55 protein-coding genes and 1 pseudogene (1 of these 56 only partly in view) are annotated in these 55,749 nt (G+C 71.5%); 16 read left to right on the top strand and 40 right to left on the bottom strand.

Annotation, left to right across the window (positions count from 1 at the left end):
* On the top strand, nucleotides 1-998 hold the 3' portion of the coding sequence (gene xseA, locus Q0444_RS10215) for an exodeoxyribonuclease VII large subunit (protein ID WP_291081042.1). 304 nt of this gene lie to the left of the window's left edge; the window shows 998 of its 1,302 coding nt (coding positions 305-1,302); its start codon lies beyond the left edge, outside the window; its stop codon occupies nucleotides 996-998.
* Nucleotides 998-1,231 (top strand): exodeoxyribonuclease VII small subunit, encoded by a 234-nt coding sequence (locus Q0444_RS10210; protein ID WP_291081040.1) that lies wholly within the window; start codon nucleotides 998-1,000, stop codon nucleotides 1,229-1,231. The genes xseA and Q0444_RS10210 overlap by 1 nt, the downstream gene beginning before the upstream one ends.
* Before the next feature lie 23 nt (nucleotides 1,232-1,254).
* Here the strand turns inward: Q0444_RS10210 and Q0444_RS10205 are convergent, their stop codons facing one another.
* The gene (locus tag Q0444_RS10205; protein ID WP_291081038.1) at nucleotides 1,255-1,818 is read right to left on the bottom strand and encodes a DUF4245 domain-containing protein; all 564 of its coding nucleotides are present in this window, start codon (nucleotides 1,816-1,818) and stop codon (nucleotides 1,255-1,257) included.
* Between the two features lie 148 nt (nucleotides 1,819-1,966).
* Between Q0444_RS10205 and glpX the strand changes: the two genes are divergently transcribed.
* Together glpX and Q0444_RS10195 are read left to right on the top strand one after the other, a co-directional pair.
* On the top strand, nucleotides 1,967-2,977 hold the full coding sequence (gene glpX, locus Q0444_RS10200; RefSeq protein ID WP_291081036.1) for a class II fructose-bisphosphatase: 1,011 nt from the start codon (nucleotides 1,967-1,969) through the stop codon (nucleotides 2,975-2,977).
* 63 nt (nucleotides 2,978-3,040) lie between these two features.
* A complete protein-coding gene (locus tag Q0444_RS10195) occupies nucleotides 3,041-4,444 on the top strand; it encodes a class II fumarate hydratase (protein WP_291081034.1) in 1,404 nt (467 codons plus the stop codon).
* 12 nt (nucleotides 4,445-4,456) lie between these two features.
* Here Q0444_RS10195 and Q0444_RS10190 read toward each other — a convergent pair whose 3' ends face one another.
* From Q0444_RS10190 to Q0444_RS10170, 5 genes are all read right to left on the bottom strand, one after another.
* Nucleotides 4,457-4,972 (bottom strand): LGFP repeat-containing protein, encoded by a 516-nt coding sequence (locus Q0444_RS10190; protein WP_291081032.1) that lies wholly within the window; start codon nucleotides 4,970-4,972, stop codon nucleotides 4,457-4,459.
* A gap of 86 nt (nucleotides 4,973-5,058) precedes the next feature.
* Complete coding sequence (locus tag Q0444_RS10185) at nucleotides 5,059-6,414, bottom strand: PhoH family protein (protein WP_291081030.1); 1,356 nt, start codon at nucleotides 6,412-6,414, stop codon at nucleotides 5,059-5,061.
* Nucleotides 6,415-6,640: 226 nt separating this feature from the next.
* Complete coding sequence (locus tag Q0444_RS10180; protein ID WP_291081071.1) at nucleotides 6,641-7,879, bottom strand: acetyl-CoA C-acetyltransferase; 1,239 nt, start codon at nucleotides 7,877-7,879, stop codon at nucleotides 6,641-6,643.
* A 67-nt stretch (nucleotides 7,880-7,946) separates the two neighbouring features.
* Nucleotides 7,947-8,399, bottom strand: a complete 453-nt coding sequence (locus Q0444_RS10175; protein WP_291081028.1) for a MaoC family dehydratase — start codon at nucleotides 8,397-8,399, stop codon at nucleotides 7,947-7,949.
* Entirely contained in the window at nucleotides 8,396-9,550 is a 1,155-nt protein-coding gene (locus Q0444_RS10170) for an acyl-CoA dehydrogenase family protein (protein ID WP_299023174.1), read from the bottom strand. Before Q0444_RS10170 ends, Q0444_RS10175 begins: the two co-directional genes overlap by 4 nt.
* A gap of 65 nt (nucleotides 9,551-9,615) precedes the next feature.
* Here Q0444_RS10170 and Q0444_RS10165 point away from each other — a divergent pair, with 65 nt between their 5' ends.
* On the top strand, nucleotides 9,616-10,644 hold the full coding sequence (locus Q0444_RS10165) for a MaoC family dehydratase (RefSeq protein WP_291081024.1): 1,029 nt from the start codon (nucleotides 9,616-9,618) through the stop codon (nucleotides 10,642-10,644).
* Nucleotides 10,641-11,408 carry a FadR/GntR family transcriptional regulator gene (locus Q0444_RS10160; RefSeq protein WP_291081022.1) on the top strand — a complete coding sequence of 256 codons (768 nt, stop codon included), beginning with the start codon at nucleotides 10,641-10,643 and terminating at the stop codon, nucleotides 11,406-11,408. The genes Q0444_RS10165 and Q0444_RS10160 overlap by 4 nt, the downstream gene beginning before the upstream one ends.
* A 16-nt stretch (nucleotides 11,409-11,424) precedes the next feature.
* Here Q0444_RS10160 and fabG read toward each other — a convergent pair whose 3' ends face one another.
* Genes fabG through Q0444_RS10145 form a run of 3 tightly spaced genes read right to left on the bottom strand, consistent with a single transcriptional unit; the run spans nucleotide 11,425 to nucleotide 14,566 of the window.
* The gene (gene fabG / locus Q0444_RS10155) at nucleotides 11,425-12,165 is read right to left on the bottom strand and encodes a 3-oxoacyl-ACP reductase FabG (RefSeq protein ID WP_291081020.1); all 741 of its coding nucleotides are present in this window, start codon (nucleotides 12,163-12,165) and stop codon (nucleotides 11,425-11,427) included.
* Nucleotides 12,165-13,361, bottom strand: a complete 1,197-nt coding sequence (locus tag Q0444_RS10150) for a CaiB/BaiF CoA-transferase family protein (protein WP_291081018.1) — start codon at nucleotides 13,359-13,361, stop codon at nucleotides 12,165-12,167. The genes fabG and Q0444_RS10150 overlap by 1 nt, the downstream gene beginning before the upstream one ends.
* An 11-nt stretch (nucleotides 13,362-13,372) precedes the next feature.
* A complete protein-coding gene (locus tag Q0444_RS10145) occupies nucleotides 13,373-14,566 on the bottom strand; it encodes an acyl-CoA dehydrogenase family protein (protein ID WP_291081016.1) in 1,194 nt (397 codons plus the stop codon).
* Between the two features lie 102 nt (nucleotides 14,567-14,668).
* Here Q0444_RS10145 and Q0444_RS10140 point away from each other — a divergent pair, with 102 nt between their 5' ends.
* The 3 genes and pseudogenes from Q0444_RS10140 (at nucleotide 14,669) to Q0444_RS10130 (ending at nucleotide 18,130) form a co-directional block, all read left to right on the top strand.
* Nucleotides 14,669-15,808 carry a CoA transferase gene (locus Q0444_RS10140; RefSeq protein WP_291081014.1) on the top strand — a complete coding sequence of 380 codons (1,140 nt, stop codon included), beginning with the start codon at nucleotides 14,669-14,671 and terminating at the stop codon, nucleotides 15,806-15,808.
* 16 nt (nucleotides 15,809-15,824) lie between these two features.
* Nucleotides 15,825-17,012: pseudogene (locus Q0444_RS10135) on the top strand (acyl-CoA dehydrogenase family protein).
* 14 nt (nucleotides 17,013-17,026) lie between these two features.
* Nucleotides 17,027-18,130, top strand: coding sequence for a zinc-binding dehydrogenase (locus Q0444_RS10130; RefSeq protein WP_291081010.1), 1,104 nt, complete (start codon nucleotides 17,027-17,029; stop codon nucleotides 18,128-18,130).
* Nucleotides 18,131-18,223: 93 nt separating this feature from the next.
* Here the strand turns inward: Q0444_RS10130 and Q0444_RS10125 are convergent, their stop codons facing one another.
* The 5 genes from Q0444_RS10125 to Q0444_RS10105 form a co-directional block, all read right to left on the bottom strand.
* Entirely contained in the window at nucleotides 18,224-19,363 is a 1,140-nt protein-coding gene (locus Q0444_RS10125) for a thiolase family protein (RefSeq protein WP_299023173.1), read from the bottom strand.
* 69 nt (nucleotides 19,364-19,432) lie between these two features.
* A complete protein-coding gene (locus tag Q0444_RS10120; protein ID WP_367179752.1) occupies nucleotides 19,433-19,777 on the bottom strand; it encodes an acyl-CoA dehydrogenase family protein in 345 nt (114 codons plus the stop codon).
* Nucleotides 19,684-20,826, bottom strand: a complete 1,143-nt coding sequence (locus Q0444_RS10115) for an acyl-CoA dehydrogenase family protein (RefSeq protein WP_299023172.1) — start codon at nucleotides 20,824-20,826, stop codon at nucleotides 19,684-19,686. The genes Q0444_RS10120 and Q0444_RS10115 overlap by 94 nt, the downstream gene beginning before the upstream one ends.
* A 24-nt stretch (nucleotides 20,827-20,850) precedes the next feature.
* The gene (locus Q0444_RS10110; protein ID WP_291081004.1) at nucleotides 20,851-21,675 is read right to left on the bottom strand and encodes an SDR family NAD(P)-dependent oxidoreductase; all 825 of its coding nucleotides are present in this window, start codon (nucleotides 21,673-21,675) and stop codon (nucleotides 20,851-20,853) included.
* On the bottom strand, nucleotides 21,672-22,745 hold the full coding sequence (locus Q0444_RS10105) for a phosphotransferase family protein (RefSeq protein WP_291081002.1): 1,074 nt from the start codon (nucleotides 22,743-22,745) through the stop codon (nucleotides 21,672-21,674). Before Q0444_RS10105 ends, Q0444_RS10110 begins: the two co-directional genes overlap by 4 nt.
* A 132-nt stretch (nucleotides 22,746-22,877) precedes the next feature.
* On the opposite strand from Q0444_RS10105, the gene Q0444_RS10100 reads away from it, so the two are divergent.
* Entirely contained in the window at nucleotides 22,878-23,483 is a 606-nt protein-coding gene (locus tag Q0444_RS10100) for a TetR/AcrR family transcriptional regulator (protein ID WP_291081000.1), read from the top strand.
* Between the two features lie 30 nt (nucleotides 23,484-23,513).
* Here the strand turns inward: Q0444_RS10100 and Q0444_RS10095 are convergent, their stop codons facing one another.
* A complete protein-coding gene (locus tag Q0444_RS10095) occupies nucleotides 23,514-24,230 on the bottom strand; it encodes a LysR family transcriptional regulator substrate-binding protein (protein ID WP_291080998.1) in 717 nt (238 codons plus the stop codon).
* A 119-nt stretch (nucleotides 24,231-24,349) separates the two neighbouring features.
* Here Q0444_RS10095 and Q0444_RS10090 point away from each other — a divergent pair, with 119 nt between their 5' ends.
* A complete protein-coding gene (locus Q0444_RS10090) occupies nucleotides 24,350-24,817 on the top strand; it encodes a MaoC family dehydratase (RefSeq protein ID WP_291080996.1) in 468 nt (155 codons plus the stop codon).
* Between the two features lie 77 nt (nucleotides 24,818-24,894).
* Nucleotides 24,895-25,644 (top strand): SDR family NAD(P)-dependent oxidoreductase, encoded by a 750-nt coding sequence (locus tag Q0444_RS10085; RefSeq protein WP_291080994.1) that lies wholly within the window; start codon nucleotides 24,895-24,897, stop codon nucleotides 25,642-25,644.
* A gap of 15 nt (nucleotides 25,645-25,659) precedes the next feature.
* On the opposite strand, the gene Q0444_RS10080 is transcribed toward Q0444_RS10085, so the two are convergent.
* The 24 genes from Q0444_RS10080 to Q0444_RS09965 form a co-directional block, all read right to left on the bottom strand.
* The gene (locus Q0444_RS10080; RefSeq protein ID WP_299023171.1) at nucleotides 25,660-26,709 is read right to left on the bottom strand and encodes an MBL fold metallo-hydrolase; all 1,050 of its coding nucleotides are present in this window, start codon (nucleotides 26,707-26,709) and stop codon (nucleotides 25,660-25,662) included.
* The gene (locus Q0444_RS10075) at nucleotides 26,706-27,032 is read right to left on the bottom strand and encodes an EthD domain-containing protein (RefSeq protein ID WP_299023170.1); all 327 of its coding nucleotides are present in this window, start codon (nucleotides 27,030-27,032) and stop codon (nucleotides 26,706-26,708) included. The genes Q0444_RS10080 and Q0444_RS10075 overlap by 4 nt, the downstream gene beginning before the upstream one ends.
* A 36-nt stretch (nucleotides 27,033-27,068) precedes the next feature.
* Complete coding sequence (locus tag Q0444_RS10070) at nucleotides 27,069-27,683, bottom strand: TetR/AcrR family transcriptional regulator (RefSeq protein WP_291080988.1); 615 nt, start codon at nucleotides 27,681-27,683, stop codon at nucleotides 27,069-27,071.
* A 108-nt stretch (nucleotides 27,684-27,791) separates the two neighbouring features.
* On the bottom strand, nucleotides 27,792-29,288 hold the full coding sequence (locus Q0444_RS10065; RefSeq protein ID WP_291080986.1) for a class I adenylate-forming enzyme family protein: 1,497 nt from the start codon (nucleotides 29,286-29,288) through the stop codon (nucleotides 27,792-27,794).
* 70 nt (nucleotides 29,289-29,358) lie between these two features.
* On the bottom strand, nucleotides 29,359-30,435 hold the full coding sequence (locus Q0444_RS10060; protein WP_299023169.1) for an NAD(P)-dependent alcohol dehydrogenase: 1,077 nt from the start codon (nucleotides 30,433-30,435) through the stop codon (nucleotides 29,359-29,361).
* Entirely contained in the window at nucleotides 30,432-31,196 is a 765-nt protein-coding gene (locus tag Q0444_RS10055; protein WP_291080980.1) for an SDR family NAD(P)-dependent oxidoreductase, read from the bottom strand. Before Q0444_RS10055 ends, Q0444_RS10060 begins: the two co-directional genes overlap by 4 nt.
* Nucleotides 31,196-31,960 (bottom strand): SDR family NAD(P)-dependent oxidoreductase, encoded by a 765-nt coding sequence (locus Q0444_RS10050; protein WP_299023168.1) that lies wholly within the window; start codon nucleotides 31,958-31,960, stop codon nucleotides 31,196-31,198. The genes Q0444_RS10055 and Q0444_RS10050 overlap by 1 nt, the downstream gene beginning before the upstream one ends.
* Nucleotides 31,957-33,180, bottom strand: coding sequence for an acyl-CoA dehydrogenase family protein (locus tag Q0444_RS10045; RefSeq protein WP_291080976.1), 1,224 nt, complete (start codon nucleotides 33,178-33,180; stop codon nucleotides 31,957-31,959). Before Q0444_RS10045 ends, Q0444_RS10050 begins: the two co-directional genes overlap by 4 nt.
* A gap of 26 nt (nucleotides 33,181-33,206) precedes the next feature.
* The gene (locus Q0444_RS10040) at nucleotides 33,207-34,199 is read right to left on the bottom strand and encodes a phosphotransferase family protein (RefSeq protein WP_299023167.1); all 993 of its coding nucleotides are present in this window, start codon (nucleotides 34,197-34,199) and stop codon (nucleotides 33,207-33,209) included.
* Nucleotides 34,196-35,410, bottom strand: a complete 1,215-nt coding sequence (locus Q0444_RS10035) for an acyl-CoA dehydrogenase family protein (RefSeq protein WP_299023166.1) — start codon at nucleotides 35,408-35,410, stop codon at nucleotides 34,196-34,198. Before Q0444_RS10035 ends, Q0444_RS10040 begins: the two co-directional genes overlap by 4 nt.
* Nucleotides 35,407-36,564, bottom strand: a complete 1,158-nt coding sequence (locus Q0444_RS10030; protein WP_299023165.1) for a thiolase family protein — start codon at nucleotides 36,562-36,564, stop codon at nucleotides 35,407-35,409. The genes Q0444_RS10035 and Q0444_RS10030 overlap by 4 nt, the downstream gene beginning before the upstream one ends.
* Nucleotides 36,564-36,947 (bottom strand): Zn-ribbon domain-containing OB-fold protein, encoded by a 384-nt coding sequence (locus tag Q0444_RS10025; RefSeq protein WP_299023164.1) that lies wholly within the window; start codon nucleotides 36,945-36,947, stop codon nucleotides 36,564-36,566. Before Q0444_RS10025 ends, Q0444_RS10030 begins: the two co-directional genes overlap by 1 nt.
* 54 nt (nucleotides 36,948-37,001) lie before the next feature.
* Nucleotides 37,002-37,790, bottom strand: coding sequence for an enoyl-CoA hydratase/isomerase family protein (locus Q0444_RS10020; protein WP_299023163.1), 789 nt, complete (start codon nucleotides 37,788-37,790; stop codon nucleotides 37,002-37,004).
* Between the two features lie 122 nt (nucleotides 37,791-37,912).
* Nucleotides 37,913-39,022, bottom strand: a complete 1,110-nt coding sequence (locus Q0444_RS10015) for an ABC transporter ATP-binding protein (protein WP_299023162.1) — start codon at nucleotides 39,020-39,022, stop codon at nucleotides 37,913-37,915.
* Between the two features lie 82 nt (nucleotides 39,023-39,104).
* Nucleotides 39,105-40,736 carry an iron ABC transporter permease gene (locus tag Q0444_RS10010; protein ID WP_299023161.1) on the bottom strand — a complete coding sequence of 544 codons (1,632 nt, stop codon included), beginning with the start codon at nucleotides 40,734-40,736 and terminating at the stop codon, nucleotides 39,105-39,107.
* 141 nt (nucleotides 40,737-40,877) lie between these two features.
* Nucleotides 40,878-41,930, bottom strand: coding sequence for an ABC transporter substrate-binding protein (locus tag Q0444_RS10005; protein ID WP_299023160.1), 1,053 nt, complete (start codon nucleotides 41,928-41,930; stop codon nucleotides 40,878-40,880).
* 138 nt (nucleotides 41,931-42,068) lie between these two features.
* Complete coding sequence (locus Q0444_RS10000) at nucleotides 42,069-43,124, bottom strand: ABC transporter substrate-binding protein (protein ID WP_299023159.1); 1,056 nt, start codon at nucleotides 43,122-43,124, stop codon at nucleotides 42,069-42,071.
* Nucleotides 43,125-43,229: 105 nt separating this feature from the next.
* Complete coding sequence (locus Q0444_RS09995) at nucleotides 43,230-44,024, bottom strand: SDR family NAD(P)-dependent oxidoreductase (protein WP_299023158.1); 795 nt, start codon at nucleotides 44,022-44,024, stop codon at nucleotides 43,230-43,232.
* Between the two features lie 61 nt (nucleotides 44,025-44,085).
* Nucleotides 44,086-45,060, bottom strand: coding sequence for an alcohol dehydrogenase catalytic domain-containing protein (locus tag Q0444_RS09990; RefSeq protein ID WP_299023157.1), 975 nt, complete (start codon nucleotides 45,058-45,060; stop codon nucleotides 44,086-44,088).
* Between the two features lie 30 nt (nucleotides 45,061-45,090).
* Complete coding sequence (locus tag Q0444_RS09985; RefSeq protein WP_299023156.1) at nucleotides 45,091-47,034, bottom strand: FAD-dependent oxidoreductase; 1,944 nt, start codon at nucleotides 47,032-47,034, stop codon at nucleotides 45,091-45,093.
* 47 nt (nucleotides 47,035-47,081) lie between these two features.
* Entirely contained in the window at nucleotides 47,082-48,398 is a 1,317-nt protein-coding gene (locus Q0444_RS09980) for an FAD-dependent oxidoreductase (RefSeq protein ID WP_299023155.1), read from the bottom strand.
* A 62-nt stretch (nucleotides 48,399-48,460) separates the two neighbouring features.
* Nucleotides 48,461-50,110, bottom strand: coding sequence for an MFS transporter (locus tag Q0444_RS09975; RefSeq protein ID WP_299023154.1), 1,650 nt, complete (start codon nucleotides 50,108-50,110; stop codon nucleotides 48,461-48,463).
* A complete protein-coding gene (locus Q0444_RS09970) occupies nucleotides 50,107-50,790 on the bottom strand; it encodes a nitroreductase family protein (protein WP_299023153.1) in 684 nt (227 codons plus the stop codon). Before Q0444_RS09970 ends, Q0444_RS09975 begins: the two co-directional genes overlap by 4 nt.
* Before the next feature lie 2 nt (nucleotides 50,791-50,792).
* Nucleotides 50,793-51,917, bottom strand: a complete 1,125-nt coding sequence (locus tag Q0444_RS09965; RefSeq protein ID WP_299023152.1) for an acyl-CoA dehydrogenase family protein — start codon at nucleotides 51,915-51,917, stop codon at nucleotides 50,793-50,795.
* Between the two features lie 118 nt (nucleotides 51,918-52,035).
* Between Q0444_RS09965 and Q0444_RS09960 the strand changes: the two genes are divergently transcribed.
* Together Q0444_RS09960 and Q0444_RS09955 are read left to right on the top strand one after the other, a co-directional pair.
* Nucleotides 52,036-52,425 (top strand): nuclear transport factor 2 family protein, encoded by a 390-nt coding sequence (locus tag Q0444_RS09960; protein WP_299023151.1) that lies wholly within the window; start codon nucleotides 52,036-52,038, stop codon nucleotides 52,423-52,425.
* Between the two features lie 15 nt (nucleotides 52,426-52,440).
* Complete coding sequence (locus Q0444_RS09955) at nucleotides 52,441-52,809, top strand: hypothetical protein (RefSeq protein WP_299023150.1); 369 nt, start codon at nucleotides 52,441-52,443, stop codon at nucleotides 52,807-52,809.
* 72 nt (nucleotides 52,810-52,881) lie between these two features.
* Here Q0444_RS09955 and glyA read toward each other — a convergent pair whose 3' ends face one another.
* Nucleotides 52,882-54,186 (bottom strand): serine hydroxymethyltransferase, encoded by a 1,305-nt coding sequence (gene glyA, locus Q0444_RS09950; RefSeq protein WP_299023149.1) that lies wholly within the window; start codon nucleotides 54,184-54,186, stop codon nucleotides 52,882-52,884.
* Nucleotides 54,187-54,287: 101 nt separating this feature from the next.
* Between glyA and coaA the strand changes: the two genes are divergently transcribed.
* Both coaA and Q0444_RS09940 read left to right on the top strand, forming a co-directional pair.
* Entirely contained in the window at nucleotides 54,288-55,220 is a 933-nt protein-coding gene (gene coaA / locus Q0444_RS09945) for a type I pantothenate kinase (protein ID WP_299023148.1), read from the top strand.
* A gap of 204 nt (nucleotides 55,221-55,424) precedes the next feature.
* On the top strand, nucleotides 55,425-55,749 hold a 325-nt coding region (locus Q0444_RS09940), incomplete at its 3' end, for a nuclear transport factor 2 family protein (protein ID WP_299023147.1).

Below are 55,749 nucleotides of genomic sequence, written 5' to 3'. Positions count from 1 at the left end.
CGTTCTCGCTCCAGGTCTCGGAGATCCGGCCGGTGGGGGTGGGCGAGCTACTGGCCCGGATCGAGAGGCTCAAGCAGGCGCTGGCCGCCGAGGGGATCTTCGACCCCCGCCTCAAGCGGCCGCTACCGTTCCTGCCCACCTGCGTGGGCCTCGTCACGGGCCGCGCGAGCGCCGCCGAACGCGACGTGGTGGAGGTGGCCCGCGGGCGGTGGCCCGACGTGCGCTTCGCCATCCGCAACACCGCGGTCCAGGGACCGACGGCGGTGCCGCAGATCCTGGACGCCCTGGCCGAGCTCGACGCCGATCCCGGGGTCGACGTGATCATCCTCGCCCGCGGCGGCGGGTCGGTCGAGGATCTCCTGCCCTTCTCCGATGAGGCCCTGGTCCGGGCGATCTCCCGCTGCCGGACGCCCGTGGTGAGCGCGATCGGCCACGAGCCGGACTCCCCGCTCTCGGACCTGGTCGCCGACCTGCGCGCCGCCACCCCCACGGACGCCGCCAAGCGCGTGGTCCCGGACGTCGCCGAGGAACGTCGCCGGATCGCCGAGGCCCGCGCCCGCACCGCGCGCGCCCTCCGCGGGTGGCTGGAGCGCGAACGCCACCAGCTGGCCGCCCTCCGCTCACGACCGGTCATGGCCGACCCGCACGGGATCGTCGCCTCGCGCGCGGAGGTGGTGGCGGAGGCGCTCCGGGCGGCCCGCCGGGACATCACCAGGATCGTCCACACCGAGTCCACCTCGCTGGGTCACCTGTCGGCGCGCCTCACCACGCTCGGTCCGGCCGCGACCCTCGCGCGCGGGTACGCGGTGGTCCAGTCCGTCGCCGGGGACCACGACGGCAGGGTGGTCTCCTCGATCGCCCACGCCCCGCCCGGGTCCCAGCTGCGCATCCGGGTGTCCGACGGGGCGCTGTCCGCCGCCGTGCTCGGCTCGACCCCCGCGGCGGGACGCACCACCGCGGCACCCACCACACCGACCACCACCGAGGAGCAGTCCTGATGTCAGACGAGCAGACCCCCGTCTCCGAGCTCGGATACGAACAGGCCCGGGACGAGCTGATCGAGGTGGTCCGCATCCTCGAGGCCGGCGGCCAGGACCTGGACGCCTCCCTCGCCCTGTGGGAGCGGGGCGAGGACCTCGCCGCGCGGTGCGCCGAGCACCTCGACGGGGCGCGGGACCGGATCGACGCGGTGTTGGGCGACGACGACGAGGGCGCCGACCGCGGGAACTGAGCCCCGTCGGGCCGGGCCCGGGGTCACCGCCCCCGCGGGAGCGGCTCCGCGACCTGGACCGCCGCGGCGAGCGCCTCGAAGTCCGAGGTGGTGGCCGAGCCGGTGACCGCCACGCGGACGTCGTCCAGGTCGAGCACCCACACGGGACGGACGTCGTCCCCGGTGAGCACGGTCCACTCCCGACCGCCGATCGGGATGATGGTGCGGCCGGGCCGCGGCCCGCCGTTCAGGGACCGGAACGCGTCCTCCGGGGCGTCGGACTGGACGAGCTCGACGAAGCTGCGCTCCCCCGTCACCCACCCGACGTGGCTCGACGTGGTCCCGGCAAAGGCCTCGACGCGGCCCGAGTTGGAGGTCCACCCCTCGGGGACCTCCGGCGACCGGATGGGGAAGTCCAGACCGCGCGCGTCCTGACGCAGCGAGGCGTCGGCATCGAACTGCGGGATCGCCCCCTGCTGCGGCCCGGAGGGACTGAAGGTGCATTGGCCGGCCACGCCCGCGAAGATCCCGATGATCGCCATGAGCACCACCACGGACCAGAACATGTCGCGGTTGCCCTGCAGGATTCTCGGTTTCGCCTCGGCCACGGCTGCGAGTATCCCACCCACCCGGGGCAACTCCGGCGCGCGGCCCCCGACGGGGGCGGCGAGGTGGAACAATGGGCCATTACATCCCCCACCGTGCCGCGCGTGATCACGTCGACGCCGCGGAGCTACCCGAGGAGCCCTACGCCCCATGTCAGACGCCAAGCGCCCCGACCGAAACCTCGCCATGGAACTGGTCCGCGTGACCGAGGCCGCCGCCCTCGCCGCCGGACGCTGGGTGGGCCGGGGTGACAAGAACGGCGGCGACGGTGCCGCCGTGGACGCCATGCGCGAACTCATCGGCACCGTGGACATGGACGGGGTCGTGGTGATCGGCGAGGGCGAGAAGGACGAGGCGCCCATGCTGTACAACGGCGAGAAGGTCGGGACCGGCGACGGGCCGGCCGTGGACGTGGCCGTGGACCCGATCGACGGCACGCGCCTCATGGCGGAGGGCCGCCCCAACTCCATCGCCGTCATCGCGGTGGCCGAGCGCGGATCCATGTTCGACCCGTCCGCGGTGTTCTACATGCGCAAGATCGCGGTCGGGCCCGAGGCGGTCGGCCACATCGACCTGTCCCGGTCCACCGAGTGGAACGTCCGGTCCGTCGCCAAGGCCAAGAACATGGACGTCGGCGACCTGACGGTCTGCGTGCTCGACCGTCCCCGCCACGCGGAGCTGATCGCCGAGATCCGTGCCGCGGGCGCCAAGGTCCGGCTGATCATGGACGGCGACGTGGCCGGCGGCGTCGCCGCGGCGTCCGACGAGAGCTCGGTGGACATGCTCATGGGCGTCGGCGGCACCCCCGAGGGGATCATCACCGCCTGCGCCATGAAGTGCATGGGCGGCGAGATCCAGGGCCAGCTGTGGCCGCAGGACGAGGCGGAGCGCCAGAAGGCCGTCGACGCCGGGCTCGACGTGGACGCGATCCTCGGCACGGACGACCTGGTCAAGGGGGACAACTGCTTCTTCGCCGCGACGGGCATCACCAACGGCGACATGGTCCGCGGCGTGAGCTACCGCGCCAACGGCGCCATCACGCGCTCGCTCGTGATGCGCTCGAAGTCCGGCACCGTCCGCCACGTCGAGGCGCGCCACCGCATGGAGAAGCTCCGCGAGTTCTCGGCGGTCGACTACGGCCAGGGCTCCCAGGACGGCTGATCCCCCCGGGCCCGCCGCGCCGCCGCCCTGCAGCGCGCGGCGGGCCCGCCTACTCTGGCCGTCATGGCCGACCAGAGTGAATTCCGCATCGAGCACGACACCATGGGCGAGGTCCGGGTGCCCGCCGACGCGCTGTGGCGGGCGCAGACACAGCGCGCCGTGGAGAACTTCCCGGTCTCGGGCCGCGGCCTCGAGCGGGCGCAGATCCGCGCACTCGGCCTCCTCAAGGCCGCCTGCGCCACGGTCAACGGTCGGCTCGGGCTGCTCGACCCCGAGAGGGTCGACGCGATCGTCGCGGCCGCCGGCAGGATCGCCGAGGGCCACCTCGACGAGCACTTCCCCGTCGACGTCTTCCAGACCGGCTCCGGGACCAGCTCCAACATGAACACCAACGAGGTCATCGCCTCGGTGTGCGCGGCCGGGGGCGTCACCGTCCACCCGAACGACCACGTGAACATGTCGCAGTCCTCCAACGACACCTTCCCCACGGCCACCCACGTCGCGGCGACCGAGGTCGTGGTCTCCGACCTCGTGCCCGCCCTGCGCGTCCTGGCCGAGTCGTTCGAGTCGAAGGCCGCCGACTGGCGGGACGTGGTCAAATCCGGACGGACCCACCTCATGGACGCCGTCCCCGTGACCCTGGGCCAGGAGTTCGGAGGATACGCCCGCCAGCTCAGGGCCGGGATCGAGCGCGTGCGCGCCACCCTCCCCCGCGTGGGCGAACTCCCGATCGGCGGCACCGCCGCCGGCACCGGCCTCAACGCGCCGGACGGTTTCGGGTCCGCGGTGGTGGAGGAGCTCCGGTCGCTCACCGGGCTCGACGAGTTGAGCCTGGCCGTGGACCCGTTCGAGGCGCAGTCCGCCCGGGACGGTCTCGTGGAGCTCTCCGGGGCGCTGCGGACGATCGCCGTCTCGCTCACCAAGATCGCCAACGACATCCGGTGGATGGGCTCGGGTCCCATGACCGGCCTGTCCGAGATCCACCTCCCGGACCTGCAGCCCGGGTCGTCGATCATGCCCGGCAAGGTCAATCCGGTGCTCTGCGAGACCGTCGCGCAGGTCGCGGCGCAGGTCGTGGGCAACGACGCCGCGGTCGCCTGGGCCGGCGCGTCCGGCGCCTTCGAGCTCAACACCGCCATCCCCGTGATGGCGCGCAACGTCCTGGAGTCGGTGCGGATCCTCTCCACGTCCATGACGCTGTTCGCCGAACGCTGCATCGACGGGATCGAGCCCGACGCCGATCGGATGCGTCGGCTCGCCGAGTCCTCCCCGTCGATCGTCACGCCGCTCAACTCGGCGATCGGCTACGAGGAGGCCGCCCGGGTGGCCAAGCACGCGCTGGCCGAGGGGATCACGATCCGCGAGGCCGTGATCGCCCTGGGGTTCGTCCCCGACCCGCTGAGCCGGGACGAGCTGGACCGCCGCCTCGACGTCCTGGGGATGACGGGCCTCGACAGGCGCCGGTGACGCGGTGCCGGCCTACCCGGCCTGCTCGATCACCCGGATGGCCTGGTTCTCCAGGCGGATCTGACCGCGCTGGAAATCGGTGAAGACCGCCTCGCCGTCGACCGCCTCGTCGCTGACCGGCCAGCCGAGCGTGCCGCCGGGCCCGCCGTTGTCGTAGTAGGTGGTGAGGATCTGGCCGCGGACGATGTGCGCCCCGGTCTCCGGCGACCAGAAGACGGTCCCCGAGGCGTAGTTCTGCCTCTTCCCGCCGTCCAGGTCCTCGGCCGGGGCGACCGGGGCCTGGAGGGCGAGCGGACCGCCCTTGGCCTCCTCGTACTTGCGGAAGATGGCCATGTTGGTGGCGAACTCGTCCTCACCGATCTTCACGACGATCGGATTGTTCGCGTCCGCCTGCTCGGCCTGCGCCGACGCCTGCTCGCCACCGGACTCCTGCACGCCCCCGGGGGTCTGTTCACCGCACGCGGTCAGCGTCAGGGCGACCGCGGCGACGAGCGGGAGTGCACGAGCCAGGCTGGAGCGACGGGACATGGAATACCTCCGGGGTGAGAAGACGGTCTGGGCGCTGCGCCCGTTGGGAATCATCCCACGACCGGCCTCCTCCCGTGTGCGAGGCCTCATGCAGCGCGGATCCGGCGCAGCTCGCCGGGGAGGCTGTCGGGGTGGAACTCCTCCAGCATCGTGGTGACGAGCTCGGCGATCGCCGAGCGCTCCGAGCGGTTGAGCGTGACGTGCGCGAACAGCGGATGCCCCTTGAGCTTCTCCACCACGGCCTGGATCCCGTCGTGGCGGCCGACGCGCAGGTTGTCGCGCTGGGCCACGTCGTGGGTGAGCACCACCCTGGACCCGGTGCCCAGCCGCGAGAGGACGGTGAGAAGGACGTTGCGCTCGAGCGACTGGGCCTCGTCGACGATCACGAACGAGTCGTGCAGGCTCCGGCCGCGGATGTGGGTCAGGGGCAGCACCTCGAGGATGTCCCGGTCCATGACCTCGTCGATGACGTTCTCGCTGACCAGTCCCTCGAGGGTGTCGAACACGGCCTGGGCCCACGGGGACATCTTCTCCGACTCGCTGCCCGGCAGGTAGCCGAGCTCCTGCCCGCCCACGGCGTACAGCGGACGGAACACCACGATCTTGCGGTGCCGGCGACGCTCCAGCACCGACTCCAGTCCCGCGCACAGGGCCAGGGCCGACTTGCCGGTGCCGGCCCGCCCGCCGAGCGAGACGATGCCGATCGACTCGTCGAGCAGGCAGTCGATCGCGATCCGCTGCTCGGCGGAGCGGCCCCGAAGCCCGAACACCTCGACGTCGCCGCGGACCACCCTGAGTCCGCCGCCGTCGGTGACGCGGGCCAGGGCCGAGGACGACGCGGTCTGGACCCGGACCCCGCAGTGCACCGGGGTCTGCTCGTCCAGGCCGGCGGCGCGGGCCGTGAGCGGCGAGGCCCCGCCGTCGGAGAACAGGGTGTCCACCAGCTCCTGCGTGGCGGGGAGGTCGGTGACCCCGCTGTAGCCGGTGAGCACGACGTCCTGGGCGTGGTACTCGTCCGCGGGCAGGCCCACCGAACCGGCCTTGACCCGGAGCGGCACGTCCTTGGACACGAGGACGGTGTCGAGGCCCTCCGCGCGGAGGTTGAGCGCGCACGCGAGGATCCGGGAGTCCTCGCCGGTGTTGCGGAACCCGGAGGGCAGGATCGCCTGATCGGTGTGGTTGAGCTCCACCCTCAGGGTGCCGCCCTGGTCGGTGACGGGCAGGTCCCCGTCGAGCCGACCGTGCCGCAGGCGGAGGTCCTCGAGCAGCCGCAGGGACTCCCGGGCGAAGTAGCCGAGCTCGGGATGGTGCCGCTTGGCCTCCAGCTCCCCGATCACCGCGATGGGCAGCACCACGTGGTGCTCGGCGAAGCGGGTGACGGCCCACGGGTCAGAGAGCAGAACCGAGGTGTCGAGGACGTAGGTGCGTACGGTGTCGGTCACGGCGGACTCCTGGCCCGCGGCACCCGCGGGCGAGCTGGGGGTGGACCGGTCGGCTCAGGTCACCGGGTGGTGACGGGGCCGGGTGCCGGCCCCCTGTGAGATCGCGTGTGACGATCATCCGCTGAGACCTCCCGACGGCCGGCTTCCCCACCGACCGTTGCCCGCGACGCTACGCCCGAATCACACCGGTGTAGTTAAGTCCACGTGAATTCTGCGGGCTGCCGGCTCACAGCTTCTCGAAGGCCGCGGCAAGCCCTTGCCCGCCGCCGAGGCACATCGTCTCGAGCGCGTAGCGCCCGTCGCGCCGCGCGAGTTCGCGGGACATCGTGGTGAGGATGCGGGCCCCCGTGGCGCCCACGGGGTGGCCGAGCGAGATGCCCGAACCGTGGACGTTGAGCCGCTCGCGGTCGGCGCGCGTGAACCCGTGGCCGGCCTCCCATTCGCGCAGGCACGCGAGCACCTGGGCGGCGAACGCCTCGTTGAGTTCGATGAGGTCGAAGTCCGCCAGCCGCAGGTCAAGGTCGGCGAGCAGGCGGTCGGTCGCGGAGACGGGGCCGATGCCCATGCGCGCGGGGTGGACGCCGGTCACCGCCCAGCCGAGCGGGCGGACGTAGGCGCGCAGTCCCAGCTCGGCGGCGCGGGCCCGGGTGGAGACGATGCACACCGACGCGCCGTCGTTCTCGCCGGAGGCGTTGCCGGCGGTCACGGTCGCCGCGGGGTCGACGCGGGACCGGACGGGGCGCAGCGCGGCGAGGGACGAGGCCGTGACGCCTCGGCGCGGGTGTTCGTCGGTGGCGACGACGACGTCGTCGTCGCCCCTTCTCCCCGGGACCCGCACGGGCACGATCTCGTCGTCGAACACTCCTGCGTCCTGGGCCGCGATCGCGCGGCGTTGACTCTCCGCCGCCAGCTCGTCCTGTTCGGCCCGGGAGATCGAGTACTCGGCCCGGAGGTTCTCCGCGGTCTCGAGCATCCCGCCCTCGACCGGGTAGTCGCGCCCCCCGGAGGTCACGCGGCCGCGGGCGATGCGGTCGGTGAACTCGAGGCGGTCGCCCCGGACCCCGTCGCGCAGGCCGAGGGCGTACATCTCGCTTCCGGACATGGACTCGACACCGCCGGCGATCACCACCTCGCTGACGCCCACCGCGACCTGCATCGCGGCGTTGAGCACGGCCTGCAGCCCGGATCCGCACCGGCGGTCGAGCTGGGCACCCGGGGTGGAGATGTCCAGGCCGGCGTCGAGCGCGGCCACCCGGCCGATCGCCGGGGCCTCACCGTTGGGATAGCACTGGCCCAGTATCACGTCGTCGATCTGCGTCGGCTCCACCCCGGTGCACTCGACGAGTCCACGGATCGCGGCGGCGGCCAGGTCGGCGGCCTGCAGCGGGGCCAGCGCGCCGCCCCGCCGACCCACAGGGGTGCGGACGGGCTCACAGATCACGACGTCGGTCAGCGCGGCCGCCATCCGGGAGCCGGGCCGGGTCCCCTGCGCCGGCGGCGTCACCCGGCCTCCCTTCGCCGCGGCCGCCCGCTCACGGGACCATCAGGCGGACGGTCTCGGCCACGAGCGCAGGCCGGTCGCCGCCCTCGATCTCGACCGTCACGAGGCTGTTCAGCTGCACCCCGGAGGATCTGCGCTCGAGCGAGGTGAACTCGACCCCGGCCCGGATCCGGGAGCCGACCTTCACGGCCGCGGGGAAACGCAGCTTCTCCAGCCCGTAGTTGATCATCATCGCGAAGCCGCGGATGTCCATCAGCTCCGCGGTGAGCGCCGGCAGCAGCGAGAGCGTGAGGTAGCCGTGCGCGATGGTGGCGCCGTACGGCCCCTCGGCGGCCCGGGCAGGGTCGACGTGGATCCACTGGTGGTCGCCGGTGGCGTCGGCAAACGCGTCGACCCGATCCTGGGTGATCTCCAGCCAGTCGCTGTAACCGATGTGCGTGCCGACCGCGGCCTCGACCCGGTCGAGTCCCTCGAACACGGTCATTGAAGTCCTCCTCGTGCCACGAGTTGCGCGGCGATCACGTTGCGTTGGATCTCGTTGGTGCCCTCGCCGACGATCATCAGCGGGGCGTCGCGGAAGTAGCGTTCCACGTCGAACTCGGTGGAGTAGCCGTACCCGCCGTGGATGCGGACCGCGTCGAGCGCGATCTCCATCCCCACCTCGGAGGCGAACAGCTTGGCCATCCCGGCCTCCATGTCGCAGCGCTGACCGGCGTCGTACTTCTCGGCGGCGAACAGGGTGAGCTGGCGGGCGGCGGTGAGCTTGGTCGCCATGTTCGCCAGGTGGTGGCCGATGGCCTGGTGCTTCCAGATGGGCTGGCCGAACGACTCCCTGGACTGCGCGTAGGCCAGCGAGTCCTCGAGCGCAGCCGCCGCCACGCCGAGGGCCCGGCTCGCGACCTGGATCCGGCCGGTCTCCAGACCCTTCATCATCTGCCCGAAGCCCCTCCCCGGCTCCCCGCCGAGGATCCGGGCGGCCGGGGTCCGGTACCCGTCGAACGACAGCTCGCAGGTCTCTACGCCCTTATAGCCGAGCTTGGGCAGGTCGCGGGAGACGGTCAGGCCGGGGCCGTGCTCGACCAGGACGATCGAGATCCCCCAGTGCCTCGGCTCGGCCGCGGGATCGGTCTTGCACATCAGTGCGATGAGCCCGGCGCGACGCGCGTTGGTGATGAACGTCTTGGCGCCGGAGATCACCAGCTCGTCCCCCTCGCGGACGGCCGTCGTGGTCATGGCCTGCAGGTCCGAGCCGCCGCCGGGTTCGGTCAGCGCCATGGTCGCCCGCATCTCGCCGGTGGCGAGCCGGGGCAAGTAGGCGCGCTTCTGCTCCTCGGTACCGAACTCCGCCAGCAGCGTGGCCACGACCGTGTGGCCGCCCATGGCGCCGGCGAGGGTCATCCAGCCGCGGGCCAGTTCCTCGGTGATGCGCACGTAGCAGGGCATCGACACCGGGGTCCCGCCGTACTCCTCGGGCACGGCCAGCCCGTAGATCCCGATCTGCTTCATCTGGTCGATCCAGCGGCCCGGATACTCGTCGGCGTGCTCGACCTCGAGGACCGACGGCTTGACCTCGCGATCGATGAACGCCCGGACGGTGGCGACCAGATAGGCCTCTTCCTCGTTCAACTCCGGCACGCCCGCCCCGCTCTGCTCGTCTGGCTTCTCTCCGCTTCGACCCAATGTACGACATAATCATTCGCATGGTTATGGCCAATGCGGGCGGATCAGAACGGGAGCCCATCCAGTTCGGCGGACCCGGCTTCGACGACCTCGCGAAGGGACAGGTCTTCCACAGCCCGTCGCTGACGCTGACCGACGGACTGGCCGCCGCGCACCAGGCGATCCTGGGCGACCGGCTGCGACTGCCGCTCGACCGCACGCTGGCGGAGTCCGTCACCGGCGGGCCGATCGCGCACCCCGGACTGGTGACCGACGTCGCGATCGGCCAGTCCACCGTCGTCACGCAACGCGTCAAGGCCAACCTCTTCTACCGGGGCCTGCACTTCCACCACTTCCCCCGCATCGGCGACACCCTCTCCACCCGCACCGAGGTCGTGGGCCTCGCCCCGAACCGGGACAGGGTGGGCCGCCCGCCCACCGGCCTGGCGGCGCTGCGCATGACCACCACGGACCAGGCCGGGCGCACGGTGCTGGACTTCCACCGCTGCGCGATGCTTCCCCGTCGACCGGGCAGTAGCGCCGGAGCCGGGCCCCGGGCCGGGTCCGACGACCTGTCCGCCATCGGCACCCACAGCCCCGCCCCGTGGTCCACGCCGCCCGGCTGGAACCTCGGCGCCTACCCCTCCCTCGTCCCCGGCACCACCGGCGAGGCCCCTGCCGCCGGGACGGTGCTGCGCTCGAGCGCCGACGTGGTGTCGAGCGCCCCGGAACTGGCCCGCCTCACCCTCAACCTCGCGGCGGTGCACCACGATCACCGCGCCGCCGGTGGCCGCAGGCTGGTCTACGGCGGTCACACCATCGGGCTGGCCCTCTCCCAGGCCACGCGGATGCTCCCGTCGATCCTCACCGTCCTCGGCTGGCAGTCGTGCGACCACACCGGGCCGGTCCACGAGGGCGACACGCTCTCGAGCGACGTCAGCGTCGGGGCCGCCACCCCGCTGGCGGGCGGCGGTACCGCCCTGGATCTGCGCTCGGTGGTGCGGGCCCACCGCCCGGACGGGGACGCCGACGTCCTGGACTGGGCGTACACCGTCCTGATGCCGTCGTGACCGCGGTCCCGGGGACGCCCCGAGGCACCGGTGGCGTCAAGCGCCCGCAGAAGACGGCGCTGCTGGTGGCCAAGCAGATCGTCGAGGACATCGCCCGCCGCGGCAACACCGTGGGCGATCGGCTGCCGCCCGAGCACCTGATGCTCGAGGAGTACGGCGTCGGCCGCGGCACCCTCCGCGAATCGCTGCGCTACCTCGAGCTGCAGGGGGCGCTGACGCTCAAGCCCGGTCCCGGCGGCGGCCCGATCGTCCAGCAGCCCGACGCCGGCACGCTCGCCGCCTCGCTGAGCCTGCTCCTGCAGTTCGAGAACGCGCCGTTCTCCACGATCATGGAGGCGCGCGCGGTCATGGAGCCGCCCCTCGCGCGGCTCGCGGCGCAGCGGATGAGCCCGGAGGCGCTGGAGAGACTGCGCGCCAACGTCGGGTCACTGCGCGCCGACAGCCGCGACACCGCGGCCTTCACCGCCGGCTCGGAGCACTTCCACGCCCTCATCGCCTGGGGCTCCGGCAACGCGCTGTTCGGCTACCTCTTCGACGCGATGGTCGGCATCCTCGCCGGCGCCACCATGGGGGTCGAATACCCCAAGCGCCAGCGCGACCACACGTGCGCGATCCACGAGGAGATCTACACCGCGATCGCCGACGCCGACGCGGACGCCGCCTCCTCCCTCATGGCCCGGCACATCACCGAGCACACGACCTACCTCGAGAAACGCTTCCGCACCGCGCTGGAGCAGCCGATCCGCTGGGACCTCGGGGGCTGAGGTCGCCGACCCGCCGTCAGATGTGCCGACCGCCGGTGATCTCGAGGACCGTCCCCGTCATGTAGCTGGACATGTCGCTGGCCAGGAACAGCACGACCTGCGCCACCTCGGACGGCTCGGCGGCGCGCCCCATGGGGATCTCGGCCAGCTTCTCCTCCCACACGTGCGCGGGCATCGCCAGCGTCATGGCCGTGCGGACCAGGCCCGGCTGCACCGCGTTGACGCGCACCCCGGCGAAGGCGATCTCCTTGGCCGCCGCCTTGGTCAGCCCCACGATCCCGGCCTTGGCGGCGGAGTAGTTCGTCTGCCCCACCAGCCCGACCTTGCCGGAGATCGACGAGAGGTTGACGATCGCACCGCCGCCGTGGTCACGCATCCGGCTCGCCGCCGCACGGGTGCCGTTCCACGTGCCCTTGAGGTGGATGGCGATGATGTCGTCGAACTGCTCTTCGGTCATCTTGCGCATGGTGGCGTCACGGGTCACTCCGGCGTTGTTGACCAACACCCCGAGCGGGCCGAACGCCTCCTCGGCCACGTCGATCATCGCCTCGACCTGCGCCGCGTCGCGCACGTCGCAGTGCGCGTAGCGGGCCTTGTCGCTGCCGCCCAGTTCGACGATCGCGGCGGCGCCGGCGTCGTCGTCGACATCCCCCACCACCACGCGCGCACCGGCTTCGATGAACGCGCGTGCGATCTCCAGGCCGATCCCGCGCGCACCACCGGTGACGACAGCGGTCTTCCCCTCGAGCAGTCCCATCATCCGTCTCCTTCTGGTGTGTCGTCCAGGGCGAGGCCGAGCTCGGCCAGGATCGCCTCGGTGTGTTGGCCCAGCGCGGGCACGGCGCCCATCGCAAGCTCTACGTCTGTAAACGTCATGGGTGGCAGCAGTCCCCGTACCCGCCCGCCGGGGGTGTCCACCTCGCGCCAGCGGTCGCGGGCGGCCAGCTGCGGATGCTCGATCAACCCGGCCACATCGTTGAGCCGGGCCGCCGGCACCCCGAACTCCTCCAGCCGCCCGGCCAGCTCGTCGGAACCGTACCCCCTGGTCAGCGCGCCGATCAGCGAGTCCACCTCCGCCCGCCGCGCCACGCGCGCGATGTTGGTGCTGTACCGCTCGTCGTGGACCAGGTCGGGGCGACCCAGGACATCGCGCACCAGCGCGGCCCATCCACGATCGTTCTGGACGCCGATCAGCACCCGCCCGTCGCGCGTGGGGAACGCGTCGTACGGGCAGATCGAGGCGTGCGAGAGCCCCATGCGCCCGACCTGCCGACCCGCGTACATCCGGATGTACATGGGGTGGCCCATCCATTCGGCGGTGGCCTCGAGCATCGACACCTCGATCGTCGCGCCGCGCCCGGTCCGCTCCCGCCGCAGCAGCGCCGCCTGGACCGCCGACAGCGTGTACATGCCCGTGGCGATGTCGGAGACGGGCACCCCGGTCTTGGTGGCCTGCTCGGGCGTGCCGGTGATCGAGCACAGCCCGGATTCGGCCTGGACCAGCATGTCGTAGGCCTTGCGGTGGGTGTAGGGCCCGGCGTCGCCGTACCCGGAGATGGTGACGACGACGAGCTCGTCCCGTCGCTCGCGGAGTGCCGCCGCCCCCAGCCCGAGCCGGTCCATCGCGCCGGGGGCCAGGTTGCTGATCACCACATCGGCCCGGTCGATCAGCGCGAGAGCGGCGCCGCGGCCGCGGTCCGAGGCCAGGTCGAGTTCGATCGACTCCTTGCCGCGGTTGAGCCACACAAAGTGGGACCCCTGGCCGTGGACCGTGTCGTCGTAGGCGCGGGCGAAGTCCCCCTCCCCTGGCCGTTCGATCTTGATGACACGGGCGCCGAGGTCCGCCAGGTGGCGGGTGGCCAGGGGCGCGGCCACCGCCTGTTCCACGGCCACCACGGTGATGCCCGCCAGCGGAAGCTGGTCCTCGGGCCCCGGCGACTCGGGCCCTGTCACCTCAGCCCCTGTCACCGCGATCCCGCGCCCCGGCCGACCGCGCCGCGGACGAGTCCGCCGCCCACGATCAGCTTCTGGATCTCGCTCGTGCCCTCGTACAGGCGCAGCAGCCGGACGTCGCGGTAGATCCGCTCGACGGGGACCCCGCGCATGTAGCCGGTGCCGCCGTGGATCTGGACCGCGAGGTCGGCCGCCCTGCCCACCATCTCGGTGCAGTAGAGCTTGGCCGCCGACGGGGCGATCCTCCGGTCGCTGCCGGACACGTACGCCTCGGCGGCCTCGCGGACCAACGCGCGGCCGGCCATCACGCCGGTCTGGATCTCGGCGAGCATGGCCTGGACCAGCTGGAAGTCCCCGATCCGGGTACCGCCCTGCGTGGTGGTCACGGCGTGGGCCAGCGACTCGTCGAGCGCCCGCTGCGCCGTCCCCACCGACACCGCGGCGATGTGGATGCGGCCGCGTGCGAGCGAGGTCATGGCGGCCCGGTAGCCGGCGTCCTCGTCCCCGCCGACCAACGCCGACCCCGGCACCCGGACACCCCGGAAGGCCACCTCGGCGGTCCACGCCCCCTCCTGCCCCATCGTCGAATCCTTGGGCCCCACCGTGACCCCGGGGGTGTCGGCCGGAACGAGGAAGACCGCGATCCCGGTCCCGTCGGCGTCGGCGGGGCGCGTGCGCGCGAAGACCACGAACAGCCCGGCCAGGGGGGCGTTGGTGATGAAGCGCTTGACGCCGTCGATCACCCAGTCGTCACCGTCGCGGACCGCACCGGTCTTCAGTCCCGCGGGGTTGGAGCCGGCGCCGTCCTCGGTGAGCGCGAACGAGGCGATCACCTCACCGGAGGCGATCCGGGACAGCCACCGCTCCCTCTGCTCGTCGGTGCCGAAGCCCACGAGTACCTGGCCGGCGATGCCGTTGTTGGTTCCGAAGAGCGAGCGCATGGCCAGCGTCGTGTAGCCGAACTCCATCGCCAACTCGACGTCCTGCCGCAGGTCGAGCCCGAGCCCGCCCCAGCGCTGCGGGATGGCGTAGCCGAACATCCCCATCCCGGCCAGCCCGGCGCGGATCTCCTCCGGGACCGCGTCGGCGTCCGCGATCTCCTGTTCGCGCGGCACCACGGCCGTGCGGATGTACTCGCGGGTGGCCGCGAGAATGTCCGCGAAGTCGGCCGCCTCGACCTCCGACGCCGTGGCCCGATCCCCCATCGCACACCCTCCGACCGTGCCCCTGTTCGGGACGGCGCGCCCCGATTCGCCTGTATGCTAGCAACTATTATCATCGTTTGCGGCGACCGCCGGAGGTTTCCGATGCCCGACACCAGGCCGCTCGACGGCATCCGCGTGGTGGAGCTCTCCAGCTTCGTCGCCTCTCCCCTGTGCGGGCTCACGCTCGCGCAACTGGGCGCCGAGGTGATCCGCGTCGACCCGATCGGTGGCGCGGCCGACGTGAACCGCTGGCCGCTCGCCCCCGACGGCACGTCCATCTACTGGACCGGCCTCAACCGCGGCAAGGCCTCGGTCACGCTCGACCTGCGCTCGGAGTCGGGCCGGCAGTCACTGCGCGAGCTGGTCACCGCACCCGGTGAGGGCGGGGGCATCCTCGTCACCAACTCCGGCGGCCGCGACTGGATGAGCCACGGGACACTGTCGGCGATCCGCCCCGACGTGATCACCCTCGAGCTGCTCGGCCGCCGGGACGGCCGGCCGGGGGTCGACTACACGGTCAACGCCGCCCTGGGCTTCCCGGCGATCACCGGCCCCGGCGGCGGGCAGGTGGTAAATCACGCGCTGCCCGCCTGGGACGTCGCGGCCGGGCTCCACGCGGCGCTGGCCGTGGTGGCCGCCGTGCGCGAGCGCGAGCGGACGGGCCGGGGCCGACGCCTCATCTTGCCGCTCGACGACGTGGCGCTGGCCACGGCCGGGACGCTCGGCTACCTCACCGAACCCCAGCTCGACGGCTCCTCCCGCCCGGCAGTGGGCAATCACGTCTACGGCACCTTCGGCACCGACTTCACCACCTCCGACGGCGGCCGGTTCATGATCGTCGCCCTGACCACCCGGCACTTCCGGGACCTGGCCCGCCTCACCGGCACCCGCGAGGCCGTCGACGCGCTGGAGGCCGCCACCGGCGCCGACTTCACGGCCGAATCAGACCGCTACTCCTACCGCGAGGTCCTGGCCGCCCTGTTCGCCCGCTGGTTCTCCGCGCACACGACCGAGGAGGCGGCCCTGGCGCTCGCCGATTCCGTGGTGCTCCACGAGCGGTACCGGACCTTCGCCGAGGTCGTCGCCGAGGGCGAACTCGACGCCAATCCCTTGTTCGGCACGCTCGACCAGCCCGGAATCGGCCCCTATCTCGCGGCCGCCCATCCGGCCACCTTCGACGGCACCCACCTCTCGGCCGGCCCCGCGCCCCGCCTCGGCGCCGACACCGACCGCCTCACCTGAGGGAGAGACACCTTCCATGACGCACGAGCCCACCGCCCGGCCCGACACGCCCGTCTACCTCACCGAGGAGCGGCTGGCCATCCGCGACCTGGCCCGCGAGTTCACCGCCAGGGAGGTCCTGCCGATCGCCAACGTGCTGGACCCCGAGCGCGGCGACATCCCCGACGAGCTCCGCCGGAAAATGGCGGAGATGGGCTTCTTCGGGATCATGATCGACGAGGATCACGGCGGGCTCGGCCTGGGCGTCTTCGAGTACTGCCTGGTGGCCGAGGAGCTCGCGCGCGGCTAACTGTCCGTCTCGGGGCTGCTGGCCCGCGGCAACGGCATGGGCGGCGGGTTCACCGCCGAGCAGGAGTCCCGGCTCCTGCCGAGGGTCGCGCGCGGCGAGTGGCTGGGCGCCTACGCGCTGTCGGAGGCGGAGGCGGGCTCGGACGTCGCCAACATCTCCTGCCGTGCGGTCCGCGAGGGCGACGAGTGGGTCGTCAACGGCACCAAGATGTGGTGCACCTACGCCGACCAGGCCGACTACCTGGTGCTGTTCGCCCGCACAGACCCGAACCGCGATCCGGCCAAGCCACACCGCGGCATCTCCACCTTCCTCGTCGAGAAGGAGCGCGGGTCGTTCCCCGCCGGGATCACCGGCACCCCGGTGCGCAAGATCGGCTACTTCGGCTGGCAGACCTGGGAGCTGTCCTTCGACGACTTCCGGATCCCGGCCTCGGCGCTGCTCGGCGAGGAGGGCAAGGGCTTCTACATGGCGGTCTCCGGGCTCGAGGTGGGCCGCGCCCACACCGCCGCCCGCGCTATCGGCCTCGCGCGCGCCGCGCTCGAGGACTCGATCGCGTACGTCGCCACGCGCGAACAGTTCGGCCGCCCCATCGGCGAGTTCCAGTATCTGCGCTTCGAGATCGCCAAGATGGCCGCCGACATCGAGGCCGCCCGCCAACTCATGTACTCGGTGGCCACCGCGATCGACTCGGGCCGCCGGTGTTCCACCGAGGCCGCGATGTGCAAGCTCGTGGCCACCGAGATGGCCGAGCGCGTCACCTCCCAGGGAATCCAGATCCACGGCGGCGCCGGCTACACCACCGACTTCCAGGTCGAGCGGCACTGGCGCGACGCCCGCCTCACCCGGATCTTCGAGGGCACCAGCGAGATCCAGATGCGGATCATCTCGGACGACCTCCTGGGCCGCAGCGGCTGAGTAGGGTCGCGTCCATGAAGGCTGCAGTCTGCGTAGAAGTCGGGTCCCCGCTGGTGATCGAGGACATCCCCGTCCCCGAACCGCGCGCGGGAGAGGTGCTCGTGCACAACCACGCGTGCGGGGTCTGCCACACGGACCTGCACGTGCTCAAGGGCGAGGTCGGCTTCCCGTTGCCCGGCGTCCTGGGGCACGAGATCTCCGGGATCGTCGCCGAGGTCGGCGCGGGCGTGGCCAACGTCAAGCCCGGCGACCGGGTGGTGGGATCGTTCATCATGCCGTGCGGATCGTGCGAAAACTGCGCCCGCGGCATGGAGGACCTGTGCTCGACGTTCTTCGAGTTCAACCGGCTGCGGGGCACGCTGTACGACGGCGAGTCCCGCCTGCGCCGCGCCAACGGTGAGACGCTGTCCATGTACTCGATGGGCGGCATGGCCGAGTACAGCGTCACCCCGGCCACGGCCGTGTTCCCGCTCCCCGACCAGCTGGACCTGACCGATTCGGCGATCCTCGGCTGTTCGCTGTTCACCGCCTACGGCGCGGTGCGCAACGTGGGCGACGTCCGCGCCGGCGAGTCCGTCGCGGTGGTGGCCGTGGGCGGCGTGGGGCAGAACATCGTGCAACTCGCGGCGGTCAGTGGTGCGGAGCCGGTGATCGCGATCGATGTCGACGACGACAAGTTGGACCTCGCCCGCCGGATGGGTGCCACGCACACGGTGAACAGCTCGCGCGTCGACGCGGCCGAGGCGATCGCGGAGATCACGGGCGGCCGCGGGGTCGACGTCGCCTTCGAGGCCCTCGGGTCCGCCGCGACGACCAACCTGGCCGTGGACATCACCCGGGAGGGCGGCCGCGCCGTCGTCGTCGGGATCCCTCCCGCCGGCACCACCCTCGACGTGGACCTGGCCCGCATCGTCCGGCGCAAGATCCAGATCAAGGGCTCCTACGGGGCGCGCGCCCGGCGCGACGTGCCCGACCTCATCCGGCTGCTCGCCGCCGGCAGGCTCGACCTGGGCGAGGTGATCTCGCGGCGCGTCAGCCTCGACGAGGCCCCCGAGACCTACCAGGCGCTCGACCGCGGCGAGATCCTCGGCCGGGCGGTGGTCCTCACCGGCGGCTAGCGTCCGCCGGAACGCGTCGATCCCCGCCCCCGGATCGGGGAGCGGGGATCGACACGGTTCCTATCAAACCGGTTCCGATCAGAGCAGTTCCGATCAGAGCAGTTCGATGATGGTGGCGTTGGCCTGGCCGCCGCCCTCGCACATCGTCTGCAGGCCGTACTTGATTCCGTTCGCCTTCATGTGATGGATCATGTCGGTCATGATCCGGGCGCCGGAGCCGCCGAGCGGATGCCCGAGGGCGATCGCGCCGCCGTTCGGGTTGAGCCTGGCCGGGTCGGCGCCGGTCTCCGCGAGCCACGCCATGGGCACGGACGCGAAGGCCTCGTTGACCTCGAACACGCCGATGTCGTCGATCGTCAGCCCGGACTTCTCGAGCGCCTTGGCCGTGGCCGGGATCGGCGCGGTGAGCATGATGACGGGGTCGTCGCCGGCGAGCGTGGCGGTGTGCACGCGGGCGATCGGGGTGCAGCCGTACCTGGCGGCCGCCTCCTCGCTCATCACGAGGAGCGCCGCGGAGCCGTCCGAGATCTGGGAGGCGTTGCCGGCGCTGACCACGCCGTCGGCCTTGAACGGGGTCTTGAGGCCCGCGAGCGCCTCGACCTTCGAGCCGCGACGGATGCCCTGATCCGCGTCGAACATGCCGTCCGGGGTGGTGATCGGGACGATGTGTCCGGCGTTGACGCCGGCGTCCTGCGCGGCGGCGGCCTTCTCGTGCGAGGCCACCGCGAACTCGTCGAGCTGGGTGCGGGTCAGGCCCCAGCGCTCGGCGATCATCTCGGCGCCGATGCCCTGGTTGGGCATGATGCCATCGTAACGGCCCAGAAAATCGTCGCCGTAGGGGTTCTTGCCCATAGCCGAGCTACCCATCGGATTGCGGCTCATGGTCTCCACACCACCGGCGATCACCACGTCATGATGACCTGCCTCGACCACGGCCACCGCGAAGCTCAACGCCTGCTGCGAGGATCCGCACTGCCGGTCGATGGTCACGCCGGTGACGGTCTCCGGCCAGCCAGCGGACAGCACCGCGGTCCGGGCGAGGTCGCCGGTCTGCTCGCCGGCCTGCGTGACGCAGCCCCAGATCACGTCCTCGACGACGGCCGGGTCGATCCCCGCGCGCTCGACGAGCGCGTTGAGCACCTTGCCCGACAAGTCGGCCGGATGGACCCCGGCCAGCCCGCCGTTGCGCTTGCCGACCGCGCTGCGCACGGCCTCCACGATTACTGCACCCATGTGGTGTTCTCCCTTGTCTCGGTGGTCATGTCTCAGTCGTCCCAGCCACTTTAGTGGGACATCCTAGTATCAGCCGATGAACGGCGGTGTCCGCCTGAGCTCGCCGCGCGCGATGGTGCGGCGGTGCACGGCGTCCGGGCCGTCGACGATCCGCAGGGCCCGCGCCCAGGCGTAGAAGTACGCGAGCGGGGTGTCGCCGGAGACGCCGGCGCCGCCGTAGATCTCGATGGCCCGGTCGATCACGGCGCAGGCGACCTGCGGGGCGATCACCTTGATGGCGGAGATCTCGAAGCGGGCCTCCTTGGCGCCGACGGTGTCGATCATCCACGCGCAGTGCTGCACCTGCAGGCGCGCCTGGTCGATCTCGATCCGCGAGTTGGCGATGTGCTCCTGGACGACGCCCTGGCTGGCCAGGGACCCGCCGAAGGCGTGGCGGGACTTTCCCCGGGGCCCCATGAGCGCCACGGCCCGCTCGGGCCAGCCGGGGGGGTCCCGGGCGTGGGGGGCGCGGCCCGGCCCCCGGGGGGGGCGGCCGGGGGGCGCGGGCGGTCGCGGGTCCGGGGGGTGGCGATGTGGTGCGGGACGCCGCTGGGGGCGGCCGGCGCCCCGCCGAAGGCGTGGCGGGACTTGGCGCGGTCCACCATGAGCGCCAGGGCCCGCTCGGCCATGCCGATGGCGCGCATGGCGTGGTGGATGCGGCCCGGCCCGAGGCGGGCCTGGGCGATGGCGAACCCGGCGCCCTCCTCCCCGAGCAGGTTCGACACCGGCACGCGAACGTCGGAGAACACGATCTCGCAGTGCCCGTGCTGGTCCTGGTAGCCGAACAGCGGGAGGTTGCGCTCGATGGTCAGGCCCGGGGTGTCGCGCGGGACCAGCACCATGGACTGCTGCCGGTGGGTCTCGGCGGACTCGTCGGTCTTGCCCATGACGATGAGGATCTCGCAGCGGGTGTCGGCGATGCCGGTGATCCACCACTTGCGGCCGTTGATCACGTACTCGTCGCCCTCGCGCCGGATCACGGTCTGGATGTTGGTGGCGTCGGAGGAGGCCACGTCCGGCTCGGTCATGGCGTACGCCGAGCGGATCCTGCCCTCCTTGAGCGGCTCGAGGTACTTCGCCTTCTGCTCGTCGGTGCCGAACAGGTGGAAGGTCTCCATGTTGCCCGTGTCGGGGGCCTGCGAGTTGATGGCCTCCGGGGCGATGACGGGCGACCACCCGGTGATCTCCGAGACCGCGGCGAACTCGAGGTTGGAGATGCCGGACCACTCGGGCAGGAAGAGATTCCACAGACCGCGGCGGCGGGCCTCGGCCTTGAGGTCCTCCATGACGGGCGGGTAGGCGTTGTCGCCGTGCTCGCGCAGGTACTCCGCCCACACCGGCTCGGCGGGGAGGACGTGCTCACGCATGAACTCCCACATGTTCTCCTGCAGCTCGAGGCTGCGCTGACTGTGAGCGAAATCCATTGTGTTGTCTCCTGTCAGAGATCTCTAGTGGAGGGTCATCCCGCCGTCCACCACGAGCGTCGTGCCCGTGATGAACGACGAGGCGTCGGAGGCGAGGAACAGCAGGGCGGCGTCGAGCTCGGGCTGCAGGCCGAGCCGGCCGAAGATCGTGCGGCCGGTGATGTCCGCGAGCATCGCCTCCGGGATCTCGTCGGTCATCTCGGAGGCGAAGTAGCCGGGCGCAAGCGAGTTCACACGGATCCCGCGCCGTCCGCCCCACTGCGAGGCCAGGTCGCGGGTGAGCCCCATGACCGCGGCCTTGGTAGCCGAATAGGCGGCCTGCGGCGCGAACCCCGCGGTCAGGCCCAGGACGCTGGCGACGTTGACGATGCTCGAGCCGGGCCCCATGACGGCCGCGCACTCCTTGGCCGCCCAGAAGGCGCCGTTGAGGTTGACGTCCACGACCGAGCGGAACTGCTCGGGGGTCTCCTTGAGCGCGGGCACCGCGGTGCCGATGCCGGCGTTGTTGACCAGCACATCGATCCGGCCGTGGGCCTCCATCGCCGCGCGGGTCATCGCGGCGCAGGCCTCGGGGTCGGCGACGTCGCACGCCACGGTCGAGGCCCGCCCCCCGGCCGCGCAGAGCTCGTCGGCCAGCGCCTCGAGCCGCTCGCGGCGGCGCGCGGCCAGGACGACGGTGGCGCCGGCCGAGGACAGCGCGCGGGCGAACCCGGCGCCGAGCCCGGACGAGGCCCCGGTGATCACCGCGACGCGGCCGTCCATCCGGAAGCGGTCCAGCACGGGGAGCTCGGACTGCGGCCCGGTCCGCGGGTCGACCGGCGTCGGCGGGCCCGGGGTGGCGTCGGTCATCGCTGGGTCCCCTGCGCGGAATCGAGGATCGCGTGGCCGTGGTCGACCAGGTCGCGGATCTGCGGGCCGATGTCGCCGAAGTCCTGGCCCGCCATGTCGCCGGCCTCCGAGCGGGTGGCCACGCCCTGGGCGATCGCCGCGAACTTGAAGACAGCAAAGGCCAGGTACCACGGCATGTGGGACGGGTCGGTGCCGGTCGCCGCGCAGTAGCGGTCGAGCAGCCGCTGCGGGCCCGGCCAGCCCGGTTCGGTGGTGATGCTGGGGATGAGCGGAACCTCCGGGCCGTCCGGGTCGCCCCAGTACAGGACAGTCTGCGCGAGGTCGGCGACCGGGTCGCCGAGGGTGGACAACTCCCAGTCGAGGATCGCGAGGATCCTGCCCGGGTCACCCGGGTCCACGACGTAGTTGTCCAGGCGGTAGTCACCGTGGATGATCCGCGACGACGGCGAGGTGGGCATGCTCCGGCCGAGACGCGCCGCCAGGTCGGGCAGGCGGTCCGCGCGGACGGTGTCGGAGGCCTTCTCGGACTGTCCCAGCCACCGGCGCAGCTGACGCTCGAGGTAGCCCTCCGGGCGACCGAGGTCCCCCAGGCCGACCGCGTCCTGATCCACCGCGTGGAGTGCGACCATCGCGTCGATCTGGGCGTCCGCCATGGCCGCCTTGTCGCGGTCGGACTCGGCGAAGCCCGGCGGCAACTCGTCGCGGATGATGTGCCCGACCACCTTCTCCATCACGTAGTACGGCACGCCCAGGTCCTCGCCGGTGGTCTCGTTGAGCACCACCCGCGCGACCGGGACGCCGGTGCCGGCCAGGCCGAGCTGTATCCGCGCCTCGCGGCCCATGTCGTGCGCGCTGGGCAGCAGCTCTCCGGTCGGCGGGCGCCGGAGGATGAGCTCCCCGACGTCCGAGCGGAGGGTGAAGGTGAGGTTGGATTTGCCGCCCGCGATGAGCTCGGCGTCGAAATCCGCCCAGGCGTCGTCCCCCGTGGCCTCGGCGATCTTCGGGCCCACCACGTCGGGGCGGAGCAGCTCGTCCAGCGGGAGGTCGGGCCTGTCGTCCTGCGCTGACATCTGCTTCTCCTCGTGGCGGGCTCACCGAGCCGAGCGATCGTTCGGTCTGTACCCTGGAGTGTGGCCCAGGACACCAGTCGGGGTCAAGCCCGGCGCCCCGGACGACGCGCCACTACCCGAGGGGTGAGGTGCATGACGCCGACGGACTGGCGGGACCCCGGGCCGGACCCGCTGCCTCCGGCGCTGCGGGCGGCCCTCGAGGTGTTTGCCCGTCACGGGTACCACGGGGCGTCCATCCGGACGATCGCCGACGCCGCCGGCCTCTCGGTTCCGGGCCTGTACCACCACTTCCCGTCCAAGCAGGCGCTCCTGCGCGCGGTGGCGGAGTCCACGATGACCGAGATGCTCGAGCTCACCGCCGCGGCCGCCGAGGACGCCGGGGACGACCCCGCCGCCCGGTTCGACAACATCGTGGAGTGCCTGTCCCGATTCCACATGGCCCGGCGGGACCACGCCTTTGTCGCCTCCACCGAGATGCGGAGCATGGAACCCGAGGCCCGCGCGCGGCACGTCGCTCAGCGGGACGCCCAGCAGAAGATGATCGAGGACGCCATCCGGGCCGGAGTGGAGTCGGGGGCGTTCGAGTGCGCACACCCGTCGGATGCCGCCCGGGCGGTGGCCTCCCTGTGCGTGTCGATCGCGTCCTGGTACCGGACGGACGGCCCGCTCTCCCCCGACCAGATCGTTCGGCGGCACCTGGACTTCGCGCGCGGCATGGTGGGTGCCGGGCGGGGTTGAGTGACCCTCGCGGCCGGGCCCGCCCGCCGCTCAGCGGCGTCGGCTGCCCCGGCCCCCCGACGCCGTACCCCGCTCACGGGCGCGCGCGGCCTTGGCCGCCGTCTTCTGCCTGGCGTTGAGCTTCTCCCTCGCAGGCTCCGCCCCGCCGCGCGTGGTGGCGGCGGTGCGCCCGCGGACGATGCCCACGAACTCGTCGATCAGCTCGTCCCCCTCGCGCCGGGGCGACCACGCCACGCCCATCCGGGTGGCCGGCACGCCCTCGAGCGCTCGGACGACCACGTCGCGCCGGCTCAGCGACCGCGCGTACGGCAGCGGCAGCACCAGGAGCCCGGCCCCGGCGGCCACCAGGTCCACCGCGGCCGACACCTCGTCCGGGCTCGCGGCGATCGCGTCCACCGGGTCGAGCCACCGCTCGCCCGCGAGATCCGCCACGGCCAGCGTCTCGAACGCGACCAGCTCGTGGTCCTTGCCCGCCAGCACCGCCATCGTCTCGGTGTACAGCGGCACCCGGAGCAGCCCGGGCGGGGCCGCGCGCGGGGCATCGTCCGGCTCACGGAGGAAGATCACGTCGACGCCGTCGTCGCCGGCAGCCTCGGCCAGCGCCGACCGGGGGTCCCCCATCCGCCGCGCCGCGATCGGCACGTCGGGGTGGCGCTCGCGCCACCGGGTGAGCCATTTGTCGGGCTGCACGCCGGGGACGTAGCCGATGGCCAGGCGGCGGGGCCCCGGGCCGCTCTCATCAGTCACCCCACTAACCTAGCGCGCACCCGACTGAACCCGATTCGGGATTCGCCGCCGGGCGGCGGCCCGGACCGCTACCGTGCGAGTCGCCGGGACGACCGGCCCCACCGTTCACAGGAGGACCCATGACCCACGTGTTCCACGGCGTCGACGAGTTCCGCGCGGCCGCCGGCCTCGACCTCGGGGCGGGCGAGTGGTTCACCGTCACCCAGGACCGCATCGACGGCTTTGCCGACGTCACCGAGGACTGGCAGTGGATCCACGTCGATCCGGAGCGGGCGGCCGCGTCCGACATGGGCACGACGGTGGCCCACGGCTACCTCACCCTGTCGCTCGTCCCGCGCCTGAGCTCCGCGCTGTTCACCTTCGAGGGCGTCGGCCGCGCGATCAACTACGGGCTCGACAAGGTGCGATTCCCCTCGTTCGTGCGCCCGGGCGACCGGATCCGTGCGCGCGGGCGGGTCGCGTGGACCCGCGACGCCTCGGCCGGCGGGGTCCTCGGGTGCGTCCACTACTCCATCGAGGTGGAGGGCAGAGACACGCCCGCCTGCGTGGTCGAGGCGCTCATGGTCGCGTTCCCGCCGGAGGCGTGAGGGAGCGCTGCTGAATCCACTTCAGTTCAGCTATTGTGGGCGAGTACCTCACGTCACCGCGGGAAAGGGCTGGACACATGAAGCGTTTTGAGGACCGGGTCGTACTCGTCACCGGCGCCACGGGCGGAATCGGCACGGAGATCTGCGGCAGGCTCGCCTCGGAGGGCGCCGTCGTCGTCGTCGCCGACCTGCCCGGCACCCCCCTGGACCGGGTCGCCTCCTCCCTCCCGCCCCGCCCCCACCTGACGGTGGAGCTCGACGTGGCCGCGGAGGACCAGTGGGCCGCCGCGGTCGAGCGCGTCATGGACGCCCACGGCCGGCTCGACGCGCTGATCAACAACGCGGGGATCGGCAGCCTCAGGTCGCTGGAGGACGAGACCCCGGAGCACTGGCAACGCGTGATCGACGTCGACCAGACCGGGGTGTGGCTGGGCATGAAGCACGCCGGCGCCGCGATCGAGCGCACCGGCGGCGGCGCGATCGTCAACGTGTCCTCGATCCTCGGCACCGTCGGCGGCTTCGGGAACAGCTTCGCCTACCACGCGGCCAAGGGCGCGGTGCGGACCATGACCAAGAACGCGGCGATCCACTGGGCCACCAGGGGCGTCCGCGTGAACTCGCTGCACCCGGGATTCATCGAGACGCCCCAGCTGCTCGAGCGCTACGAGGGCAGCGAGCGACACCGCGGCATGCTCGCGGGAACCCCGATGGGCAGGCTCGGCACCCCGGCGGAGATCGCCGGCTGCGTGGCGTTCCTCGCCAGCGACGACGCCGGGTTCATGACGGGCAGCGAGGTCTACGCGGACGGCGGCTGGACGGTCCGCTGAGCCGCCGCCGGGGGGTCAGGCGGTGACGTACCTCGCCACGCCCTCCGGCGACACCTCGTCCACGGCGAGGGAACCCCTCGCCACCAGGACGTCGAGGTGCGCCATGGTCTCGCACGTCGCGATCATCCGGTTGAACCCGTCGAGGGAGGCGAACGACCGCTCTCGCCGGGTCCAGGGCAGCCCTTCGGCCACCTCCAGGCCGGTGGCACCCTGCCGCGCGGCCACCCGCGCCCGCGTGGCCGCCAGTCGCTCGTCGTGGTGGGCCAGGAGCTCGCGGGTCCGGCCGTGCACGCTGCCCCCGACCGCGCCGTGCGCGGGGAGCATCTCGGAATCGGGGCGCCCCAGCATCGCCTCCAGCGAGGCGAGGTAGTCCCCGAGCGGGTTGTCCCACCCACCCAGCTCGAAGCCGATGGACGGCGAGATCCGCGGCAGGACGTGATCCCCCGTGAAGGTGACGCCCAGCCGGTCGTCGGAGAAGACCAGGTGACCCTTGGTGTGGCCCGCGGTGCGCAGCGCCTCCATGCGCCTGCCGGCCACGGAGACCTCACCCTCGGCGGTCCACTCGTCGGGCATCTCCCAGTCCGGCTCCTCCCACGGTTCGGTCAGCGCGTCGAGGCGGGCGGCCTGGGCGATGTCGCCGGCCCCCGCCCGCCCGAGCTGAACCAGGGAGTCCACCGGCACCCCGCTGCGCAGCCGCCGCAGGGCGACGAGCCCCGGCCGCTCGGCGCGACCGAGGTGCACCCGTGCCCCGACCCGGCGCCGCAGCTCCGGCCCCATCGTGTAGTGGTCCCGGTGGATGTGGGTGACGTGGACGTCGGTGATCTCCTCCAGTCCCACGTCGATCGAGGCGAGTCCGTCGCGGAGGATGTCGAGGTTGCCCGGAACGTTCCAGCCCGCGTCGATGAGCGAGACGCCGGCCGGCCCCTCGATCACGTACACGTTGATCGCCCGCAGCCCGTCCCCGGGCATGGGGAGCGGGATCCGGTGGACGCCCTCGACCACCCTGTGGCACCCGACGTCGGCCCAGTCCGAGCCGGACCCGCCCGTGCCCGACGCCGCCGTCACGTGTCCGAGACCATGACCTGTTCTTCGCCCATCACCATGATGGCGCGACCCCCCATGGAGCCGACGTGCTCCGCGGCCTTCGCCCACTCCGGGCTCTCGAGCATCGCGTCGTATGCCTCCTTGGAATCAAAGCTGAGGACCGACACCCCGTCCCAGCCGAGCGAGTGCTTGTTCCCACCGGTCTCCTTGACCGCCGTGTGCGACCAACGCCGCAGGCCGGGCAGCGGGTAGGTCACCTCGGCGTGCTCGCCGCGCCACCACTCGATGAACTGGTCGTGGGTCCACTCACTGGGCTTCGACGCCATCACGATGAGGTTGTACATGGGTCCTCCATAGTTGATTTCAGAAAAAGAACAGCGCTAGTGCACCAGCCGCAGGCACGCCGCCGTGACGGACTCCGAGACCTCCGACAGCTCCCGCCCGCCACCGGGGCGGTACCAGTTCCACACGGAGTTGATCAGCCCGAGCACGAACCGCCCGAGCTCGACCTCGTCGCGCCGCGGGAAGTCGCCCGAGGCCATGCCGCGCTCGAGCAGGCCGCTCCAGTCCCGCTCCACGACGCGCACCAGCTCGCGGGCGCGGATCCGCTCCTGTTCCTCCCGCTCGGACGAGCGCGGGGTGGCGAGCATGTCGATGTGGTGCAGCAGGATGCGCGCCTGGAGCGCCTCCGCCTCGGTGATGTCGTAGGCGCTCGCGATCGCGGCCCGCAGGGCGCTCTCGGAATCCGCGGCGCCCTCGACGGCGGACGAGAACCTCTCGTGGTACCGCGTGAGCTCGTTGCCCATGATGGTGAGCAGGCAGTGCGCCTTGGACTCGAAGTAGTGGTAGAGGGCCGTCTGACCGATCCCCACGTCTCCGGCGATGGTCGCCCACTTGGTGTGCTCGTAGCCGACGCTGCCGAAGTTGGCCACGGCCGCCTCGAGGATGTCCTTACGCTTGGAGCGCGGTCCCTCGGTCTTGGTGATGGTTGCCATGGGAGTCCCCCGATCTAGTGGTTATTCGTCCAGATTAAACACAAGTGAGTTCAACTCACACCCGTACCCGCAGGCCGGCGGCGGGCGCACGCCCGCTCCCCTCCGCACTCATTCCTCACCGAACAACTCCGCGGCCAGCGTGGCAGCGCTCTTCCGGTCGAGTTTGCCGACGCGCGACTGCGGCAGGGCGGAGACGGACCGGACGAACTCCGGCCACTTGAACTTGGGGAAGTCCGCGGCCTCGAGGTGGGCGCGGATCTCGTCGAGGCCCAGTGCCTCACCCTGGGAGACCACCAGCGCGGCGGCCCGCTCGCCCAGCACCGGATCGGGCACCGGCACCACGCACACCTGGTGGATCCCGGGGATCGCGGCCAGCGCCGCCTCCATCTCGTTGATGTCGATGTTGCGTCCGCCGCGGATGATGAGGTCCTTCTCGCGGCCACGGATGCTCACGCTGCCGTCCTCGTGCAGGACGGCACGGTCGCCGGTGACGAGGAACCCGTCCTCGGTGACGTCGGGCGCGACCGGCACCCCGTCGCGCGCGTAGCCGACGAACATCGACGGGCCCCTGACCTGCAGGGAGCCGAGCTCACCCGGGCCGAGCGGCTCGCCGCTCTCGTCCACGACCCGCGACTGCGTCCCCGGGAACGGGCGGCCGTCCCGGCCGAGCCGGGTGTCCACGTCGTCACCCGGCAGCGGCGTGGTGTGGCCGAGGCACTCGGACATGCCGAAGACCCTCAGCATCGTCGTGCCCAGCCTGACCTCCGCGTCGTGCAGGGCCTTCTGGTTCATCGGACCACCACCGACGGTCATCGCGCGCATCGCGGTCAGCGACCCCTCGGACCCGTCGACCAGGGTGAGCTGCAGCGCCATGGTGGGCACGAGCATCGTCCACACGACCCGCTGATCGCGCAGCAGGGCGACGGCGGTCTCGGGGTTCCACTTGTCCAGCGCGACCATCGCGCCGCCGAGCATGGTGGGCAGGTACATGCCGAAGCAGATCGCCGCCGCGGAGGACAGCGGGACGAGCGCCCCGACGGCGTCCCCGGACTCGAGGCCCACCGCGTCGATGGTCGACCGTCCCGCGTACCGCAGCGAGTCCTCGCTCTGGATGACGCACTTCGGACGACCGGTGGAGCCCGAGGTCATGGCGGCCACCACCCCCCCGCGCCACCGCTCGACACCCGCGGATCCGCCGTCGGGACGCCCTGAGACCGACCAGCCCTCAAGCGCGGTGCCGGCCGGCACGTATCCGTGGTCGGAGAGCCCCCACACCTCGGCGGTGGCGGTCGGTGCCACCACCACGTCGGGCTGCAGGTCCTCGGCGGCGATGTCGAACTCCGACCGCGTCGCGTGCCCGCTCATCACCGCGAGAAGTCCGCCGGTGAGCCCCACGGCCACGGCCGCGGAGACGGTCCGCCACGAGTTGTCGGCGCGGACCAGGACGGTGGCCGGCCCGTCCGCCGCCGCCTGCAGCACGTCGGCGAGTTCCCGGGCCTGCCGCAGCACCTCCGCGACGGTGTGCGTGCCCTCGCCGTCGACCACGGCCACGGCGTCGGGCGTGCGGGACGCGCGCTCGAGGACGTCCTGTGCGAGCTGCTTCATTGACGTACTCCTTGTAGTTTCGTGATCCGGTGGGTCCCCGGGCGCCGAGTGAGACGACGCCGTGTCCGCCCTAGGGGACGACGACGAGGCGGCCGGACGCCCGGCCGTGGCGCAGGTCCTCGTAGGCGCGGGGGACCTCGTCCAGGCTCCGCACCTCCACGACGGCCGACAGCCCCCCGGACGCCGCGAGGTCGAACACCTCGGCGAGATGATGGCGGGGACCCCAGAACGGCGCGGCGCCCCGCCAGCCGCGCGGGACGGAGCCCTGCTTGTCCACGGTGAGTCGACCGCCGGCCGACCCGACCACGGCGAGTGCGCCTCCGGTCGCGAGCATGGACGGGCACGCGTCGATCGTGGCCTGCGCGCCGACGAAGTCCAGGATGAGATCGGCCCCGGACCCGTCCGAGAGGCGCTCCACCAGGGCGCGCGCCTCGTCGACCGAGGCGACCGCGTGATCCGCCCCCAGCGTGAGGCCGAGCTCCCTGGCGCTCTGCCGGGTATCGACGGCCACCACGACCTCCGGCGACCGGTCCCTCAGCACCTGTAGCGCGAGGTGGCCCAGTCCGCCGATGCCGATGACCACGACGATCGCCCCGGACACCTCGACCGGTTGTGAGACCACGGCGTGGTAGGCGGTGAGCCCGGCGTCGGTCAACGGGGCGAGCGCCGGTCCGGCGCCCGGGTCCACGGGGACGAGGTGCCGGGTGGCGGGCACGAGCATGTACTCGGCCAGCCCGCCGTCGTATCCGGTCCCGCCGCCGATCGGCCCCCGCAGGTCGACGCAGTAGTTGTCCCGGCCGCCGCGGCACTTGCGGCAGGAGCCGCACGACCACACGCCGTGGACGCCGCACGTGCGGCCGATCCACTCAGAGTCGGACCGGTCCCCCACCGCGACGACCGTCCCCACCACCTCGTGTCCGAGGGTGAACGGCAACTCGTAGGGCAGGACGCCCTCGGCGGCGTCCATGATGTGGAGGTCCGAGTGGCACAGACCGGCCGCGTCCACCTTGAGCAGGACCTCGCCGGGCGCCGGACGGGGAACGGCCACCCTGTCGAGGGTCGGGCCGCTGCCCCACGCGTGGAGGCGCCATGCCCGCATGGTCGCGGGCGGTTCCCCGGTGACCCCGGCGGGCGCGGCGGCACTCATCGGGCGGTCCACCCGCCGTCCACGGTGAGGACGTGTCCGGTCACGTAGCTGGACGCGTCCGACGCGAGGAACAGCACGGCCCCGTCGACCTCGCCGGGGCGTCCGCCGCGGCCGAGCATCGAGTTCCGTCGGACCCAGCCCGCGGATTTGTCGTTGGTGAACAGCCCGTCGGTCATCTCGGTGTCGAACCACCCGGGAACCACCGCGTTGACCCGCACGCCGCGGCGTCCCCACTGGCCGGCGAGCTCCCGCGTCGTCCCGATCACGGCGGACTTGCTCGCCGCGTAGCCCGCGCCGCCGATCGGCGCGGTCGACACGAGCCCCACCACGGAGGAGATGTTGACGATCGACAGTCCCCGGTCCTCCGGGAGGGCCTTGACCGCGGCCACCGAGAGATGGAAGCCCGAGGTCAGGTTGACGCGCAGGATGTCGTCGAACTCCTCCGCGCTCTCGGACAGCGCGTCCGGCGGACCCGGACGGCCGGCGTTGTTGACCAGGATGTCGATCCCGCCCGTGATCTGCGTCGCGGTCGAGATCAGCCGCTCCCGATCCCCGGGGACGGTGATGTCGCACTCCACCGGGACCAGCCCCGGCAGGTCCGCCGCGAGCGTCTCGAGGCGGTCCGCGCGCCGCGCCGCCGCCACGACCGTCGCCCCGGCCGCCGCCAGGGTGCGGGCGAACCCGTCACCCAGCCCGGAGGAGGCGCCGGTGACCACGGCGACCTTGCCGGTGAGATCGAAGAGCTCCGCTGGGGTGGGCATCAGTACACCGCCGTGCGTCCGCCGTCGACCGGGATGATCGCGCCGGTCGTGTAGCCGGCCTGGTCGGAGGCCAGGTGCACGACCATGCCCGCGATCTCCCGGGGATCACCCAGGCGCCCCGCCGGGAGGCGGTTCACGACCAGGCCCAGGAACTCCGAGTCCCAGTCCGCCGCCATGTCGGAGGCGAACGCCCCCGGCATGACGCAGTTGACCCGCACCGTGGGCGCGTACTCCTGGGCAAAGGCCCGGGTGAGCGCGTTGAGCCCGTTCTTGGAGGCGGCGTAGGTCGCCTCGGGCGGGCTCGGGCGCTCGGCGCCGATGCTGGAGATGTTGATGATCGAGCCGCCGCCGGCGGAGACCATGCGATCTCCGGCGACCGCCATGAGGCGGAAGGGCCCCTTGAGGTTGACGTCGATGGTCTTGGAGAACAGCGCCTCGGAGACCTCCAACGCCGACGGCGCCAGCGGTGCGATCCCGGCGTTGTTCACCACGATGTCGATCGATCCGTGGTCGGCGACGATCTTGTCCACGGCGGGTTCGATGGCGTCCCAGTCCCCCACGTGGAGGGCGAGCGGGTACGCCGCGGTGCCCGTGGCGGCCGTGATCTCCGCCGCGACGGCCTCGCACTGATCGGCCTTGCGGCTGGAGACGATCACCGTGGCGCCGGCCTCGGACAGCGCCAGCGCCATGGCCTTGCCCAGGCCGCGGGTGGCGCCGGTGACCAGCGCGACCTTGCCGTCGAGAAGTCGGGTGGGGGTGCTCATCGCGCGGCCTCCGTCGAGGGGGTGTACTTCTTCAGTTCCAGTCGGGCCATGGTGCGCAGGTGGACCTCGGTGGGTCCGTCCGCGATCTGCAGGGCGCGGGTCAGGGCGTAGAACCGGCCCAGGACGGTGTCGTCGCTGACCCCGGCCGCACCGTAGGTCTGCACGGCGCGGTCGACCACCCGGTGGGCGGTCTCCATCGCGGCGACCTTGATCGCGGCGACCTCCATGCGGGCGGCGGCGTTGCCCTGGGTGTCCATGAGCCAGGCGGCCTTGAACGTGATGAGCCGGATCTGATCGATCTCCACGCGGCTGCGGGCGATCCACTCCCGGACCACGCCGCGCTTGGCGAGCGGCTCGCCGAACGCGACGCGGTCGGTGGCTCGCTGGCACATCATCTGCAGCGCCCGCTCGGCGATGCCGATCGCGCGCATGGCGTAGTGCATGCGGCCGGGCCCGAGGCGGCCCTGGGCGATCTCGAATCCGCCGCCCTCCACGCCGAGCATGTTGGACGCCGGGACCCGGACGTCCTCGAAGAGCACCTCGCCGTGGCCCAGCCGGTCGTGGTAGCCGAACGTCGGCAGGTCGCGGACCACCGTGACACCCTCGGCGTCGGTCGGGACGAGGATCATCGACTGCTGGCGGTAGGTCGACGCGTCGGGGTCGGACTTGCCCATCACGATCATGAGCTTGCAGTCCGGGTCGAGCACGCCCGAGGCGTACCACTTGCGACCGTTGATCACGTACTCGTCGCCGTCACGGATGACGCTCGTGCACACGTTCGTGGCGTCCGAACTCGCCACCTCGGGCTCGGTCATGGCGAACGCCGACCGGATCTCGCAGTCCAGCAGCGGCCGCAGCCACTGCTCCTTCTGCTCGGGGGTGCCGTAGAGGGCGAGGATCTCCATGTTGCCGGTGTCGGGGGCCGAGCAGTTGATCGCCTCGTTGCCGATGAGCGAGCGACCGACGATCTCCGCCAGCGGCGCGTACTCGAGGTTGGTCAGGCCGGCGCCCAGGTTGTCGTGGGCCATGAAGAGGTTCCACAGTCCCTGGTCGCGGGCGGTGGCCTGCAGGTCGCGCATGACCTGGGGCTGCTCGTGCGGGTTCTCGTTCGCGGCGATCTGGGCGTTGTAGACGTCCTCGGCCGGGTAGACGTGTTCGTCCATGAACACGTGAAGCTTCTCGGCGAGCTCCGCCGTCCGCGGGGAATACGCGAAATCCATGGTTCTCTCGTTTCTCGGGTGTCGCGTCAGGCCAGCCGGTCGAGGCCGGTGACGATGAGCTGGCGGATGGTGTCGGGCAGGAGCTCCTGCGCCGGGTCGTGGTGTCGTCCCTCGCGGTGGCGCCGCAGGTTGTGCCCCATGATGGCCGCCATCTTGAACCTGCCCAGGGCGTCGAACCAGGTGAAGTCGGTGAGCGGGCCCGCCGCGGCGCTGTAGATGTCGATGAGCTCCTCCGCCGCAGGCAGACCGGGGACCTCGCGGCCCACGCCGGGGAAGTTCGAGCCGTCGGCAAACACGAGGAACCACCCGAGCTCGACGCGCGGGTCTCCCGGGCTCCAGATCTCCCAGTCGATCAGGGCGGCCGGCTCGGTTCCCTCGCTGAGGATGTTGCCCAGCCGGTAGTCGCCGTGCACCAGGACCGGCGCGACGGCGTCGGGGATCGCGGCGGTGAGCAGGCCCTCGAGCCGGTCCGCGTCGGGGACGAGCTCGGGCGGGACCGCGCCCATCGTGCGGACCCAGCGCGCGAGCTCGTCCCCCGGGGAGAGCACCTCGCCGTCGACGGGCAGGGTCTCCAACGGCACGGCGTGGAGCGCGGGGAGGATCTCCGCGGCCCGCCGCATTCGCGCGGCGGCCAGTGGCGGGTCGACGGCCGGGTCGTCCAGGACCGGCTCGAGGGACTCCCCGCGCACCAGGTCCATCGCGAACCACGCCGGGGACTGCTCGTCGGTGGCCCGGATGCCGGGGACGGGGACGGCGGTGTCGGCGAGCGCGGACATGATCCTGGCCTGCCTGAGCATGTCGTGCCGCCCGACGGACTTCTGGCCCGGCGGCACGGACTTGATGACGAACTCCTCGGCCCCGCCCGCGATGCGGTAGGTGAGGCCGGAGTGGCCGCCCAGCATGGGGTCGAGCGGACCGAACGGCCCCTCCACCCCCTGCGCCTCGAGGCCGGTGATCACCCGGTCGCGCAGCTGCGCCTCATGGCTCGTCGTGGTGTCGGTCGTCTCGCTGGTCGTCATGGTCGTGGCTCCCGGGGAAGACCGAGCACGCGCTCGGCGAGGATGTTGTGCTGGATCTCGTCGGTGCCGCCCGCGATGCGGTAGCCGGGGGCGCCGAGGACGTGTTCGGTCCACGCCCAGGTCCCCCACTCGTCGCCGCGGAGGGTCAGGTCGGGCCCGAGCAGGAGCCGGACCGTCTCGGAGGTGCGGGCCATGGTGTCGGTGGCGAGCAGCTTGCCCACCGAGGCCTCGGGGCCGGGTTCGCGCCCGGCGCCGACCGCGGCGGCCACCCGCATGCCCACGAGCCGCTGGACGAAGCTGCGCGTGACGAGGTCGGCGACCGCGTCCCGTTCCAGCGCGTCGAGCTCGCGTCCGGCGTTGCGGGCCAGCTCGACCGCCTGGTCGGCGTTGTCCAGTCCCAGGTTCCCGGAGTCCAGGCGTTCGGCGGCCAGGACGGTGAGGGCGACCTTCCACCCCTGCCCGACCGGGCCCAGCCGGAAGGAGTCGTCCAGCTCGACGTTGTCGATCAGGACCTCGTTGAACGAGGTCCCACCGGTCATCTGGCGGATGGGGCGGACGGTCGCGCCCGGGGCGTCCATGGGGACGATGAAGACGGTGAGGCCCTGGTGTTTGGGCACGTCCGGATCGGTGCGGCACACGGCGACGCCGTAGTCGGACACCCGGGCGCCGGAGGTCCACACCTTGGAGCCGTTCAGCACCCATCGACCGTCCTTCTGCACCGCCCGCGTGCGGACGGCGGCCAGGTCGGAACCCGCCTCGGTCTCGGAGAACAGCTGGCAGGCGATCAAGTCGGTCCGCAGCATCGCGCTGACGTACTCCGCGCGCTGCTCCGGGGTGCCCCACTGCGCGATCGTCGGGGCGATGAGCTGCTGGGTCACCGGGAACATCTCGGTGCGCTGCGGGAGGTCGTAGTCCGCCTCCAGACGCCGGAAGGCGAGGTCGTAGGAGATCGGCAGGTCCCGGCCGCCGTACTCGGACCCCCAGGTCAGGGCGCCGAACCCGGCGTCGAACTTGGCCTGCTCGTAGGAGCGCCTGCGGTCGGTCTCCTCGCGTTCCTGCTCGGCGGTCCAGTTCTCGAACACCACGACGGCGTCCGAACCCTCACCCCAGGGCCGGGCCTGACGGGGGCTCGCCACCGTCCCGAGCCACGTCCGGGCCGCATCGAGGAAGCTCCGGAGTCCGTCGGTCTGCTCCGTGGTCGAGCCGGTCATCGCCGACCTCCTTCCAGGACCGTGCAGGCGCTGATCCCGGGCGCGCCGTACACGTGGGTGAATCCGAGCCGCGGGTCGCCGGGGACCTGGCGGGCGCCGGCCTCCCCGCGCAGCTGCGTGACGATCTCGTGGATCTGCCGCAGGCCCGAGGCGCCGATCGGTTCGCCGTTCGCCAGGCAGCCGCCGTCGGTGTTGACCGGGAGGCGTCCGCCGATCTCGGTCTCGCCGCGTTCGAGCATCCCCTCCTGCTCCCCGTCCTCGCAGAACCCGCACTCGGCCAGGTGCATGATCTCCGCGCCGGACTCGGTGTCCTGGAGCTGGGCCACGTCGATGTCGGCCGGGGACACGCCCGCGGTCTCGAACGCGCGGCGCGCCACCTCGGTGCTCACGCTGCTGGGCTCGCCCTGGCCCTGGACGGACGGGGCGAAGACCTCGAAGCTGCCGAAGGGCCGGGTGCCGGTGGAGACCGCGCGGACGGAGACCGCGCGGCCGCCCATCCGGGCCGCGACCGACTCGGAGGCGAGCAGGATCGCCGCCCCGCCCTCCCCCGGGTTGCAGAACATGAACTGGGTGAGCGGGTCGTTGACCATCGGGGATCCCGCGATCTCCGCGAGGGTCTTGGGATCGCGCCGCCAGGCGTTCGGGTTGAGCCCGCCGTTGCGGTAGGCCTTCTCCGCGACCCGGGCCAGCGTGGTCTCCGAGATGCCGTGGAGGGCCATGTAGCGGGTGATCTTCATGGCGAAGAACTGCGTGGTGACCATGAGCCCGTGGGTGCCGTAGCCCTCGGTGAGGCCCCAGTCCCCGGGCTTGGGGTCGAACGCGCCGCGGGGGTGCTTGTCGAACCCGACGGCCAGGGCCACCTCGGCCGCACCGGAGCGGATGGCGTTGATCGCCGAGACGAGGGCGCTGCCGCCGGTCGCGCAGCCGTTCTTGACGTTGGTGAAGGGGATGCCGGTCAGGCCCAGGTCCGCGACCAGGGTGTCCGCCAGCCCCGAACTGTCGCTGCCGCCGAAGGCGACCTGGACGTCGGACCACTGCAGGCCGGCGTCGGCGAGCGCGGTCCGGATGGCGGTGACGGCCATCTGGCGACCGGTGACCCCGTCCTGGCGGCCGAACTTCGACAGCCCGGCGCCGACGATGTGCACGTCCGACATCAGACCTCCTCCTCGTTCGTGGTGGTGGTGGCGAGCGCGAAGCTCGGCACCGGATCGGACTCGACCAGGACCACCTCACGGCCGATCAGCTCGATCGGCGAGGTGCCGTCCAGCAGGGCCTCGACCTTGACGCCCTCGGGGAGGGCGACGTAGCCGACGGCGTAGGGGCGGAAGCCCCCGGCGGGCGGCACGTACGGCGGCGACTTGGGCGGGAACCGCTGGATGGTCGCGGTCCACACCGTGCCGGTGGTGGACAGGTCGATCTCGGTGGTCTCGGACCCACCGCAGCGCTGACAGCTCACGGAGGCGGGAAACGCCACGGTCTCGCAGTGCAGGCACCGACTCCCCCGCAGCCGCGGTGAGAGGTTCTGGTTCTCGGTCATCGTGTGCACTCCTGGTTCCGTAGACGTTTCCCGCTCCGTGATCAGACCGTCAGATCAGCGGCCGACCCACTTGGGCTCGCGCTTCTCGAGGAACGCCTGGACGCCCTCCTTGCCGTCGGCCGACTGCAGCGAGTTGCCCACGGCGAAGTGCTCCATGATCATGAGCGACTTGATGTCGGCGTCGAGGCCCTGGTTCACGGCCATCTTGGTGAGCTTCATCATGAACGGGCTCTTGTCCGTGAGCTGCCCGATGAAGTCCTCGACGCACTCGTCGAGCTTGTCGGCCGGGGCCGAGTCGTTGATGAGGTCGAAGTCCTTGGCCTCCTTGCCCGAGAGCAGCTTGCCCGTGAGCATGAGCTCCTTGGTCTTGCGCAGGCCGATCATCCGCGGGAGGCGGTAGATCGGGCCGGCGCCGCCGAACAGGGCGCGACGGATGTGGAAGTCGCCGATCTTGGCGTCATCCGCGGCGATCGCGAAGTCGCACGAGATCATGAGCTCGAAGCCACCGGCGGTGACGTAGCCCTCGAGGACGGCCACGGACGGGGTGTTCATCGAGTAGAGGCGGTCGCACACCTGCGCCGAGAGGACGCCGACGTCCATGGCGTTGGTGGTACCGACGAAGTCGCCCAGCAGCTCGTTGAGGTCGAAGCCCGAGCAGAACTGGTTCTCCACACCGCGGAGCACGAGCACCTTGAGGTCGGGATCGGCGTCGACCTCCTTGATGATCTCGTCCAGGCGGTGGAGCAGCTCCACCGTGACGGCGTTCTTGACGTGCGGGCGGTTGAGCCACACGCGGGCGACGTCGCCATCCTTCTCCAACAGCACGTGATCGGTCTGCACCATGATCGTTCCTTCCGTGGTTTCCTGAACTGGATTCAGTTCATGTCTACAGTGTCGTGACGGTCTCGTCAACCCTTGAGTTGAACTTTGTTCGGTTCTTGCGGATCCGCGCCGGTTCGGCGCGGTCAGACCAGCGAGGCGGCCTGCTCCAGGGGGTACACCTTGAGGCTCTCGGATCGGAAGCTGATCACGACGGGCTCCCCCGGCTGCGCGCGCCGGAGCCAGTCGCCGTGGACCGCGGACGAGGCCCGCAACCGGTACTGCTCGGGGCCGGCCCCCACCTGGACGTCGTAGTAGCGCCCGCCGAACTCCGCCGACAGCAGCGTGGCGTCCAGCACGACCTCCCTGGACGAGACGTCCTCGTCCGCCCGGTGGAGGGTGATGTCGTCGGGCCACAGCCTCGCCGACACGGCGGGCAGATCCCCCATGTCGCATCGCAACGGCAGTTCGGTCCCCGCCGCGGTGGTCCATTCGAGACCGGTGCGGTGGAGCTCGAGCCTGTTGGACATCCCGATGAAGTCGGCCACGTACTCGCTCGCCGGGTTGTCGAACACGTCCTGCGGGGTGGCCAGCTGTTCGATCTTCCCGTGCTTCATGATCGCCAGCCGGTCGCCGAGCGCGAACGCCTCGGAGTGGTCGTGGGTGACGAAGACCGCGCCGAACCCGAGTTCGGTGTGGAGTCGGTGGATCTCGGTCCGCACCTGGTCGCGGAGCAGCGCGTCGAGGTTGCTCAGCGGCTCGTCGAACAGCACCAGATCCGGACGGGCCGCCATCCCCCGCGCGACCGCGATCCGCTGCTGCTGGCCGCCGCTGAGCTGCGAGGGGTAGCGGTCCAGCAGGTGCCCGCAGTCGACCATGTCGGCCGCCTGCTCCACGCGCCCGCCGCTGAGGGCGTCCTTCATCTTGCGGGCCTTGAGCGGGTAGGCGATGTTCTTGCGGACCGTCATGTTGGGCCACAGCGCGTACGACTGGAACACCATCCCGATGCTCCGCTTGTTGGGCGGCACGTTGACCCGACCGGACGCGTCGAACATGGGCTCGCCGTCGAAGGTGATCGACCCCTTCTCCGGCGTCTCCAGGCCGGCGAGACAGCGCAGGGTCGTGGTCTTCCCGCACCCACTCGGGCCGAGGAGGACGAGGAACTCCCCTGCCTCGATCTCCAGATCCAGCTCGTCCACGACGACGTTGGTTCCGTACTGCTTGGTGAGACCGGAGATCTCGATTCTGGCGGTCATCAGACTTCCTCACATTCGTGCCGGCGCGAACGCTCGGCCGGGACAACTCGGAACAGGGCGGGCGTACACCCGCGGTACGGCGTCACAGCTTCTCCAGGACGTTGCGGCCGCCCACCAACATCGCGACCGCCACGCCGGCACCCGTGACCGCCGACATGAGGATCGCCATGGCGGCGACCAGCGTGTAGGAGCCGTTGCTCCAGTGGTCGTAGAGCAGCGTGCCCATCACCTGGGTGGTCGCCGAGCGGACCATGAGCGAGGCCGCGAACTCGTGGGTCAGGAGGATGAACATCAGGGCGATCGAACTGAGGATCGTCGGACGGAGCATCGGAAGGGTGATCCTGGCCATGGTGGCCAGCGGCCCGGCCCCGGAGACCGCCGACGCCTCTTCGTACTTGTCCCCCATCGAGATCAGTGCGGTCAGCTGCATCCGGGTGGCGAACGGGATCATCAGGACCACGTAGACGAGCACGATCACGGCCTTGGTGCCGTAGAGGATCAGCGGCGGCGCGGTGTAGGTGAGCAGGAACCCGACGCCGAAGATCACGGCGGGGATGCCCATCGGCAGGGCAGTGATGATGTCCGCGACCGTGCGGAGGATCCGCAGGTCCTGCCTGCGGACCATGAGGTTGGCCACGCCGAAGCCGATCGGCACACAGATCAGGACCGCGATGATCGAGGTGGTGACACTCGTGACCACCGAGTCGACGATCCCCGGGGTGGTGAAGAGCGCCTGGTAGTTGCTCAGGGTGAACAGGTCCCACGACAGGTCCCCGGACCAGTAGGGGGTGAGCGACACGATGATCACGCCGGCCAGCGGAAGGATCAGGGCGACCAGCCCGTAGAGCCCCACGATCACCGTGGCCCAGTGCGAGGACCCGCCGACCGGGGAGAACGACTTGCCACCGTGCGTGACGAACCGCGATTGGTTGCCCAGCAGCGCCTTCTGACCCAGGACGACGAGGATGCCCACCACGACCAGGGGAGATCCGGCCGCAGCGGCGGCGGCGAAGTTGATGGGCGACTCGGAGGCCCGCAGGTACATCTCCGTGGCCAGGACCTTCACACCCTCGTTCTGACCGAGCAGCAGGGGCGCGGTGAACTGACCCAACCCGAGCAGGAGCGCCACGCCGGCGCCGTAGATGAGCGACGGGCGCAGGAGGGGAAGGACGATCTTGAAGAACGTCCCGACGGTGGTGGACCCGCTGATCTGCGCGGCCTCGAGGTGCTCGCCGCTGATGTTCTGCATCCCGGCGCTGACGAAGAGATACACGAACGACGTCAGGCTGAAGCCGGTGATGATGATGATCCAGGTGGGGCTGTACACGTTGATCGGGCCGGACTGCAGGTCGGTCCACCAGGGCAGCATCCGCAGCAGGATGTTGACGTAGCCGGGTCCCGGGGAGAGCAGGAACGCGAACCCCACGACGTTGGCGACGGAGGGGATGACGATCGGCAGGATCGGGACCAGCCTGAGGAACCCCATGCGGCGCGGCAGCCGGGTTGTCGCAAAGGCGAGAACCGTGCCGCACACCATCGCGATCACGAGGGAGAAGAACGCGAGCGCCGCCGTGGTCTGGAGGGTGTCGATGATGTCGGCCCGGCCGTACTGCGACCGGTAGCCGCGCGCACCGTTGGCAAACGCGAGTGACTGGAGTTTGTACAGCGGCCACACGACCAGGTACCCGAGTACCAGAACGAGCGGCAGATACATCAGGCGGTGTCGCCACATCGTTCGTGAACCTGGACTTGTCATGTCGGTCTGGCCTCTGTCTCTAGTCATGCGCCGGGGGGATGTCGGCAGCGGGCGACCGGCCCGTGGCGCAGCGGGGCTGCGCCACGGGCCGGCGATGGGTCACCGCAGGAACTTCTGCTCCCAGTCGACCTGGAACTTCTCGACCGACTCGGGATCGAGCGTGTCGGGGTCTCCCAGCTCGACGTCCTGGGCCGTCACCGTGGATCCCGGGACGCCGGTCCCCGGGACTCCGGGCAGCACCGAGAGGTAGTCGGCCGAGATGGCCGCCTGCCCCTTCGGGGTGATGAGGAAGTCCGCCAGCAACTGCGCGGCGTTCGGGTTCGGGGCCGAGGCCAGCACGTGCGAGTACCACGGCACGCCCCACGGCTTCTCGGGGAGCGCGAAGTCGACCGGCGCGCCCTTGGCGCGCTCGGTGAGAATGTTGCTCGCCGCCATCGGGGCCGCCCACACCTCTCCGGACGCGAGGGCCTGGGTGATCGCGACGGCGCTCGGGTAGATGCGCGGCTCCATCTCCGCCAGGCGGGCCAGGAAGCCGGCCCCGTAGTCCACGTCGATCTTGCGGTACATGTCGACGTAGGTCGGGATCCCGTTGGGGTTCTGGATGCCGACCTTGCCCTTGAGCCGCGGATCGAGCACGTCGTCCGGCGTCTTCAGCCCGTCCGGCACGTTCGCGGTGTTCCACCCGAGACCGAAGACCGTGGCGCTGGTGAGGAAGAACTTGTCGTCGAGGACGCTCTCGGCGGCGTTGTACTCGGGGTTGTCCAGCGAGGGCGCGACGACCTCCGCGGAGTATCCCGTCTCGGCGCTGCGGGCGATCCACCCGGCGTCGGTCGTCATGTGGACGTCCGCGACACCGGATCCGGTGGAGTTCTCCACCTCGATCTTCGGCAGGATGTCCGCGTCGGTGCCGCGGACGTAGGTGAGGGTGATTCCCGGGTATTCCGCCTCGAACGCCTTCTTGAGCTTCTCGAGGTTGTCGGGGGAATGCGTCGAGTAGATCGTCACGTTCCCCTCCTCTTGGGCGGCGGTGACGATCTCGTCCCACGAGCCTGCGAGCTCGGAACCCGAGCCTCCGTCGGACCCGCAGCCGGTCAGGACGAGCGCCATGGCCGCCGCACCCGCGACCGCGGTCTTGAGCTTGGAAAACTTCATCTGTTCCCCTTCTAGGTGGCCCCTCTCCGGGGCCGAACTGAACTTACTTCAGGTAAACTATATGACGTGGGTCACCCGCACGCAATACCTCACGGGCGTGAACATGGGAGACCCACTTTCGGGTGCCCCTGCCCCACCTCAGCCGATGAACCGGCCCTCCCACTCGGCCACGTACGCCTGCACGGCGTCGGGCTCCAGGGTGTCCGGGTCCGCCAGTTCGATGTCCTGGGCCACCACGTCGGACCCCTCGACGCCGGTTCCCGGAATGCCCGGCAGAACGGCGATGTAGTTCTTCGACAGGGCCGCCTGCCCCTTGGCGGAGATCATGAAGTCCGCCAGGACCTGCGCCGCGTTGGGGCTGGGCGCCGCCGACAGGACGTGAGAGTAGAACGGGATGCCGATCGGGTTCTCCGGGAGCGCGAAGTCGACCGGCGCGCCCTTGTCCCGCTCGACCAGGACGTCCATGGACGCACCCGGGGCGGCCCAGACCTCGCCCGACGCGAGCGCCTGGGTGACCCCCGGCCCGCTGGAGTAGATCCGGGGTCCGCCCTCCGACAGGCGCTGGACGAAGTCCGTGCCGTAGTCGATGTCCATGCGGCGGTAGATGTGGACCACCGCGGGGAACCCGGCCGGGCTCACGACGCCGACCTTGCCGTCGAAGCGCGGGTCCAACAGGTCCTCGGGGGACTCCAGACCCTCCGGCACGTTCGTCGTGTTCCACGCGAGCCCGATCGAGGTCGCGCTGGAGACGAAGAAGGTGTCCTCGAGCACGCCGTCCTCGGCCCGGTAGTCGGGATTCTCGAGACCGGGCGCCACGACCTCGACCGAGTACTGGCCCGAGTCGAGGCTGCGGCTGATCCACCCGGCGTCCGTCGTCATGTGGACGTCGGCCACCCCGTTCCCGGTCTGGTTCTCCACCTCGACCTTGGGCAGGAGATCCGTGTCCGTGCCGCGGACGTACGTCAGATCGATCCCCGGGTACTCCTGCTCGAACGCGACCTTGAGCGCCTCGAGGTTGGCGGGGGCGTGGTTGGAGTAGATCGTCACGCTGCCCTCCTCGTTGGCCGCGGCGACGATCTCGTCCCACGACCCGGCGAGCTCGGACTCCGAGCCCCCGCCCGTACTGCATGCCGACAGCACGAGCGCGGCGGTGACGAGCCCCGCGGTCGCGGAGGCGATCCTGGTGAACCTCATGGATGTTCCCTTTCGAGCAGATCGAGTCCACCGATTTGAACTCAATTCAGTTCATCGTATGAGACCAGTCACACTTTGTCCAGGGAACGGCGGCCGCGCGGGAGATCAGACGGTGAAACGGCCCCCGTTGCTCAGCAGCACCGCGCCCACGACGTTGGACGCCTGGTCCGAGGCGAGGTAGCAGATGCTCTCCGAGAGCTGTTCCGCCGTGGCGTAGCCGAACGCGCTGCCCTCGTTCATGCGCCTGCGGACCGACTCCGGTGTGCGGGCGGCCATGGCGGTGTCCACCGGGCCCGGGGCCACGGTGTTCACCCGGATGCCGAAGTGGATGACCTCCTTGGCGACGGACTGGCTCAGGGCGTGGACCGCCGCCTTGGAGGAGGCGTAGTGCGGGTAGCCGACGAGGGTGTCGAACGCGGCGGAGGAGCCGACCGTGACGATCGCTCCCCCGCCGCCGCCCCGCATGGCGCGGACGGCCTCGCGGAGGATGTGGAAGGTGCCGTCGAGGTTGACGGCGTGAATCCGCCGCCACGCGGAGTCCTCGAGCCGGGACAGCACGTCGACCGGCTCCCCCTTCTCGGCGGCCTCGTAGATGTGCCCCTTGGCCACGGGGTCGTCGATCCCGGCCGCGTGGACCACCACGTCGACCCGCCCGTCCGCGCCCACGATCGCCTCGAACAGCGCACGGACCGCGTCGGGGTCGGCCACGTCGACGCCGTGCGCGGTCCCCCCGACCTCCGCGGCGACCGCCCCCGCCGCCCCCGCCGCGAGGTCCACCACGTGGACCCGCCGGGCCCCCTCCGCCGCCAGCTGCCTCGCGACGGCGGCGCCGATGCCCGAGGCCGCCCCGGTCACCACGGCGACCTTTCCCTCGAACCTGCTCGTGTGTGCGGTGGTCATGATGTCTGTCCTCTTCTGGTCGGTTGACTCGGTGGTGCGCTGACGGTGCCGGGACCGGGGATCACATGGTCACCACGAGGCGGCCGGTGACCCGACCCTCGCGGAGCCTGTCGATGCCCTCGGCCACCCGGTCGAAGGTCAGGTGTTCGACGACCGGGACGATCCGCCCGGCGTCCAGGTAGCGGTAGACGGCCTCGATGTCGGCCTTGGTGCCCCCGGAGGAGCCCCGGATGATCGCCTTGGCGTGGATGACGTCCGCGGTGACGAGCTCCGTGGTGTGGGCCCCCATCCCGATCATCACCACGGTCCCGCCCACCCGGATCGCGCGGACGGCCGCCTGCGCGGTGGCGGCGAATCCGGCGAAGTCGATCACGGAGTCCAGGTCCGCGCCGGCCAGTTCCGCGGCGTCGGCGACCACCCTCGTGACGCCGAGCCCCTCGCCCAGCCGGCGCGCGTCGGGGCTGGGATCGGCCGCGTGCACCTCGGCGCCCAGGAGCACCGCGATCCTCGCGCCGATCTGGCCCAGCCCACCGAGGCCGATGATCCCCACCCGGTCGCCGGCCCCGACCCCCGCCACCACGGCGACACCGTGGTGCGAGGTCATCCCCGCATCGGTCCCCAGCGCCCCCAGCTCGTAGGACAGCCCGTCGGGCAGCGGGACCAGGTCGGCGGCCGGCGCCACGTGGAACGCGGCGTAGCCCCCGTCGCGGCCGTACCCGGGCACCGTCACCCCGAGCGGGTGCACGCCGCAGCGGTCTCCCACCGACACCCCGGTGACCCCGGTGCCGAGCGAGACGACCTCGCCGGCGATCTCGTGCCCCAGCGTGATGGGGCACCGGTGGATGTTCTCCGCCCACGAGGGCTCGTCGAGCTCCCCGACGTCCGAGTGGCACATCCCGGCCGCGCGGACCCTCAGGAGCACCTCCCCCGGGCCGGGGGCCGGCACCGGGACGGTCGCCAGGGTCAGCGGGCGTCCCGTCCCCGTCCACTGCCATGCCTGCATCTCTGCGGGCGTAGAGCCTTTGATCATGGTCATCCTCGTCTCGTCTCGCCGACCGCGCCGCGGTCAGATCTCCGCACCGACCCGGTAGCCCTCGGCGATCGCGTGGCTGATCCGGCGCGGGGCCAGGCAGTCCCCGATCACGCTGACGTCGTCGCGGCGCCCGAGCGCCCTGGCCAACCCGTCGACCGCCGCGCGGGGCCGGTGCCACACCACGAGGTCCGCGTCCAGGGCGGTCGCCTCGCCGCCGAACACGGGCTGGAGGCCGCCCACCTCGTCGTCGTCGGACAGGGGCAACGCCAGCCCCGTGGCCACGTGGAACCGCGCGCCCGCGGAGCCCAACCGGCCGAGCAGCGGCCCCACGCTCTCGGCGGGGAGCCCCGAGGCCAGGGCGGGGAGGGGGGGCACCCCCCTGGGGTCCCACCCGCGCGCCCCCAGCGCCCCCGCGGCGCCGGAGGCGGGCCAGAAGCCGTCGCTCTCGTCGTAGACCACGGCGCGCCCCGGCGCGTCGGGGACGCGCCCGGTGAGGACGTCGTCGACGGTGACGACGGCGGGTCCGCGCCCGCTCCCCCGCACCGGGTCGGGGCGGGAGCCGGTGGCGACGACGACGTGGTCGGCCGCGTCGACGAGCTCGGCCAGATCGTCCCGCCCGATCTCCGCTCCCAGGTTGACGTCCACCCCGAGGCGACGCATCTCCCCGGAGAGGTAGTCGACGACGTCGATGATCGTGGCCCGGTGGGGGGACCGCGCGGCCACGCGGACCGCACCGCCCAGCTCGGCCGCGGCCTCGAACACGGTCACCCGGTGACCCCGGCCGGCGGCGACGCGCGCGGCCTCCAGCCCGGCGGGCCCGCCGCCGATCACGTAGACGTCCTTGATCGTGTCCGCGCGGACCCCGACGCCCGGGAGCCGGCCGCGGCCGATCTCGGCGTTGACCGCGCAGTGCAGGTGCGGATCGAAGGCGCGGCAGTCCTGGTTGATCCCCAGGCAGCCGCGGACCTCGCCCAGCCGCCCCTCGGCCGATTTGTTCGGCAGCTCCGGGTCGGCCAGCAGGGCCCGGGCCATGCCCACCAGATCGGCCTTGCCGCTCTTGACGATGTGGTCGGCGGTGGCGGCGTCGCGGATGCGCTGCCCCACGAGCACCGGGAGGCCGGTCTCGGCGCGGACCCGGGCGGCCGAGTCGACCGCGACCGCGTCCGGGTGCGTGGCGTCCTTGACGTACTTGCCGCGGGTGCCGTGGGTGATGCTGAAGTAGTCGATCGCGCCGGAGGCGGCCAGGTGACGCGCGATCCGGACGCAGTCCTCGATCCCCATCCCGCCGGGGATCTCCTCCTCGCCGCTGAGCCGCACGCCCAGGACCATGCCCTCGGGCATCGCCTCCCGCATGGCCGCCACCACCTCGTCGAGGAAACGCATGCGGGCGGCGAAGGGTCCGCCGTAGGCGTCGGTCCGCAGGTTGGTCAGCTCCGACATGAACTGGGCCGGCAGGTAGCCGTGCGCGGCGTGGATCTCGGCGCCGTCGTACCCCGCCCGGGCGAGGTTGGCCGCGGACACCCGCCAGCCCTCGACGATGTCGGCGATCTCCTCGACCGACAACTCGTGCGGCGGGTAGGCGTCGCGCGCGGTCTTGAGTGGGGAGGGCGCGGTGGGCGGGGAGTCGGATTCGCCGCCGATGAACTCCCTACCCAGGTGGCACAGCTGACCGATGATCTTGGCGCCGTGCCGGTGGACCGCCGCCGCCTTCTCGGTCAGCGCGGGGACCACCTCGTCGATGTACGCCTCGACGAGCTTGCGGGACCGGAGCGTGGTCGAGGGGTGGACGACGGTCGCCCCGCCCACGATGAGCCCCACCCCGCCGGCGGCGAGCCGCTCGAAGTGCTCCTGGTCGCCGTGCGTCGGGACGCCGTCCGTCGCCATGCTCGTCCCCGCCGGGAGAGCGACCAGACGGTTCCGCAGGGTGAGCGGGCCGAGCGAGAAGGGGGAGAACGCGTGGGGGAACTCGGTGGTCACGGGGGCCTCTTCGTGTGGTCGGCGGGGTCGGGGACGACGGGGCGGGCTCAGCCGCCGGAGGCGGCGTCGCCTGCCCGCAGGCCGAACACCAGCGCCGGGGCCAGTCCGCCGGCGTAGGCCCGGCGGTAGACCCCGCCGGTGTCCGAGCCCGCGGCGAGCAGGCCGGGGATCGCCGTGCCGTCGGCGCGCAGGACGGACGTGTCGGCCGAGATCCGGATCCCCACCAGCGGGAACGTCACGGCCGGGGAGGTCTCGATGATGTAGTACGGCCCGCGATCGAGCGGGGTGAAATCGTACTCCCGCGGCGGGACGACCTTCTGACCCGCCGCGTTGACCTGGCGGATCCCCTCGGCGATCGCGGCGCCGTCGTAGCCCCACTCCTCGGGGAGGTACTCGAACTCCTCGAGCGTCTCGGCGAGTCCGCACCGGCCGCCGCGCCTGGACGCCTCGGTGTACTTGTCGATCGCGACCGCACCCTCGACGTAGGAGCCGCAGATCCAGTCGCGGTACACCCGCTCGTCCGCCACCAGCAGCCCGCGGGCCTCGGGCTGCTCCATGAGCGCCATCGCGGTGAGGTGGTCGCCCTGGGTCTCGTCGACGAAGCGCTCGCCGTGGAGGTTGAACAGCAGCGCGTGCTCGGAGTAGTAGAGGGAGATCCCGACGAAGTCCGCCGAGTCGCGGAACGGGATCCCCGCCGGGATGAGGTGACCGTAGAAGCCCGCGTCGGGGAAGCCGATCGCGGCGTCGACCGACTCCGCCAGCGCCAGTCCGCCACCGTCGCTGTTCGGGTTGGACCGGAGCGGGAAACCCGAGGCGAGGGGGTGCAGGTGCCTCTCGACCAGCTCCGCGTTGGCCTGGAATCCGCCGGTGGCCAGCAGGACGGTGCGCGCCCGCACGTTGCGGGTCCCGCCGTCGGGGAAGCGGACGGTGGCACCGATCACGGCGCCGTCCTCGGTGAGAAGCCCCTGCACGTGCGCCCCGGTGTGGACGGTGTTGCCGGCCGCCTTGATCTCGCGCGCGCAGGCGTCGAGGTACTGGTTGGTGTCGAAGGCGTGTCCGATGCCGTACCGCAGGACCGGGACGCCGTCGGCGCACTCCACTCCGCGACCCCGGATCCAGTCCAGGCCGGCGGCGAAGTCGTCCACCACGGCGTTGCGCAGGGACTCCTCCCCGTGGGGGTTGATCTCCGCCATGATCTGCCGGGTGGGTGCGGTCCAGGCGTACCCCGCGAACCGCGCGGACCCGCCGATCTCGGTGTCCTTCTCCACGACGGCCACGCGGGCCCCGCGATCGGCGGCGCGGGCGGCGGCGGTCAGCCCGGCCATGCCGGCTCCGATGACCAGAAGATCGAGGTCGTTCTCCACTGGGGCTCCTGAGGGTTCGGCTGCTGTGACGCACCCCACCTTACACCCTACTTGAAGTCAGTTCACCTATTTTTCGGGATCCTGCGCCGCGCCCGGCGCGAGACCTCCGCGCCGTCGGCGGCCACCCTCGGACCCGTGACGGAGCCGGCCAGGGACGCCACCCGTCGACGCAGCAGGGTCTCCGGGACGGTGAGCCTGTCCCGTTCCTGTTCGCCGAACTCCTCGACGCTGTCCACCCGGTAGGTCTCGATGAACAGGTCGGGTTCCCCCGCGGGGTTCTCCAGCCGCCAGTCGCGGCCACCGAGCCGGAGGCGGGAACTGCGCAGGCGGCGGATCGCCGTCCTGAACTCCTGCCGCCGGCCCTCCGGCACGCGGTACTCATACCGGATGAGCACGGGGCCGGTCCCCACGTCACCGGCCACCTCCGCCACGGCGTCCGGCCCCGACCCGCTCACCGGCCCGCCTGGACCGGAGACCAGGACGGGCTCGATCCCCGATTCGGCCCCGAGGCCGACGAACAGCAGTGACGCGCAGCTGAGCAGCATCAACCCAGCGGCCACCAGCAGCGCGGCCTGGAGACCCGCGAAGTCGGACACGACCCCCCACAGGAGCGAGCCGACCGCCTGGGTCCCCTGGAACATCAGGAGGATGAACGCGATGAGTCGCGGCCGGACCCAGTCGGGGAAGAACTGGTGCCCCATCGACATCCAGGTGCTCTGCACGCTCACCCACGCCGCGCCGGCCAGGAGCATGGCGACCGCGACCACGGCCGCCGAGGTCGAGAGCGCCAGGACCGCCAGGGCCGCGGCGTAGACGAACGCGCCACACGCCGCGAACACGGTCACCCTAAGGCGTCGGCGAATCCCGCCGAACCCCACCACCGCCACGACCGCACCGGCGCCGATCAGCGCCATGAGGGCCCCGAACCCGTCCGCGCCCATCCCCAGCCGGTCGTGCACCGCCAGGGAGATGAGCGCCCAGAGCGCGCTGGACGGGATGCCGAAGAGGAAGAGCTGGAACAGCAGACGCGTGGTCCACGGGGAGTTGGCCACGAACCTCACCGCCCCGGAGATCTCGGGCATGATCGCCCGCCTCGGGGCCGTCCGGTCCGGAGATCGCCGCTCCATCCACCAGAGGGTGAGCGCGCAGCCGACGGACAGGACGGCGACCGCCCCGAACGCCCACTCCGCGCCGGCGAATCCCAGGCCGAAGCCCGCCAGGAGCGGGCCGAGCGACCGCGCGAGATTGAACACCGCGCCGTCGACGAGGGCGGCGGTGGGGATCGCCCGGCGGTCCACCGTCTCGGGCAGGAGCGACTGCCAGGAGACCCCCACCACCACGAGGGCGGTGCCGACCAGCACGACGGACAGGATCATCGGGAGCGCGTCGTCGGCCCCCGTCACCGTCAGGACGGTCGCGGCCAGTGCGGCCAGGCCGGACGTGGTGGTGGCCAGCGCCATCATCTTTTTGCGGGAGGCGTAGCCCGCGACCACCCCGACCGGGAGCGAGAGCACGAGGAACGGCACCGCCATGGCGGCGGGGGCGAGCGAGATCACGGACGCCGACTCGCCGCGTTCGGTGAGCACCCACTGGACGGAGACGACGTGGATCCACACGGCCACCGCGTTGGCGAGCTGGACCCCCAGCAGCGCCCGGAACGCCCGCTCGCCCCGGAGCGAGGGCGGCCGCGGCCGGTCCGCGCCCGCCCTCACCAGCTGTCCCAGTGGATGAACTCCTCGGCCGGCGGCCGCCACGCGGGACGGAAGGAGGTGCCCGTGTAATGGGCGACCGGGATCATGCAGACCTGTTCCACCAGGGCGGGATCGATTCCGACGATCTCGGCGACCTCGTCCTCCCGGCCGAGGGTCATCCCGGTCCAACATGTGCCCAGGCCCCGCAACCGCGCGGCGAGCATGAAGTTCCACACCGTCGGGTACACGGTCGCCAGGCGGTGCTTGGCGGTCAGGACGTCACCCTCGGCCAGCCGGGGGGTGAGGCACGGGATGACGATCACCGGCACCCGGGACATGACGACGGCGAGGTGTTCGGCCGAGTCCCGGGTCCTCCTGCTCTGCCGCGCATGGCGGGGGTCCTCGTCGACCCGGTTGTACAGCCCGGTCTCACTGGCCCGGTAGAAGCCGTCGAACTCCTCGCGGTAGATCCGACCGAGGCGTTCGATGCGGCCCGGGTCCCGCACGATCACGAACTCGGTGCGCATGAGGTTGGAGCCCTGCGGCGCCTGGAGCGCGTCGGCGACGCACTCCTCCAGCAGCCGGGGGTCCACCTCGCGCTCGAGATCGAGCCGCCGCCGCACCGCCCGGGTGGTGGTGATCAGGTCGTGCGCGCTGAGGTGGTCCGGCGCCGTGACGGCCGAGCGATCGGAGCTGGTCACCCCTAGACCCCGACGAGGTCCGCGATGGCCCGCCGGGCCAGGCGCGCGCCGCCGAACGCCCCCTCGTCCCCGAGGGCGCGGCGCAGATAGAAGTGGGCGGAGTGTTCCCAGGTGAAGCCGATGCCGCCGTGCAGCTGGATGGCCTCGTACGCGCTGCGGGTCACCGCGTCCGAGCAGACCGACGATGCGACCGCCACCGCGAGCTCGACGTCGGTGGCGCGGTCCTCGTCGAGGACGGCGAGGGCGTACATCGCCGCGGAGCGGGCCCGCTCACGGTCGACCAGCATGTCCGCGAGGCGGTGCTTGATCGCCTGGAAGGAGCCGATGGAGCGGCCGAACTGGTGGCGCTGGTTGACGTAGGCGACGGTGTCGTCCAGAAGCCTCCCGGCGATCCCCGCGTGTTCGGCCGCGAGGGCCGCGCGCGTGATCAACTGCAGCCGGCCCAGCACGTCGGCGAACCGCTCGCCCCCCACGACGACCTGCGCGGGCGCCGCCTGGAGCCGGAGGTCCGCGCGACGCCGGGTGAGGTCGACGACCTCCCGCGGTGACCGGGACGCCCTGTCCAGGTCCACGACGACGAGCACCCGCTCGCCGCCGGCGTCCGCGACCACGACGAGGTGATCGACCGACCGACCCCAGAGGACGCCCTCGACGATCCCGTCCACGACGGGTCCGCTGCCGCCCGCGACCAGGGTGACCTCGCCCTCGAGCGCCACCCCGACCGTCCGGGTGCCGTCCATGACCCCGGCGAGGAGGTCCGCCACGGCGTCGGCGTCGTCGGCCAGGACCAGCGCCTGGCAGCCCACCACGGCGCTGGCGAGGACCGGCTCGGGCAGCAGCGCCGCACCGGTCTCCTCGAGCACCACGCCCAGGTCGGCGAAGCCGAAGCCGTGTCCACCGAGCTCCTCGGGAACGGCGAGCGCCGCGACCTGCAGCTCCTCGTTGAGCGTGCGCCACCTCGCGTCCGAATACCCGAGCTCGGTCGCGACCGACTCGCGGATCGCCTCGTGATGACCGTGCCGGGCCACGAACTGGGCGACCACCGCGCGCAGTTCCTCGCGTTCGGGGGTGGGCAGGATGATGGACGGGTCGGCCTCGGGTCGTGCCGTCCGTGGCTGCTGGGTCATGCGGCGTCCTCTCCTCCACACTGAACCTGAGTTGAGTTCAATTCGATCAATCACAACACAGTGAGGCTGATCACGCAAGGTCTTGAAGTACCACGCCATTTTGAACTAAGTTCGATTCATGACACCGCACGATTCCGCCCTCGCCGACTCCGCCCTCGTCTCGTACTACGCCCGGGTCGACTCCGGCGACCTCGACTCCGGGCTCGCACTCCTGGCCCCGGACGTCTCCTTCGCGATCCTGCTGCCTGGCTCCGCCGTCCGCGGCACCGACCGCGAGGGCGTCCGCCGCTACCTGGAGGGCCGGGGACCGGTCGACCGCCGCCACGTCCCCACGCACGCCACCCGCACGGGCGAGCTCGAGTTCGTCTACGGCGCCGTGGTGGAGGACGGGGTCAAGATCACCGGGCACTTCCTCGCCTCCGCCCGGATCGACCGCGACGGGCTCATCGCCGGCTACCAGGTCGCGTTCGATCCGGAACTCGGCCTGGCCTCCCCCACCCTCGACTGAGACGGAGCACCCCGCATGTCCACCGACACCCCGCTGCTGCACGCCTGGTTCGAGATCATGGACTCGGACGACCCCGACCGCGTCCTGGACCACATCACGGAGGACTTCCAGCTCTCCATCCAGTTCTCACGCGGCGAGACCGCCGCCGAGTTCCACGGGGACCGCGCCGGGCTCGAGGTCTACCTCGAGCAGCGCGAGAAGAGCGTCCTCACGCATCACATCCTCAGCGGTGCCCGCATCGGGGACACCGAGCTGTGCCTGGGCGAGACCCGCCGCGACGGCGAGTTCGAGGCCAGCTTCAACGCGAGCGCGCAGCTCGCGGGGGACGACCTGGTCCGGCGGCTGCTCATCTGCCGCACGCCGAGGATCCGGTTCACCGACTGATCCACCACCGGGACGACCCCCCCGCGGCGCGCGCCGCGGGGGGGTCGTCTCGGTGGTGCCGGGAACGCTCGCTCAGCCGAGGATGCGCCACTCCTCGAGGCCCTCGTACAGGGGCATGGCCGCGGCCAGCGCCGACACGCGCTCGCGCAGGGCGGCCACGTCGGCGTCGCCGCCCGCGGCCAGCGCGGTGCCGATGATGTCCGCGACCTCGCGGAACTCCTCCGCACCGAAGCCGCGGGTGGCCAGGGCCGGGGTGCCGATCCGCAGGCCCGAGGTGACCATCGGCGGCCGCGGGTCGAACGGCACCGCGTTGCGGTTGACCGTGATGCCCACCTCGTGGAGCAGGTCCTCGGCCTGCTGGCCGTCGAGCTCGGACGCGCGCAGGTCGACCAGCACCAGGTGCACGTCGGTCCCGCCGGTGAGCACGGAGACCCCGGCGTCCCGGCAGTCCTGGGCGGTGAGCCGCTCGGCGAGGATCTTGGCGCCCTCGATGGTGCGCTGCTGACGCTCGCGGAACTGCTCGGTGCCGGCGATCTTCATGGCGGTGGCCTTGGCGGCGATCGCGTGCATGAGCGGCCCACCCTGCTGGCCGGGGAACACGGCGGAGTTGAGCTTCTTGAACAGCTCGAGGTCGTTCGTGAGGATCATGCCCGAGCGCGGCCCGCCCAGGGTCTTGTGGACCGTGGTGGAGACCACGTCGGCGTGCGGCACCGGGCTCGGGTGCAGGCCCGCGGCCACCAGGCCGGCGAAGTGCGCCATGTCCACCCAGAGCCTGGCCCCCACCTCGTCGGCGATCGACCGGAACGCCGCGAAGTCCAGCGTGCGCGGGTACGCCGACCACCCGGCGATGATCACGTCCGGCTTCTCCGCCAGCGCCATCTCGCGGACGGTCTCCATGTTGACCTGCATGGTCTCCGGGTCGACCTCGTAGGCGGCGACCTCGTAGAGCTTGCCCGAGAAGTTGAGCGCCATGCCGTGCGTCAGGTGACCGCCGTGGGCCAGGGACAGTCCCATGATCTTGGAGCCCGGATCCGCCAGCGCCATGAGCACCGCGGCGTTGGCCTGGGCGCCAGCGTGGGGCTGGACGTTGGCGTACTTGGCGCCGAACACCTCCTTGGCGCGCTCCCGCGCGAGGTTCTCCACCACGTCCACGTGCTCGCACCCGCCGTAGTACCGGCGGCCCGGGTAGCCCTCCGCGTACTTGTTGGTCAGGACGGAGCCCTGGGCCTGCAGCACCGAGCGCGGCACGAAGTTCTCGGAGGCGATCATCTCCAGCGTGTCGCGCTGACGCGCCAACTCACCGGCCATCGCCTCGGCCACCTCGGGATCCAGCTCTGCCAGGGAGGCGGAGAACACGTCGGTGTTCGGGTCGGTCATCGCTGTAGCTCCTCGCGCGTGGGCGTTCACTCGTCTCCGACAGTCTAGTGGTAGCCACCTGGACACCCCTCCCCCGTCGTCACCTGACACAATCAGCAACCGTGAGCAGACATGCCGGCGACTACACGCCGTACGTGGAGTTCGACCGCCGGAGTTGGCGGCGGCTGCGGCGCGCCATGCCCATGGTGCTCACCGAGCAGGACCTCGAGGGGCTGAGAGGCCTCGGCGAGCACCTGGACCTCGACGAGATCGCGGAGATCTACCTGCCCCTCAGCCGGCTCATCCACCTGCAGGTCACGGCCCGGCAGCGGCTGTTCCAGTCCACCAACATCTTCCTGGGCGAGAAGGTGGACGCCCCCATGCCGTTCGTCATCGGCGTGGCCGGGTCGGTCGCGGTGGGCAAGTCCACCTCCGCCCGCGTGCTGCGCGCGCTGCTGACCAGGTGGGACTCGCATCCCCGCGTGGATCTGCTCACCACCGACGGCTTCCTCTACCCCAACCGGGAGCTTCAGCGGCGCCAGATCATGCACCGCAAGGGCTACCCCGAGTCCTACGACCGGCGGGCGCTGCTGCGGTTCGTCACCGAGGTCAAGTCCGGCGCCCCGGTCGTCCACGCGCCGGTGTACTCGCACACCAAGTACGACATCGTCCCCGACGAGTTCATCGAGGTCACCCGGCCCGACATCCTCATCGTCGAGGGCCTCAACGTCCTGCAGACCGGGCCGCGCCTGATGGTGTCGGACCTGTTCGACTTCTCGCTCTACGTGGACGCGCGGATCGAGGACATCGAGAAGTGGTACGTCGAGCGGTTCCTCGAGCTGCGGAACACGTCGTTCTCCAATCCGAACTCTCACTTCGCGCACTACGCCGACCTGTCCGATCAGGCGGCCAGGTTGGCGGCGCGCGAGATCTGGAGTTCGATCAACCGACCCAACCTGGTGGAGAACATCCTGCCCACCCGGCCGCGCGCGACGCTGGTGCTGCGTAAGAACTCCGACCACTCCATCCAGCGGCTCCGCCTGCGCAAGATCTGACGACCGCAGGGCACCGCCCTTTCCGTTCGCCGATCCCGTCCAACCGCCTGTCCCCCGCCACCGTGACCCCATCAGGGGTCTCCGCACCTCGGGCCGCGACCTGGCACCGAGCCACAACCCTTGACAATGTGTCCGGAGTCACTATCGTGAACCGAAGTGGGTTCAATTCAAGCCCCCTTCAACGCACTAGCGAGAGGCTCGGTAGTGAACACTACAGATGTCGAGAGCGCCGTCCGCAAGATGTCAGACCGACAAGAGATCGAGGACGTCCTCATCCGCTACGCGGAGAGCCTTGACGCACGCGACTGGGAGGGCTTGAGGACGTGCTTCATGGCTGATGCGGTCGCAGATTACGGCGCGCTCAGTGGAGGCGGAGGTCGCAACGAGGGCATCGAGGAGATCGTGACCACCTGTCGCACCGCGTTGACAGGTCTTGACGCGAGCCAGCACCTGTTGGGGAACTTCCGGATTCAGACCGCCGACGACCGAGCGAGCGCCCGCTGCGCCATGCATGCGCAGCACTTCATGG

The sequence above is a fragment of the uncultured Dietzia sp. genome (assembly GCF_937873725.1).
Lineage (GTDB): Bacteria > Actinomycetota > Actinomycetes > Mycobacteriales > Mycobacteriaceae > Dietzia.
This window is presented reverse-complemented; position numbering and strand designations above follow the sequence as displayed.

Coding starts and splice junctions, on each gene's coding strand:
- Q0444_RS10210 (WP_291081040.1), top strand. CDS start 998: ATGTCAGACGAGCAGACCCCCGTCTCCGAGCTCGGATACGAACAGGCC.
- glpX (WP_291081036.1), top strand. CDS start 1,967: ATGTCAGACGCCAAGCGCCCCGACCGAAACCTCGCCATGGAACTGGTC.
- Q0444_RS10195 (WP_291081034.1), top strand. CDS start 3,041: ATGGCCGACCAGAGTGAATTCCGCATCGAGCACGACACCATGGGCGAG.
- Q0444_RS10190 (WP_291081032.1), bottom strand. CDS start 4,972: ATGTCCCGTCGCTCCAGCCTGGCTCGTGCACTCCCGCTCGTCGCCGCG.
- Q0444_RS10180 (WP_291081071.1), bottom strand. CDS start 7,879: ATGGCGGCCGCGCTGACCGACGTCGTGATCTGTGAGCCCGTCCGCACC.
- Q0444_RS10175 (WP_291081028.1), bottom strand. CDS start 8,399: ATGACCGTGTTCGAGGGACTCGACCGGGTCGAGGCCGCGGTCGGCACG.
- Q0444_RS10165 (WP_291081024.1), top strand. CDS start 9,616: ATGGTTATGGCCAATGCGGGCGGATCAGAACGGGAGCCCATCCAGTTC.
- fabG (WP_291081020.1), bottom strand. CDS start 12,165: ATGGGACTGCTCGAGGGGAAGACCGCTGTCGTCACCGGTGGTGCGCGC.
- Q0444_RS10145 (WP_291081016.1), bottom strand. CDS start 14,566: ATGGGGGATCGGGCCACGGCGTCGGAGGTCGAGGCGGCCGACTTCGCG.
- Q0444_RS10140 (WP_291081014.1), top strand. CDS start 14,669: ATGCCCGACACCAGGCCGCTCGACGGCATCCGCGTGGTGGAGCTCTCC.
- Q0444_RS10130 (WP_291081010.1), top strand. CDS start 17,027: ATGAAGGCTGCAGTCTGCGTAGAAGTCGGGTCCCCGCTGGTGATCGAG.
- Q0444_RS10125 (WP_299023173.1), bottom strand. CDS start 19,363: ATGGGTGCAGTAATCGTGGAGGCCGTGCGCAGCGCGGTCGGCAAGCGC.
- Q0444_RS10115 (WP_299023172.1), bottom strand. CDS start 20,826: ATGGATTTCGCTCACAGTCAGCGCAGCCTCGAGCTGCAGGAGAACATG.
- Q0444_RS10110 (WP_291081004.1), bottom strand. CDS start 21,675: ATGACCGACGCCACCCCGGGCCCGCCGACGCCGGTCGACCCGCGGACC.
- Q0444_RS10105 (WP_291081002.1), bottom strand. CDS start 22,745: ATGTCAGCGCAGGACGACAGGCCCGACCTCCCGCTGGACGAGCTGCTC.
- Q0444_RS10100 (WP_291081000.1), top strand. CDS start 22,878: ATGACGCCGACGGACTGGCGGGACCCCGGGCCGGACCCGCTGCCTCCG.
- Q0444_RS10090 (WP_291080996.1), top strand. CDS start 24,350: ATGACCCACGTGTTCCACGGCGTCGACGAGTTCCGCGCGGCCGCCGGC.
- Q0444_RS10085 (WP_291080994.1), top strand. CDS start 24,895: ATGAAGCGTTTTGAGGACCGGGTCGTACTCGTCACCGGCGCCACGGGC.
- Q0444_RS10075 (WP_299023170.1), bottom strand. CDS start 27,032: ATGTACAACCTCATCGTGATGGCGTCGAAGCCCAGTGAGTGGACCCAC.
- Q0444_RS10070 (WP_291080988.1), bottom strand. CDS start 27,683: ATGGCAACCATCACCAAGACCGAGGGACCGCGCTCCAAGCGTAAGGAC.
- Q0444_RS10065 (WP_291080986.1), bottom strand. CDS start 29,288: ATGAAGCAGCTCGCACAGGACGTCCTCGAGCGCGCGTCCCGCACGCCC.
- Q0444_RS10060 (WP_299023169.1), bottom strand. CDS start 30,435: ATGAGTGCCGCCGCGCCCGCCGGGGTCACCGGGGAACCGCCCGCGACC.
- Q0444_RS10055 (WP_291080980.1), bottom strand. CDS start 31,196: ATGCCCACCCCAGCGGAGCTCTTCGATCTCACCGGCAAGGTCGCCGTG.
- Q0444_RS10050 (WP_299023168.1), bottom strand. CDS start 31,960: ATGAGCACCCCCACCCGACTTCTCGACGGCAAGGTCGCGCTGGTCACC.
- Q0444_RS10045 (WP_291080976.1), bottom strand. CDS start 33,180: ATGGATTTCGCGTATTCCCCGCGGACGGCGGAGCTCGCCGAGAAGCTT.
- Q0444_RS10040 (WP_299023167.1), bottom strand. CDS start 34,199: ATGACGACCAGCGAGACGACCGACACCACGACGAGCCATGAGGCGCAG.
- Q0444_RS10035 (WP_299023166.1), bottom strand. CDS start 35,410: ATGACCGGCTCGACCACGGAGCAGACCGACGGACTCCGGAGCTTCCTC.
- Q0444_RS10030 (WP_299023165.1), bottom strand. CDS start 36,564: ATGTCGGACGTGCACATCGTCGGCGCCGGGCTGTCGAAGTTCGGCCGC.
- Q0444_RS10025 (WP_299023164.1), bottom strand. CDS start 36,947: ATGACCGAGAACCAGAACCTCTCACCGCGGCTGCGGGGGAGTCGGTGC.
- Q0444_RS10020 (WP_299023163.1), bottom strand. CDS start 37,790: ATGGTGCAGACCGATCACGTGCTGTTGGAGAAGGATGGCGACGTCGCC.
- Q0444_RS10015 (WP_299023162.1), bottom strand. CDS start 39,022: ATGACCGCCAGAATCGAGATCTCCGGTCTCACCAAGCAGTACGGAACC.
- Q0444_RS10010 (WP_299023161.1), bottom strand. CDS start 40,736: ATGTATCTGCCGCTCGTTCTGGTACTCGGGTACCTGGTCGTGTGGCCG.
- Q0444_RS10005 (WP_299023160.1), bottom strand. CDS start 41,930: ATGAAGTTTTCCAAGCTCAAGACCGCGGTCGCGGGTGCGGCGGCCATG.
- Q0444_RS10000 (WP_299023159.1), bottom strand. CDS start 43,124: ATGAGGTTCACCAGGATCGCCTCCGCGACCGCGGGGCTCGTCACCGCC.
- Q0444_RS09995 (WP_299023158.1), bottom strand. CDS start 44,024: ATGACCACCGCACACACGAGCAGGTTCGAGGGAAAGGTCGCCGTGGTG.
- Q0444_RS09990 (WP_299023157.1), bottom strand. CDS start 45,060: ATGACCATGATCAAAGGCTCTACGCCCGCAGAGATGCAGGCATGGCAG.
- Q0444_RS09965 (WP_299023152.1), bottom strand. CDS start 51,917: ATGACCCAGCAGCCACGGACGGCACGACCCGAGGCCGACCCGTCCATC.
- Q0444_RS09960 (WP_299023151.1), top strand. CDS start 52,036: ATGACACCGCACGATTCCGCCCTCGCCGACTCCGCCCTCGTCTCGTAC.
- Q0444_RS09955 (WP_299023150.1), top strand. CDS start 52,441: ATGTCCACCGACACCCCGCTGCTGCACGCCTGGTTCGAGATCATGGAC.
- glyA (WP_299023149.1), bottom strand. CDS start 54,186: ATGACCGACCCGAACACCGACGTGTTCTCCGCCTCCCTGGCAGAGCTG.